Genomic DNA, 55,585 nt, shown 5'->3' on the forward strand with positions numbered 1-55,585 from the left:
CTTGGCGGCGCGCAGGCCGACGGGCGAGTTCGCGGCCATGCGCGCGGCGAGCGCGAGGGCCTCGGTACGGTCCTCGCCGGCGGGGACGAGGACGTCGACCATGCCCAGCTCCTTCGCCTCGGCGGCCGCCACGCGGCGTGCGGTGAAGACGAGTTCGGCGGCGCGGGCGGCCCCGACGCGGCGCGGCAGGAGCTGCGTACCGCCGCCGCCGGGGATCACGCCGACGGAGACCTCGGGCAGCCCCACCACGGCGGTGGCGTCGGCGACGATCACGTCGCAGGACAGGGCGAGTTCGTAGCCGCCGCCGAGGGCGTAGCCGTGCACGGCGGCGATCGCGGGCACCGGCAGGTCCAGCACGCTGTTGTAGGCGGCGCGCGACTGCGGGCGGTGGCGGGCGAGTTCAGCGTCGGTCAGGGAGTTGCGCTCCTTGAGGTCGGCGCCGACGCAGAAGGCGCGCTCGTGCGTGGAGGTGAGCACGACGGCGCGGACCGAGGGGTCGGCGGCGAGCGCGCCCGTCGCGGCGGCGAGCTGCCGGCCCAGCTCCACGGAGACCGCGTTCATCGCCTTCGGCCGGTCCAGCACCAGCTCGGCGACGTGCCCGTGCCGGCGGACCGCGACCCACTCCCCGAAACGCTGCTCCTCGCCCACGCGACTCACCCTCCCGAACGGCCAACGGTCAACGCACGTAAACCTGCGTTCCCGATCATGCCGTGTCGCCCCGCGACGGACCAGACCCTTGGGACGCTCCGGTCCGTCAGCCGGTCTCGCGCCGCGTGAGCAGCCACGGTTCGACGACGCCGAGGCCGCGCACCGGACGCTGCCACATCGGCTGCAGCGCGAACCGGTACGCCGGGGCGCCCTCCGCGCCCTCCTTCGCCGAAGCGGCCGCGTCGGCCTCGGACTTGGGCGCGTCACCGCTGCGGGCCAGCTCCTCGGCGAGGGCCGCGTCGACGAGGACGGCATCCTTGGGCGCTATCGAGGTGAGCCGGCTGGCGAGGTTGACGGTGGTGCCGAAGACGTCGCCCATGCGGGTCGTGACCGTGCCGAAGGCGATGCCGACGCGCAGCTCGGGCATGGTGTCGTCGTGGCCGAGGGTCTCGATGAGCCGCAGCCCGATCTCGGCGGCGGTGCCGGCGTCGTCGGCCGCGTAGAGCACCTCGTCGCCGAGGGTCTTGATCAGCCGGCCGCCGTGCGCGGCCACCAGATCGGCGGCCGTGGTCTCGAACGCCTCGACCAGTTCCCCGAGTTCCTCCTCCTCCAGACGGCGGGTGAGCCGGGTGAAGCCCACGAGGTCGGCGAAGCCGACGGCGAGCCGGCGGTCGACCATCTCGGCGTCGTCCTGCGCCTGGACCACGCGGCCGGTCGCGGCGGCGAGCTGCCGCCGCCAGACGTAGACGAGGAACTCCTCCAGCTCCGGCAGCAGCAGTTCGACCAGCGGATAGGTGATCTCCGTACGGGTCATGCCCGGTTCCTGAGGCTCGGTCAGCCCCTCCAGGAAGGAGTCGATCTGCCAGTCGGCGAGCCGGGCGGTGGTCTGCCCGGTGGAGCGGGCGACCTGCACGGCCATGGGCTCGCTGAGCAGCCCGGCCTCGACGAGGCCCGCGAGCCGGCGCAGCGCGAGCACGTCGGCCTCGGTCAGCGCGCGGGCCTGGCCGATGTCGGCGAAGCCCATGGCGCGCCAGAAGCGGGAGGCGAGGTCCATGGAGACGCCGGCGGCGCGGGCGGCCTGGAAGGGGGTGTAGCGGCGCTCCGCGCCGAGGATGAGGGCTTCGAGGCGCAGGGCGAGGGGGTCGCCTTCCTCCTCCGCGTACTCCTCGACGTCCGGGCCGGGGGCGGCGCCGTCGGCTCCGCTTCTCTCCCCGGCCTCCTCGCCGGGGGGATGCGCCGGGCCGCCACCAGGCGTTCCGGGGACGGCGTCCCCGGGTGCGCCACCGTCCTCCCGCGCACGGGAGGTACCCCCCTCGTCGGCGGTCACCGCCCGCCCCCTGTCCGATCCGTGCGCACTGCCCTGCCGTTCACTGTTCGTTGGGTTCCGGGCACAACGATACGACAGGTGTGCCGTAGCTCACTCTTCCGACGGCGCGGGCCGCAGATGGACGATGTCGCCGGCGCCCACGGGCTCCTGCACCCCCCGCTCGGTGGCGAGTACGAGCCGGCCGTCGCCGTCGACGGCCACCGCCTCACCGGTCAGGGCCCGCCCGCCGGGCAGTTCGGCCCGTACGGTACGGCCCAGCGTCGCGCAGCCGGCGGCGTACGTCTCCTGCAGGCCGCTCACCGCCGGGTCGCCGCCGCAGCGCCGCCAGTCGCCGTACCACTGCTCCAGCGAGCGGAGCACGGCGCGCAGCAGCGGATCGCGGTCGAGGGTACGCGCGCCCGCGAGCGCGAGCGATCCGGCCTGCGGGACGGGCAGTTCGTCGGCGCGCAGCGAGACGTTCAGGCCGATGCCGACGACGGCCGCGTCACCGGCCCGCTCGACGAGGATGCCGCCGGCCTTGCGCTCCTCGCCGCCGACGGTCACCAGCAGGTCGTTGGGCCACTTCAGGGCCGTGTCGACGCCGGCCGCGCGGGCCAGGGCGGTGGCGGTGGCGACCCCGGCGAGCAGCGGCAGCCAGCCCCAGCGCTCGGGCGGTACGCCCGGGCCGGGCCGCAGCAGGACGGAGAGGAACAGCCCGGAGCGCGCGGGAGCCGACCAGGTGCGGTCCAGGCGGCCGCGCCCGGCGGACTGCTCCTCGGCGACCAGGACCGCGCCCTCGCCGCCGTCCCCGGCCCGCGCGACGAGGTCGGAGTTGGTGGAGCCGGTACGGGCGACCACGTCGAGGGAGGTCCACAGCCCGCCCTCCCGGACGAGCGCGCGGCGCAGCGCGGCGGCGTTGAGCGGAGGACGGTCGAGGTCGGACCAGCGTGAGGACGTCATACGGCCACCTTAGGAGGCGGCCGGGGGAAGGCCCGGAACGCGCACCAGCCACCGGGCCCCGCCGGGAAGAGCGCCTGCCGCGCGGCGGCACGGCATGACGGGCACCCGCCGCGCAAGCAGCGGCCCCGGCGCCGGAGCGGCAGGCGGCGTCACCGCGCGGGCAGATGACACCGGCGGTCGCGGGGCAGCGCCCCGGCCCGGAGAAAGCGCCCCTCCCGTGCACCGGACGAGCGGAAGGGGCGCCAGGCGCCCGGGCCGCTGCGCCGACGGGCCGGCCGACGCAGACGCCGACGCAGCGGACAGCGGCACCACCCGGCGACTACCCGGCCACCGGAAACGCCCGTCCCACGGAGACATCACGCAGCCGCGAGGCTCCCCCCGCACGCGCGCCCAACCCGGCCCGCCGGAGCCCCGTCTGACGCCCCGGGAGGGGCGGGCCGCGGTGTGGCCAACGACGCACTGCCGCAACGCATCCGCGCGGATACGCTACGAACCAGTAGCCCCAGTCAGCCCACCCCCTAGGGACGAGCAGGAGCCGCATCCCGATGGCCGAGCCAGACGTCTCCCCCGCCGGCGGTCCCGCCGGCGGCATCGACATCCACACCACCGCGGGCAAGCTCGCCGATCTGCAGCGCCGGATCGAGGAGGCCACGCACGCCGGCTCGGCCAGGGCGGTGGAAAAGCAGCACGCGAAGGGGAAGTTGACGGCGCGCGAGCGGATCGCGCTGCTGCTGGACCCGGACTCCTTCGTCGAGCTGGACGAGCTCGCCCGGCACCGTTCGACCGGTTTCGGCCTGGAGGCCAACCGCCCGTACGGGGACGGCGTGGTGACCGGCTACGGCACCGTCGACGGCCGCCCGGTCGCGGTCTTCTCGCAGGACTTCACGGTCTTCGGCGGGGCCCTGGGCGGCGTCTTCGGCGAGAAGATCGTCAAGGTGATGGAGTTCGCGCTGAAGACCGGCTGCCCGGTCGTCGGCATCAACGACTCCGGCGGCGCCCGTATCCAGGAGGGCGTGGTCTCGCTGGGCATGTACGGGGAGATCTTCCGCCGCAACACCCTGGCCTCCGGGGTGATCCCGCAGATCTCCCTGGTCGTCGGCCCGTGCGCGGGCGGCGCGGTCTACTCCCCGGCGATCACCGACTTCACGGTGATGGTGGACCAGACCTCGCACATGTTCATCACCGGACCCGATGTCATCAAGACGGTCACGGGCGAGGACGTGGGCTTCGAGGAGCTGGGCGGCGCCCGTACGCACAACGCGACCTCGGGCGTGGCCCACCACATGGCGGGCGACGAGAAGGACGCGATCGACTACGTCAAGGCGCTGCTGTCGTACCTGCCGTCGAACAACCTCTCCGAGCCGCCGGCCTTCCCGGAGGAGGCGGACCTCGCGGTCTCGGACGCCGACCGCGAACTGGACGTCCTCGTCCCGGACTCCGCGAACCAGCCCTACGACATGCACAGTGTCGTCGAGCACGTCCTGGACGACGGCGAATTCCTGGAGACGCAGGCGCTGTTCGCGCCGAACATGATCACCGGCTTCGGGCGGGTGGAGGGCCGGCCGGTCGGCGTCGTCGCCAACCAGCCGCTGCAGTTCGCCGGTTGCCTGGACATCAACGCCAGTGAGAAGGCGGCCCGGTTCGTGCGCACCTGCGACGCGTTCAACGTGCCGGTGCTCACCTTCGTGGACGTCCCCGGTTTCCTGCCGGGCACGGACCAGGAGTACAACGGCATCATCCGGCGCGGCGCCAAACTGATCTACGCCTACGCGGAGGCCACGGTTCCGCTGATCACGGTGATCACGCGCAAGGCGTTCGGCGGCGCGTACGACGTGATGGGCTCCAAGCACCTGGGCGCGGACCTCAATCTGGCCTGGCCGACCGCCCAGATCGCGGTGATGGGCGCGCAGGGCGCGGTCAACATCCTGCACCGGCGCACGCTCGCCGAGGCGCAGACGCCCGAGGAGCAGGAGGAGCTGCGCGCCCGGCTGATCGCGGACTACGAGGACGCGCTGCTCAACCCGTACGAGGCCGCCGAGCGCGGTTACGTCGACGCGGTGGTCATGCCGCACGAGACGCGCCGGCACATCGTGCGCGGGCTGCGCGCGCTGCGCGACAAGCGCGAGGCGCTGCCGCCGAAGAAGCACGGCAACATCCCGCTGTAGCCGCCGAGGAGGGGTCCACGTGATGATCAAGGTGGTGCGGGGCAACCCGACCCCGGAGGAGCTGGCCGCCGCCCTGGCGGTGGTCCAGGCGCGCGCGGCGGCGGGCCGGCGGGGCGGGGGCGCGGGCGCGGGTGGCGCGCGCGCCGAGTGGGCCGACCCGGCCCGGCGGCTGGCCGCCGCGCGCACCCCGCGCCCGGGCCCGCGCGCCTGGCGCACGGCGTACTGGCCGGCGTGACTCCCCCGGGGTGCGCGCCCCCGGGCGGGGCCCCCGGACCGTACGACCGTGCCCCGCGCCTGAGTACGGGTACTCAGGCGCGGTACGGCCCCCGGGCGCGACCATCGGAATCATGCTGTGGTCCGACCCGCCCGACGAACCCCCCGAGGAGCTGCGTGCCGCGCAGGCGATGGTGCGACGGGCGGGACTGCTGCTGGCGATCGCCGTGATCGTCTATCTGCTGGTGCTCGGCGCGCCCTGAGCGGACCGCCGGGTCCTCTGCCGGAGGCCGCTCCCGGCGGGTGACGGGCGCCTTTACGATGGCGGGCATGACCACCGCGCGCCGTCTCGTCCTCGCCTCCGCCTCCCCCGCCCGCCTCGGCCTGCTCAGGGCCGCGGGCCTGGACCCCGAGGTGATCGTCAGCGGGGTGGACGAGGACGGCGTCACGGCCGCGTCCCCGGCCGAGCTGGCCCGGCTGCTGGCGGTGGCCAAGGCCGAGGCGGTCGCCGCCCGCCCGGAGGCGGCCGGGGCCCTCGTCGTCGGCTGCGACTCGGTGCTGGAGCTGGACGGGCAGGCGCTGGGCAAGCCGCGCGACGCCGAGGACGCCATCGCCCGCTGGAAGAGCATGCGTGGCCGGTCCGGCGTGCTCCGGACCGGCCACTGCCTGATCGATACGGCCGACGGCCGACAGGTGTCCGCGACCGCCTCCACCACGGTGCGGTTCGGGGAGCCCGGCGACGACGAGATCGCGGCCTATGTCGCCACCGGTGAACCGCTGTACGTGGCCGGGGCGTTCACGCTCGACGGCCGCTGCGCGCCCTTCATCGACGGCATCGACGGCGACCACGGGAACGTGATCGGGCTCTCGCTCCCCCTGCTGCGCACCCTGCTCGCCGAACTGGGCGTCGCGATCACCGATCTGTGGCGGTGAGGCGGTGGGGGCGGCCCGGGCGCGCGGGGGCCGCTGAGCGCTCGGCCTAGAGCGGCAGCAGTCCGACGATCGGCTGCACGAGCCCGGTCAGCTGCCCCAGTTTCTCGATCTGCTGCATCTGCTTGAGCTGGTTGAGCTTCTCCAGCTCCTTGGTGGCGCCCGGGTGGATGCTCGTGGGCGGTTCCTTGGGCGGGGTGACGGCCTCCGGCGGCGCCGGAGGCGCGAAGACGTCGCCGGCGTTCGAGGTCGGGGTGTGCGGCATGGGCGCGGCCGAGGCGGCGGTGGCGGTCATCGTGAGGGCGGCGCCGGTGAGGGCGGCGGCAGCTGCAATGCGCTTGATCATGCCTCCCCAACGAGGTCGGCGCGGCGCGGTCACCGTCGCTTGGGCCACTCGGGGTGGTCCGGCCCCAAGATGCGCGGGCCGTGTCCGGCGCCCGCGCGCGAAGCCGTGACCGCCGCGCCGCGTCACGGGCCACAGGTTCCCAACACCCCCAGCTGTCACAGCAGTTACCCACTTGCCCGCAGGGGACGTGCTTCGGCCCAAGGGCCGGCGCACCGCCGCGTGGCCCGCCCCCGTCGAGTGCCGACGGGCCCCGGGGCGGCTGTGCGAAGCTTCAGGGGTCAGTCCCGGTCGTAGAGCCTCCCGGGCCGCACCGGCGGCACGGACCGAGCAGAGCCAAGGAGCCCGCCCCCTCATGTCGCAGTCCCTGGACCGCGCCCTGGACGCCCTCGACGCCGTCGCCGCCGCCGACGGGCCGCTGCCCGCCAAGGCGCTGGCCCGCCGGCTGGGCTGCGGGCTGTCCACGGTCTACGAGCTGCTGGGCGCCCTGGCCGAGCGCGGGCACGTGGTCCGCACGAGCGCCGGCTACGCGCTGGGCCCGCGCGTGCCGGTACTGCACCGCGCCTTCCAGCGGCAGACCCGCACCGACGACGCCCTGCACGAGCTGCTGCTGCGCGCCCGGCGGGCCGTCGGCGCGGACACCTACTACAGCAGCTACCTCGGCGGGGACATCGCCGTCCTCGCGACGGCCGCGCACCGCTCCCCCGCCACCGGCGGCTTCACCGTCGGCCGGGACGAGGCCGCGCACGCCACCGCCCACGGCAAGGTGCTGCTCTCCGCGCTGCCCCGGGCGGCCCGGCAGCGCTATCTGGCGCAGGCGGGCATGCGCGCCATCACGCCCCGCACCGTCACCTCGCCCGAGCAGTTGGACGCGCAGCTGCTGCGGGTGCGCCGGGAGGGCGTCGCGGTGGAGATCGAGGAGTGCGCGCCGGGTGTGGCCTGTGTGGCGGTGCCCGTACCGGTGCCGGGCGGGGCGCGTACGGCCGTCTCGGCGGCGCTGCCGCTGGAGGACTTCCGCCGGCACCGTACGCGGCTGACCCGTACCCTGCGCCAAGTGGCCGCGGAGGCAGCCCGGTTGACGGCGGACGGGGCGCACGGGGCGGCAACGGCGCACTGAGGCGGCCGCGGATGTGCCGTGCCGTGCACGGAAGCGCCGGGTCCGGATGGTGCGGGCCCGTACATCTGGATCGCTACCCGCGGGTATTCATCGGTGCGGGGGCCGTCGGCGCCGTTCGCCGGCCCGCAAACTTTGCACCCCCCGTTCGTAGGGACCCGACAAAGAATGCTCACCTCTCCTCCCGGCCGACCGCCGGGACCCCGGCCGCACCGGACCGCCACCGAGGGCCGCCCCGCCCGGCGTACCGTGGGAAAAACCGGGGTGACGCACCCGGGCCGGAGGCCCGGTGCACGCTCCGTGTGGGCAAGGTCACTTCGGGAGTCGGGTCGGCACGGGGTGTCGCCAGTACCTAAACTCGCGCCTGTTCATTTGTTGCGGCGCAGCGCCAAGGAAGGAACCGTCGTGCGCAAGGTGCTCATCGCCAACCGTGGCGAAATCGCTGTCCGCGTCGCTCGTGCCTGCCGGGATGCCGGGATCGCCAGTGTGGCGGTCTACGCCGACCCCGACCGCGACGCGCTGCATGTCCGCGCTGCCGACGAGGCGTACGCACTGGGCGGCGACACCCCGGCCACCAGCTACCTGGACGCGGCCAAGGTCCTCGCCGCGGCGGCCGAGTCCGGGGCCGACGCCGTCCACCCCGGCTACGGCTTCCTCTCCGAGAACGCCGACTTCGCCCAGGCCGTCATCGACGCGGGCCTGACCTGGATCGGCCCGCCCCCGCAGGCCATCCGCGACCTCGGTGACAAGGTCGCCGCCCGGCACATCGCCCAGCGCGCGGGCGCCCCCCTCGTCGCCGGCACCCCCGACCCGGTCTCCGGGGCCGAGGAGGTCGTCGCCTTCGCCCGCGAGCACGGTCTGCCCATCGCCATCAAGGCGGCCTTCGGCGGCGGCGGCCGCGGTCTGAAGGTCGCCCGCACCCTCGAAGAGGTGCCCGAGCTCTACGACTCGGCCGTCCGCGAGGCCGTGGCCGCCTTCGGCCGCGGCGAGTGCTTCGTCGAGCGCTATCTCGACCGGCCGCGCCACGTCGAGACCCAGTGCCTGGCCGACACCCACGGCAATGTCGTTGTGGTCTCCACCCGCGACTGCTCCCTGCAGCGCCGCCACCAGAAGCTCGTCGAGGAGGCCCCGGCCCCCTTCCTGACGGACGAGCAGAACGCCGAGCTGTACCGCGCCTCGAAGGCGATCCTGCGCGAGGCCGGCTATGTCGGCGCCGGCACCTGCGAGTTCCTCGTCGGCCAGGACGGCACCATCTCCTTCCTGGAGGTCAACACCCGGCTGCAGGTGGAGCACCCGGTCACCGAGGAGGTCACCGGCCTCGACCTGGTGCGGGAGATGTTCCGTATCGCCGACGGCGAGGAGCTCGGCTACGACGACCCGCCGCTGCGCGGTCACTCCTTCGAGTTCCGCATCAACGGCGAGGACCCGGGCCGGGGCTTCCTGCCCGCCCCCGGCACCGTCACCGCCTTCGCCCCGCCGGCCGGCCCGGGCGTGCGGCTGGACGCGGGCGTGGAGACCGGCAGCGTCATCGGCCCCGCCTGGGACTCGCTGCTCGCGAAGCTGATCATCACCGGCGCCACCCGTGAGCAGGCGCTGCGGCGGGCCGCCCGGGCGCTGGCGGAGTTCCGCATCGAGGGCATGGCCACCGCGATCCCCTTCCACCGGGCCGTCGTCGCCGACCCGGCCTTCGCCTCGGAGCCGTTCTCCGTCCACACCCGGTGGATCGAAACCGAGTTCGTCAACGAGATCCCGCCGTTCGCGGGCCAGACGGCCGAGGAGGACGAGGAGGCCCCGGGCCGCGAGACCGTCGTCGTCGAGGTCGGCGGCAAGCGGCTGGAGGTCTCCCTGCCGTCCTCGCTGGGCATGACCCTCGCCCGCACCGCCGCGGCGGGCGGTGCCAAGCCCAAGCGCCGCGCGGCCAGGAAGGCCGGCTCCGCCGCCTCCGGCGACGCGCTGACCTCGCCCATGCAGGGCACCATCGTCAAGGTCGCCGTCGAGGAGGGCCAGGAGGTCGCCGCCGGGGACCTGATCGTGGTCCTGGAGGCCATGAAGATGGAGCAGCCCATCAACGCCCACCGCGCGGGCACCGTCAAGAGCATCACCGCCGAGGTCGGCGCCTCCGTCTCCTCCGGCGCCGTCATCTGCGAGATCAAGGACTGAGCGACCCCGCACGTCCGTCCACCGCGGGCCCCGGCCGAGACCCCTCCCGGCCGGGGCCCGCGGCCGTACGCGCGGCGCCGGGCAGCCGGCGGGCGGTGGCATTCTTGATGGGCGGGGAGCGACAGGGAGGATCGACGGCAGATGGCCACGGAGATCACGCAGGTGTCACCACCACGCCCCATGCGCGCGGACGCCCGCCGCAACTACGAGCGGCTGCTGGCGGAGGCGCGCACGGCGTTCACCGAGCACGGTACGGACGCCTCCCTGGAGGACATCGCCCGCCGGGCCGGGGTCGGCATCGGCACCCTCTACCGTCACTTCCCCAACCGCACGGCCCTGATGAGCGCCGTCTTCCAGGGCGAGGTCGACGGGCTGCTCGCGCGCTCCCGGGAACTGCTGGCCTCGCCCGAGCCGTGCCGCGCGCTCGTGGAGTGGCTGCGGGCGATCGTCGCGCACGCGAGCACCTACCGGGGGCTGTCCCGGGCGCTGATGGCCGCGCAGTGCGACGAGGCGTCCGCGCTGTCACGGTGCAGCCTGCCGATGCGGGAGGCGGGCAGCACGCTGCTCGCCCGCGCGCAGCGGGCCGGGGCCGTCCGCGCGGACGTGGGCATCACCGATCTGATGCAGCTGACCAACGCGATCTCGCTGGCGGCCGAACAGTCCCCGGACGACCCGGAGTTGGCCGACCGCCTCCTCTTCCTCACCCTCACCGGCCTCAAGGCCCGCCAGGACGCGGACTGCGGCTGAGCGTGCCCCGCCGGCCCGCAGGGCCGGGCACCGACGTCACCCTCGCCGATGGCGCGTACCGCACCCCGCCGTACGGACACCGGCCCCCGACGCCCGGACAGACGCCGGGCCTTGCGGCCTCGCGGCACCCGGAGCCGACACCGCACCCCGCCGACACGCGGACCGCACCCCGCCGTACGGACACCGGACCGACCCCGCCGGCGCGGGAGCCCGGCTGAGGCGGCGGCGCCCGGCGCCCGGTGCGCGGGGACCGGCCGCCGGGGCGCGGCCGGTGCCCCACGGGGACCTTCCCCGGGGCCGGGCCGGCCCACGCGCGCCCGTACGCCGGGCCCGGGCGGTGCGGCGGGCGCCGCACCGGCCCCGACCCCGCGCGGCAGCGCCAACCGTCAGCGCCTGCGCGGCGCCAGGTCCGCCACACGGGCCGTCGGGGCCTCCCCGAGCGGGACCGCGCTGCGCAGCTGCGGAGGGCCGGGCGGGCCGCCCTGGACCGGGCCCGGCGGCTGGCCGGGGCCCAGGGGATGGGTGCGGCGCTGGCCCGGCAGCGGGACGTCACGGCGACGGGCCCGCTCCACCGCCTCCCCGCCGCCCGGCATCCCCGCCGCCCCAGCGGGCCCGCCGACGGCGGCGCCCGGCCCGGCGACCGAGATGTGCACCCCCTGGTCGGCGAGGGCCTGCAACTCCGTGCCGGCCCGCTCGTCGTGGCCGGGCGGCTCGTCCGTCACCAGCCGGGTGATCACATCCGTGGGCACCGTCTGGAACATCGTGTCGGTGCCCAGCTTCGTGTGGTCCGCGAGCACCACGACCTCCGCCGCGGCCTGCACCAGCGCCCGGTCCACGCTCGCGGAGAGCATGTTGGACGTGGACAGGCCGCGCTCGGCGGTCAGTCCGCTGCCCGACAGGAAGGCCCGGGTGACCCGCAGCCCGTGCAGGGACTGCTCGGCACCGCTGCCCACCAGGGCGTAGTTGGAGCCGCGCAGGGTGCCACCGGTCATGACGACCTCGACCCGGTTGGCATGGGCCAACGCCTGGGCCACGAGCAGGGAGTTGGTCACCACGGTCAGTCCCGGTACGCGCGCGAGCCGGCGGGCCAGCTCCTGCGTGGTCGTACCGGCGCCGACGACGACGGCCTCGCCCTCTTCGACGAAGCTCGCCGCGAGATCGGCGATGGCCGTCTTCTCGGCGGTCGCTAGATGGGATTTCTGCGGGAAGCCGGACTCGCGGGTGAAGCCGCCCGGCAGCACCGCACCGCCGTGCCGGCGGTCGAGCAGTCCTTCTGCCTCCAGTGCCCGCACGTCCCGCCGTACGGTCACTTCGGAGGTCTGGACGACACGGGCGAGCTCACGGAGCGAAACCGCCCCGTTGGCCCGCACCATTTCGAGGATCAATTGACGACGTTCTGCAGCGAACACGAAACCGACAGTAACGCCAACAGCCATCCGTTTTCAGCAGGTTGCAGCAATTAACGGAAGTTGTCCGCTACGCAACGCGCGAAGTGGTATAGGAGCGGCGGGAGATCACGGTGCGCCACCGCTCCCCCGCCGCGCCCCGTACGGGCCGGGGCCGCGCCCGCGCTACGCCTCGCGCTGCGCCTGCTGCATACCCCTGGTGTGCAACTGCCGTGCCACCTCGGCCAACGAGCCGGACAGCGAGGGGTACACGGTGAACGCGTTCGCGATCTGCTCGACCGTGAGGTTGTTGTCGACCGCAATCGAAATGGGGTGAATCAGTTCGCTCGCACGGGGGGCGACCACGACACCGCCGACCACGATTCCCGTTCCCGGACGGCAGAACATCTTCACGAAACCGTCCCGGATGCCCTGCATCTTGGCACGCGGATTCCGCAACAGCGGCAGCTTCACCATACGGGCGTCAATGCGGCCGGCGTCGACATCGGCCTGGGTGTACCCGACCGTCGCAATCTCCGGATCCGTAAATACGTTCGCGGATACCGCCTTGAGATTGAGCGGGGCCACCGCGTCACCCAGGAAGTGGTACATCGCGATCCGCCCCTGCATCGCCGCGACCGAGGCGAGCGGCAGCACCCCGGTGCAGTCGCCGGCCGCGTAGACGCCCGGGGCGCTGGTGCGCGAGACGCGGTCCGTCCAGATGTGCCCGGACTCCTTCAGCCGCACCCCGGACTCCTCCAGCCCGATGCCGGCCGTGTTCGGGATCGAGCCCACCGCCATCAGGCAGTGCGTACCGGTGATGACACGGCCGTCGGCGAGCGTCACCTCCACCCGGTCCCCGACCCGCTTGGCGGACTGCGCGCGCGAGCGCGCCATCACGTTCATCCCGCGCCGCCGGAAGACGTCCTCCAGCACGGCCGCCGCGTCCGGGTCCTCGCCCGGCAGCACCCGGTCACGGCTGGAGACCAGCGTCACCTTCGAGCCCAGCGCCTGGTACGCGCCCGCGAACTCCGCGCCGGTGACACCGGAACCGACCACGATCAGCTCCTCGGGGAGCTCGTCGAGGTCGTAGACCTGCATCCAGTTCAGGATCCGCTCGCCGTCCGGCTGCGCGTCCGGGATCTCCCGGGGGTGCGCCCCCGTCGCGACGAGCACGGCGTCGGCGGTGAGCGTCTCCTCGGTGCCGTCCGCGGCCCGCACGACGACGTTGCGCGAGCCGTCCGGGTTCTGGTTCGGCTCCAGCCGGCCACGACCGCGCAGTACGCGGGCACCCGCACGGGTGACAGAGGCGGTGATGTCGTGCGACTGGGCCAGCGCCAGACGTTTGACGCGGCGGTTGACCTTGCCCAGCTCCACCCCGATGAGCCGGCTCTCGGCCGGGGCCTCCTCGCCGACCGAGATGCCCAGCTCCTCGTGCGAGGAGTCGAAGGTCGTCATGACCTCGGCCGTCGCAATGAGCGTCTTCGACGGCACGCAGTCGGTGAGCACCGACGCCCCGCCCAGACCGTCGCAGTCGACGACGGTCACCTCCGCCCCGAGCTGAGCGGCCACCAGCGCCGCCTCGTAGCCGCCGGGTCCGCCACCGATGATCACGATCCGAGTCACGTACTCCATTGTCCCGCACCCATCAAAGCGACTTCTTCCGGGGCCCCGTGGCGGGCGTTCCTGCCGGATCCCGCCGGATCGCCGGTGATTTCCCCGGGTCTGTCCCCAGGAAATCCGTACGAGGACCGGCCGGAGGTTCAGGACGAACCTCCCTTCGAGCCTGCCATCCCAAATGCCGTCCCGCCTCACTCCCGTACCCTCGGAACCATGTCGCTCTACGCCGCCTACGCCGGCAACCTCGATGCGCGGCTGATGTCCCGCCGCGCGCCCCACTCCCCGCTGCGCGGGACCGGCTGGCTCAACGGCTGGCGGCTGACCTTCGGCGGGGAGCAGCTGGGCTGGGAGGGCGCGCTGGCGACGGTCGTCGAGGAGCCCGGCTCCCAGGTCTTCGTCGCGCTCTACGACATCGCCCCGATGGACGAGGAGTCGATGGACCGCTGGGAGGGCGCCGGCCTCGACATCTACCGCCGGCTGAAGGTGCGCGTGGACACCCTGGACGGCGAGGAGCCGGCCTGGATCTACGTCCTCAACGGCTACGAGGGCGGCCTGCCCTCCGCCCGCTACCTCGGCGAGATCGCCGACGCCGCGGAATCGGCGGGCGCCCCGCACGACTACGTCATGGAACTGCGCAAACGGCCCTGCTAGCCGCAGGGGCAGCGGATTCCCGGCGCGCCCGGAACCTTGGGCGCACCGGCGGCGACCGCCCCTCTCCGAGGGGCTCCACCAGCACCGCGCAGCCCGGCCCCGCACGAGCAACCGGCCTGCCAGTACCCCGGCGGCAGCCGGCGCACTCACGGGCTCCACCAGCACCCGGAACACGCGCAGTCCGACCCCGCACGGGCAACCGATCTGCCGGTGCCCCGGCGGCAGCCGGCCCACTCCGACGGTCTCCACCAACACCCGCAGCACTGCGCAGCCCGCCCCCGCACAAGCAACCGGCCTGCCCCGGAACCACCGCCCCCCTCCGACAGGCTCCACCAGCACCCGCAGCACCGCGCAGCCGCCCCCACACGGGCAACCGGTCTACCGATGCCCCGGCGCCAGCCGGCCCGTTCCGGGTGACCCGGACCCTGCCACGCGCGCAGCGCAACCGCACCAGCCCCGACAAAAGCCACAAGGCAACAATCCGAACTCCGTCACCAAGCACATCTACGCGCGTAGGCAAAGAGCCGCTACCCTCGACGGCGTGAACGCTTCAGTTACTCCGGACCTCCAGGCCGACCCGTACGCCGCGGCCGACGCCGCCGCCGCCCGTCTGCGTGAGCTCACGGGCGCCGAGACCCACGACGTCGCCCTGGTCATGGGCTCCGGCTGGGTCCCCGCCACCGATGCCCTCGGTACCCCCGAGGCCGAATTCCCGGTCACCGAGCTCCCCGGCTTCTCCGCCGCCGCCGTCGCGGGCCACGCGGGCACGGTCCGCTCGTACAAGGTGGGCGAGAAGCGCGCGCTCGTCTTCCTCGGCCGTACCCACTACTACGAGGGCCGCGGCGTCGCCGCCGTCGTGCACGGGGTGCGCACCTCCGTCGCCGCCGGCTGCAAGACCGTCGTGCTGACCAACGGCTGCGGCGGCCTGCGCGACGGCATGCGCCCGGGCCAGCCGGTGCTGATCAGCGACCACATCAACCTCACCGCGACCTCCCCGATCGTCGGCGCGAACTTCGTCGACCTCACCGACCTGTACGCGGAGCGCCTGCGCACCCTGTGCAAGGAGGTCGACCCGACCCTCGAAGAGGGCGTCTACGCGCAGTTCCCCGGCCCGCACTACGAGACCCCGGCCGAGGTCCGCATGGCCCGCACGCTGGGCGCCGACCTCGTCGGCATGTCCACCACGCTGGAGGCCATCGCGGCCCGCGAGGCGGGCGCCGAGGTCCTGGGCATCTCCCTGGTCACCAACCTGGCCGCGGGCATGACCGGCGAGCCCCTCAACCACGAGGAAGTGCTCCAGGCCGGCCGTGACTCGGCCGTGCAGATGGGTGCCCTGCTCGCCCAGGTGCTGCCCAAGCTCTGACGGTCCCGCCGCACGCGGCGGCGTATCCCGCGCACACCCATCACACCCCCGTACGGAGTACGGGGGTGTGATTTGCGGTCCCGGCGACCGGGCACCCAACTGCAAGACTCGAACCCTCCGGAGGAGACACCGTGGAGCGAGACCTCATCACGCGAGCCAAGTCCTGGCTGGCCGAGGACCCCGACCCCGAAACCCGCGCCGAACTGGCCGCGCTGCTCGAAGCCGGAGACGCCGGGAACACAGCCGAGCTCGAAGCCCGCTTCGCGGGCACCCTGCAGTTCGGCACGGCCGGACTCCGCGGCGAGCTGGGCGCGGGTCCGATGCGCATGAACCGCGCCGTGGTCGTCCGCGCCGCCGCGGGTCTCGCCGCGTACCTCAAGAAGCAGGGCCACACCAACGGCACGGTCGTCATCGGCTACGACGCCCGGTACAAGAGCGCGGACTTCGCCCGCGACACCGCCGCCGTCATGGTCGGCGCGGGCCTGAAGGCGGCACTGCTGCCCCGCCCGCTGCCCACCCCGGTGCTGGCCTTCGCCATCCGCCACCTCGGCGCGGTCGCCGGCGTCGAGGTCACCGCGAGCCACAACCCGCCGCGCGACAACGGCTACAAGGTCTACCTCGGCGACGGCTCCCAGATCGTGCCCCCGGCCGACGCCGCCATCGCCGCCGAGATCGCCGCCGTGGAGAGCCTGGCGGACGTGCCGCGCCCGGACTCCGGCTGGGAGACCCTGCGCGAGACGGTCGTCGAGGCGTATCTGGAGCGCACGGACGCGGTACTGACCAACGGCTCCGCCCGCGACGTCCGCGTCGTCTACACGCCCATGCACGGCGTCGGCCTGTCCACGCTGACCGCCGCCTTCGCCCGGGCCGGCTTCCCCGCGCCCACCGTGGTCGCCGAACAGGCCGAGCCCGACCCGGAGTTCCCCACCGTCTCCTTCCCCAACCCGGAGGAGCCGGGCGCGATGGACCTGGCCTTCGCCACCGCGCGCGAGGCCCAGCCGGACATCGTCATCGCCAACGACCCGGACGCGGACCGCTGCGCCGTCGCCGTGCCCGCCCCGGAGACCGTCGAGGGCTGGCGGATGCTGCGCGGCGACGAGGTGGGCGCGCTGCTCGCCGAGCACCTGGTGCACAAGAAGGCGCAGGGCACCTTCGCGACGACGATCGTCTCCTCCTCGCTGCTCTCCCGTATCGCCGGGGCCGCCCCCGACGTCGCCTACACGGAGACCCTGACGGGCTTCAAGTGGCTCGCGCGCGCCGACGGCCTGCGCTACGCCTACGAGGAGGCGCTGGGCTACTGCGTCGACCCGGCGGGCGTGCGCGACAAGGACGGCATCACCGCCGCGCTGCTCGTCGCCGAACTGGCCGCCGAGCTCAAGGAGTCGGGCCGTACGCTCTCCGACCTGCTGGACGACCTGGCCGTCGAGCACGGTCTGCACGCGACCGACCAGCTCTCGGTGCGGGTGGAGGACCTGTCGCTGATCTCGTCCGCGATGCGCAGGCTGCGCGAGCAGCCGCCGGCCGCGCTGGCCGGCCTGCAAGTGGTCTCCGCCGAGGACCTGTCCCGGGGCTCGGAGTCGCTGCCGCCGACCGACGGCCTGCGCTACCACCTGAGCGGCGACGCGGACGGCACGGTCTCGGGTGCCCGCGTCATCGTCCGCCCCTCCGGCACCGAGCCGAAGCTCAAGTGCTACCTGGAGGCCGTGGTCCCGGTCGCGGACGCCACGGCCCTGGCAGCGGCCCGCACCCGCGCGGCGGAGTGCCTGGCGGCCATCAAGGTCGACCTGTCCCGCGCGGCGGGCATCTGACGGACGGGAGGGGCCGGGACGCGCGCAGGGCGGCCCGCCCCTTCAGCGGTTCCGGCCACCCCTCCCACGGGAGGGGCCGGGACGCGCAGGGGTGGTGGCCAGACGTAAAGCGAAGCAGTCTGGCCACCACCCCGGAGCGGCCCGGCCCCGGCACCACGGACGGCGCGCGGCAAACAACGAAAGCGGCCGACAGCCGGAACGCAGGACCGCACCCGCACCCGCACCCGCACCCGCAGGATCAACCGACCCCCAACAACACCCCAAGCAGCACCAACCCCACCAAGCACGGCACCAGCACCTCATAAGCCCACCGCACCTGAGGCACAGACGCCCCCCGGGCACCCTCGCGCGCAGCACCCCGCGAAGCCAGCTCCCGCAACTCCTCCACCGCCTGATCGGACGGCGCCCTCAACGCTTCCCCGGGAGCAAGGGAACCGAAAGCGGCAGAAACGGGCGTACGCCCAGAGGTATCCGCCGCAGCAGCACGGACCTGCCGCCGCGCCGCGGCCTTGCGCTTGCGCAGCGAGACGGGAATCGCCCACAGCTGGTACGTACGCCCCGCCGCGAGCACCTCGCTGGAGTACCCGGCGCGCACCCCCTCGACGCACTCCCACGGCAGCGTGATCGTCCGGAACGGATTGCGCACCAGCAGCCGCACAGCACTCGCCCGCACCACAGGCCGCAGCGTGAAGGCGACGACGAGCGGCACGACGGCGAGCAGCCCGGCCAGCGCCAGCCACGGCACGTTCCCGCTGCCTGTGAGGACCGCGTCGCCGCCGAGCCAGCCGGCGAGCGCGAGCAGCAGCACGCCTCCGGCGATTCCGGCGGGAGAGCGGTAGCGGCGCTCGGCGTGTGCCTGGTCGTCGTCCGTCGTGGGGAGGTTGCCGGGGCTCGTCATGGGGCAGATTGTGCCCCACGGCCCCCCGGTGCCCACCCGGTACGGCCGGGGCGAGCGCCGCCCGGATACAGGCCCGCACCGGGGGGTGACACCCGCTACGCGCGTAGATATGCTCATCCGGTGACCATGCCCACCACAGTTCCCGCGCGCGGCAACGACGCCGCCGAGCGACTGGCGGAGTTGGCGGACGTGACCGCCTCCGACAGTGCGCTGCGCCGCTTTCTGCACGGACTCCCGGGAGTCGACGCGGTCGGGCTGGAGGCCCGGGCCGCGGCGCTCGGCACCCGCTCGATCAAGGCCCAGGCGAAGGCGTACGCCATCGACCTGGCGATCTCGATGATCGATCTGACGACCCTGGAGGGGGCGGACACCCCGGCCAAGGTCCGGGCGCTCGCCGCGAAGGCCGTCCACCCCGACCCGACGGACCGCGGCACCCCGCACACGGCCGCGGTGTGCGTCTATCCCGACATGGTGGCGACGGCGAAGGCCGCGCTCGCGGGCACGGACGTGAAGGTGGCCTCGGTCGCCACCGCGTTCCCCGCCGGCCGCGCCGCGCTCCCGGTGAAGCTCGCGGACACGCGCGACGCGATCGCCGCCGGGGCCGACGAGATCGACATGGTCATCGACCGGGGCGCCTTCCTGGCGGGCCGCTACCTCGACGTCTACGAGGAGATCGCGGCCGTCAGGGCGGAGTGCGGCGACCGGGCCCGGCTGAAGGTGATCTTCGAGACGGGCGAGCTGTCGACGTACGACAACATCCGCCGCGCGTCGTGGATCGGGATGCTCGCGGGCGCCGACTTCATCAAGACCTCGACCGGCAAGGTCGCGGTCAACGCCACTCCGGCGAACACCCTGCTGATGCTGGAGGCGGTGCGCGACTTCAGGGCGCAGACGGGTGTCCAGGTGGGTGTGAAGCCGGCCGGCGGTATCCGTACCACCAAGGACGCGATCAAGTTCCTGGTCCTGGTCAACGAGACCGTGGGCGAGGAGTGGCTGGACAGCACGTGGTTCCGTTTCGGTGCCTCCAGCCTGCTGAACGATCTGCTGATGCAGCGGCAGAAGCTGAGCACCGGTCGCTACTCCGGTCCCGACTACGTCACGGTGGACTGATCCATGGCTTTCGCATACGCACCCGCTCCCGAGTCGCGCGCGGTCGTCGACATCGCGCCCTCCTACGGGCTGTTCATCGACGGCGAGTTCCGCGAGGCGGCGGGCGGCAAGGTCTTCAAGACCCTCAACCCGGCCTCGGAGGAGGTCCTCTCGGAGGTCGCGCACGGCTCGGCGGAGGACGTGGACCGCGCGGTGACGGCGGCCCGCAAGGCCTTCGAGAAGTGGTCGGCGCTGCCGGGGTCGGAGCGCGCGAAGTACCTCTTCCGTATCGCCCGGATCGTCCAGGAGCGCTCGCGCGAGCTGGCGGTGCTGGAGACGCTGGACAACGGCAAGCCGATCAAGGAGACGCGCGACGCCGATCTCCCGCTGGTGGCCGCGCACTTCTTCTACTACGCGGGCTGGGCGGACAAGCTCGACCACGCGGGCTTCGGCCCGAACCCGCGCCCGCTGGGCGTGGCCGGCCAGGTCATCCCGTGGAACTTCCCGCTGCTGATGCTCGCGTGGAAGATCGCCCCGGCGCTGGCGGCGGGCAACACCGTCGTCCTCAAGCCCGCCGAGACCACTCCGCTGTCGGCGCTGTTCTTCGCGGACATCTGCCGGCAGGCCGGGCTGCCCAAGGGCGTCGTCAACATCGTCACCGGTGACGGGGCGACGGGCGCGGCGCTGGTCGCGCACGAGGGGATCGACAAGGTCGCCTTCACCGGTTCGACGGCGGTGGGCAAGCAGATCGCCCGTACCGTCGCGGGCAGCGACAAGAAGCTGACGCTGGAGCTGGGCGGCAAGGGCGCCAATATCGTCTTCGACGACGCGCCGGTCGACCAGGCGGTCGAGGGCATCGTCAACGGCATCTTCTTCAACCAGGGCCAGGTGTGCTGCGCGGGTTCGCGGCTGCTGGTGCAGGAGTCGGTCCACGACGAGCTGATGGCGGCCCTCCGGCGCAGGCTGTCGACGCTGCGGCTGGGCGACCCGCTGGACAAGAACACCGACATCGGCGCGATCAACTCCGCCGAGCAGCTGGCCCGGATCACCGAGCTCGCCGACAGCGGCGAGGCGGAGGGCGCCGAGCGCTGGTCCCCGTCCTGTGAACTGCCTTCCTCCGGCTACTGGTTCGCGCCGACGGTGTTCACGAACGTCACGCAGGCGCACCGGATCGCCCGCGAGGAGATCTTCGGCCCGGTGCTGTCGGTGCTGACGTTCCGCACGCCGGGCGAGGCGGTCGCGAAGGCCAACAACTCGCAGTACGGCCTGTCGGCGGGCATCTGGACCGAGAAGGGCTCGCGGATGCTGGCGGTGGCGAGCAAGCTGCGCGCGGGCGTGGTGTGGGCCAATACGTTCAACAAGTTCGACCCGGCCTCGCCGTTCGGCGGTTTCAAGGAGTCGGGCTTCGGCCGCGAGGGCGGCCGCCACGGTCTGGAGGCGTACCTCGATGTCTGAGTCTGCTGCGCGACTGAGCGTCTTCAAGACCTACAAGCTGTTCGTCGGGGGCAAGTTCCCCCGGTCCGAGAGCGGGCGGGTGTACGAGGTGACCGACGCAAAGGGCGAGTGGCTCGCCAACGCCCCGCTGTCCTCCCGCAAGGACGCCCGGGACGCGGTCGTCGCGGCCCGCAAGGCGTTCGCCGGCTGGAGCGGCGCGACGGCCTACAACCGCGGTCAGGTGCTCTACCGCGTCGCGGAGATGCTGGAGGGCCGCCGCGAGCAGTTCGCCGCCGAGGTCGCGGCAGCCGAGGGGCTGTCGAAGGCGAAGGCCGCGGCGCAGGTGGACGCGGCGATCGACCGCTGGGTGTGGTACGCGGGCTGGACCGACAAGATCGGCCAGATCACCGGGGCGGCGAACCCGGTGGCGGGCCCGTTCTTCAATGTCTCCGCCACCGAGCCGACGGGTGTGGTCGCGGTGCTCGCGCCGCAGGAGTCCGCGCTGCTCGGGCTGGTCTCGGTGCTGGCCCCGGTGATCGCCACGGGCAACGCGGCCGTGGTGGTGGCCTCGGAGCGGGCCCCGCTGCCGGCGCTGTCGCTGGGCGAGGTGCTGGCCACCTCGGACGTGCCGGGCGGGGTGGTGAACGTGCTCTCGGGCCGTACGGCCGAGATCGCTCCGACGCTGGCCGCGCACCAGGACGTCAACGCCCTGGACCTGGCGGGTGCGGACGCGGAGCTGGCCAAGGAGCTGGAGGTCGCCGCGGCGGACAACCTCAAGCGGGTGCTGCGGCCGCAGCGCGTGGACTGGGCGCGCACCCCGGGCACGGACCGGCTGACGGCGTTCCTGGAGACGAAGACGGTCTGGCACCCGACGGGTTCGCTGGGCGCGGGCGGCTCCTCGTACTGAGGCGGCTCGTACTGGCGGCCTCACGACGTGCGAAGGCGGCTCCCCGCGAACGGGGAGCCGCCTTCGCGCGTCGGGGCCGGGCCGTCAGCCTGGCAGCAGGGTCGCGGCGTCGGTGACCAGCGGCAGTTCCCCGATGGCGTCGCCCTGGGCGAGCGGGCCGGTCAGGTCCGAGGTGTCGAGCAGTTGCACGTCCTCGACCTGGGTGTTGACGGAGTTGCTGAGCGGGTCGGTGCCGGTGCCGGCCAGTGGGTCGAGCTGCAGGGTCTTCAGGCTGCCGAAGGCGCCCTTGGCGCCCTCCTCCAGGGCGATGTCGGTGCCGGTGAAGGCCGCGCCGAGCGAGGTGTCGCCGAACACGACCCGGGGGGCCTTGGGTTCGGCCGCCTGCGCGGTCGTGGCGCCCGCGCCGACGAGCGCCGCTCCCGCCGAGACGGACAGCCCCAGGCGCATCAGCGGACGGAGGGCGGTGGGATGGGTGGGGGCGGAGCGTGCGTGTCGTGCGTGCGAGGCCATGGCCACCTGCCGGGTCGTGAGGTACTGGTCGGAACGAATGCGCAGCGTAGTTGAGTGGTGACGCCACGCGCATCCTCCGACCCGGGGGGATCCCCCGTGCGGCCCAATGCCTCACACTGGTGTTCCGTGACTCCTCACTTGTCCCCCGCGCGCGTGATCCTGCTGACCGGCCCCTCCGGCTCCGGAAAGTCCTCCCTGGCGGCCCGTACCGGGCTGCCGGTGCTGAATCTCGACGACTTCTACAAGGAGGCGGGCGACCCCACCCTGCCGCTGCTCGCGGACGGTTCGGGGGCGGACTGGGACTCGCCGCTGTCCTGGGACGCCCGCGCCGCGGTCGCCGCGGTCGAGGAGCTGTGCCGCACGGCCCGTACGACCGTGCCGCGCTACGACATCGCGAGCAGCTCCCGCGTGGGCGAGACGACGCTGGACATCGGGCGCACCCCGCTGTTCATCGCCGAGGGCATCTTCGCGGCCGACATCATCGGCCCGTGCCGCGAGTCGGGGGTGCTGGCCGACGCGCTGTGCCTGCGCGGCCGTCCCGCGACGACCTTCCGCCGCCGGCTGGCGCGCGATCTGCGCGAGGCCCGCAAGCCGGTGCCGTACCTGCTGCGCCGGGGGCTGCGGCTGATGCGCGCGGAGCGCGGCATCGTGGCACGGCAGACGGCGCTCGGCGCGTTCGCGTGCGGCCGGGACACGGCGATGGGCCGGATTGCTGCCGCGGCCGCCGGACGCCGTGAGAGTGTGCGTATCTGATCGCCTGATCGCCTGCCGGTCAGTTTCCGTTCGTACAGTTTCCGTCCGCATCGCCCGGGAGGGGCCATGCCGAAGATCCACACCTACGAGACCACGGTGAACTGGACGGGCAACCAGGGCTCCGGGACCAGCGACTACCGCGCCTACGGCCGGGACCACGAGGTCCGCGCGCCCGGCCGTCCCGTGCTGCTGGGCAGCGCCGACCCGGCCTTCCGCGGCGACCCGGCCCGCTGGAACCCCGAGCAACTGCTGCTGGCCGCGCTCTCCGAGTGCCACATGCTGTCGTATCTGCACCTGTGCGCGACGGCGGGCGTCGCCGTCACCTCCTACACCGACGACGCGCACGCCACGATGGCGACCACCGCCGAGGGCGGGCACTTCACCGAGGCCGTGCTGCGGCCGCGCGTCGAGGTGGCCTCGGCGGAGTCGGTGCGCACCGCGACCGAGCTGCACGAGGCCGCGCACCGCGCCTGTTTCGTCGCGAGTTCGGTGAGCTTCCCCGTGCGGCACGAGCCGGTCGTCACCGTGCGCCGCGCCTGACCGGCCCGCGGCGCACGGTGACGTGCGAGAGCGGACCGGCCGGGCCCCCCTCCGGCCGATCCGCTCCCTTTTCTCCCCCGGGTTCCCCCGTTGTTCCCCCGGTTCTCTCCCCCGTGCGTCCCCCGTGTCCGTGGGGTCCTTCGTCAGGCCACCAGCTCGCCGAAGGACTCGCGGACGCTCCGCTCGGCGGAGCCGATGGCCTCGTCGTCGCGCAGGCGGCGCAGCGAGCGCCAGATGCTGCTCTTGACGGTGCCGACGCTGATGTCGAGGATCTCCGCGATCTCCGGGTCGGTGCGGCCCTCGTAGTAGCGCAGGACGAGCATCGTGCGCTGCAGCTCGGGCAGCCGGGCCAGCGCCTGCCACAGCACCGCGCGCAGCTCGGTGCCGCGCATCGCGTCCGTCTCGCCGGCCGTCTCCGGCAGCTCCTCGGTCGGGTACTCGTTGAGCTTGCGCCGGCGCCAGGCGCTGATGTGCAGATTGGTCATGGTGCGGCGCAGATAGCCGCCGACCGCGGCCTTGTCGCTGATCCGGTCCCAGGCGCGGTAGGTGGAGAACAGCGCGCTCTGCAGCAGGTCCTCCGCCTCGTGGCGGTCGCCGGTCAGGTGGTAGGCGGTCGCGTACAGGGCGGCGCGGCGCTCCTGGACGTAGGCGGTGAACTCGTCGTCCGTGCGCGCGGCCCGCGAGCCGGCCTGCCCGGCGCCGTCGGGCGCCTGGGCGGCGGCCGGGGCCTGCCCGTAGGTGGCGGCGTCGATGGCCACCATGTACGGCGGCCTGGTGCGTCCGGTGCCGCGGGCGCACCCCCGCCCGCCCACGGCACCGGACTTCTCCTGGCCCCGTCCGGCGTCGTGCAGGCGCGTGCGAATGACTGCGCTGGTCGTGGTGCTGTGCAGTGTGTTCATAACGCGCCCCCGTCGGTGGAGCCTGCTTCTGGCCGCTTGCTGGCCGGGCCCTGGTGCCGCCCGGTGAGAGACAGCCTGCCGGGCCAGTTTCATCGCGCTGTCAGCCGACTGTCACAGCCCTGCAACAGCCTCCGTGACGGGCCCGCGGGGCGCTCTTCGGTCGAACCACCGGCCGGTCGTAGGCCAGAATGGCCAGCGTGCCTTTCCTGTTGCTGATCGAGGACGACGACGCCATCCGCACGGCTCTCGAATTCTCGCTGTCCCGCCAGGGCCACCGCGTGGCGACGGCGGCGACGGGCGAGGACGGCCTGAAAATGCTGCGCGAGCAGCGGCCGGACCTGATCGTGCTGGATGTGATGCTGCCGGGCATCGACGGCTTCGAGGTGTGCCGGCGCATCCGCCGCACCGACCAGTTGCCGATCATCCTGCTGACGGCGCGCAGCGACGACATCGACGTCGTGGTCGGGCTGGAGTCCGGCGCCGACGACTATGTGGTCAAGCCCGTGCAGGGGCGGGTGCTGGACGCGCGGATCCGGGCGGTGCTGCGCCGGGGCGAGCGGGAGTCCAGCGACTCGGCGACGTTCGGCTCGCTCGTCATCGACCGGTCGGCGATGACCGTCACCAAGAACGGGGAGCACCTCCAGCTCACCCCGACCGAGCTGCGGCTGCTGCTTGAGCTCAGCCGGCGGCCGGGGCACGCGCTGTCGCGGCAGCAGCTGCTGCGGCTGGTGTGGGAGCACGACTACCTCGGCGACTCGCGGCTGGTGGACGCGTGTGTGCAGCGGCTGCGCGCCAAGGTCGAGGACGTGCCGTCCTCGCCGACCCTGATCCGTACGGTCCGCGGCGTCGGCTACCGGCTGGACGCCCCGCAGTGACGCCGGTACGGGCCCCGAAGGACCACGCAAGCGACGGCAGCTGAGACAGAGAGCGCACAGTGACACACGAGCCCGGTCGGGTACGGGGCTGGGCGGCCGTCGGCCGCCTGATGAGGCTCAGCATGCGGTGGATCAGCCTGCGGCTGCGGCTGATGCTGGTCTTCGCGCTGGTGGCGCTGGCCGCGGCGGTCTCCGCGTCGGCCATCGCCTACTGGCTCAACCGCGACGCGGTCCTCACCCGCACCCAGGACGCCGCCCTCGACGACTTCCGCAAGTCCCTTCAGGACAACACCGGTTCGCTGCCGCTGGCGCCGACCTGCCAGGAGCTGCAGGCGGCCGCCGACCGGATGGCGGGCACCTCGCAGAAGTACGAGGTGCTGCTGATCGGCAAGGCGCGCGGCGGCGCCGACTGCGCGGCGCCCTCCAACCGCGACCTGTTCACCCTCAAGGTCGTGCCGAGGTCGCTGCAGGCCGCGGTCGAGCGGGAGCGGCGCACGGACGAGTCGAACCGCTACCCGTACCACCTGTACTGGCAGCGGATCACCCTCGACGGCAAGCCGTACCTGGTGGGCGGCGCCAAGGTGATCGGCGGCGGGCCCACCGGCTATCTGCTGAAGTCCCTGGAGAACGAGCGCGCCGACCTCAACTCGCTGGCCTGGTCGCTGGGCATCGCCACCGGGCTCGCCCTGATCGGCTCCGCGCTGCTCGCGCAGGCCGCCGCCTCCACGGTGCTGCGGCCCGTGCAGCGGCTGGGCGACGCGGCGCGGCGGCTGGGCGAGGGCAAGCTCGACACCCGGCTGCAGGTCTCCGGCACCGACGAACTCGCCGATCTGTCGCGGACGTTCAACCGCACCGCGGAGGCGTTGCAGAAGCGCGTCGAGGAGCTGAGCGCGCGCGAGGCCGCGAGCCGCCGCTTCGTCGCCGACATGTCGCACGAGCTGCGCACCCCGCTCACCGCGATCACCGCCGTGACCGAGGTGCTGGAGGACGAGGCCGACAACCTCGACCCGATGATCGCGCCCGCCGTGCAGCTCGTGGTCAGCGAGACCCGCCGGCTGGGCACCCTGGTGGAGAACCTGATGGAGGTCACCCGCTTCGACGCGGGCACCGCCCGGCTCGTCCTGGACGACGTGGACGTCGCCGACCAGGTCACCGCCTGCATCGACGCCCGCGCCTGGCTGGACGCGGTGGAGGTGGACGCCGAGCGCGGCATCGTGGCCCGCCTCGACCCGCGCCGCCTCGACGTCATCCTCGCCAACCTCATCGGCAACGCGCTCAAGCACGGCGGTTCCCCGGTGCGGGTCTCGGTGCGCGAGAGCGGCGAGAGCCTGCGCATCGACGTGCGCGACCACGGGCCGGGCATCCCCGAGGACGTCCTGCCGCACGTCTTCGACCGCTTCTACAAGGCGAGCGCCTCACGGCCGCGCTCCGAGGGCAGCGGGCTGGGCCTGTCCATCGCCCTGGAGAACGCCCACATCCACGGCGGCGGGATCACCGCCGCCAACCATCCCGAAGGCGGCGCGGTGTTCACCCTCACCCTCCCCCGCGACGCCGCCGCCCTCGCCGAGGGCGGTGACCGTACGGACGGTACGGCGCGGGACGGCGCCGCCCCCGACAGCGCGCAGGAGAACGGACAGTGAAGACGGCCGCCAAGCACCGCGCCCTCGCGCTCGCCGGCGCCGCCCCGGCGCTGCTCGCGCTACTGGCCGGGTGCGGGATCCGGGGCACGGCCGTGCCCGTGGACGCCGGGCCCGCGCCCTCGCGCGCCTCCTGTGTCGTACGGTCCGGGGCGAGCCCGGCGCCGGGCGTGACGACGGTGACCGTGCAACTGGAGTGCACCTCGCAGCTGGTGCCCGTGACCCGGGAGGTGACACTACCGCGTCAGGCCGCGGGCGATCCCGTGGCCGTCGCGCGGGTCCTGCTGGAGCAGTTGCAGCGCACCCCGGCGGGCGCCGAGGCCGAGGCGGGGCTGACCACGGCCGTACCGTCGAAGCTGACCGTCGGCGGGCCGCGCGCCGGCGACCCGGCGGGGACGCTGCGCCTGGCCCGGGACCCGGACGAGCTGCCGCAGGTGGCGCTCGCCCAGCTGGTGTGCACGTTCGCCGGCACGGCGGCGGCGAAGGGCGGGCAGGCGGTGCTGCTGGGCGGCCCGGACGCCGACCGGCCGAAGAGCTACAGGTGCACGGAGGAGATGCGCGGCCACCCGGACACCGCCGAGATCAACACCTCTCCCGTCTCCTGACGTCACGCGTGGCCCGGCCCGTCCCCCGGGTCACGCACCCGCTCGCTCTGCGCGTCCGCCGTCGCGGCGTGTCGCCACTCTCCGTCGCCGCACGCGGAACCGCGCGCCGGGCGCACCGCGTCCTGTGGGGCGTGCAGGGTCAAGGTTCCGGCGGTACGCCCGCCCTCCGATGCCGCTACCGCGCCGCGGGCCGCGTGCTGCTCGTCGCCCATCTGCTGACGGTCGGCTGGCTGGCGCTGCGCCCGCTGACCGCGCCGTGGGTGTCGGCCGCGCACCTGGAGCCGCTGGCCACGATCCGGGCCGATCTGGCGCTCGCGCCCTGGGAGGCGGCGCGCGCGATCGGGGCGGGGGTGCTGCCGTTCGCGCCGCTGGGGGTGCTGCTGCCGTGGGCGCGCGGCCGCCTCGTGTCCTCCCCGCTGGGCTCGCTGACCCGTACGGTCTTCACCGCGGCGATGATCTCGCTGGTGCTCCAGGTGGTGCGCGGGGGTGTGGTGGGCCAGGTGCTGGATGTCGACGCGCTGCTGCTGAATGTCGCGGGGGTGGCCGCGCTGCACCTGGCGGTGGTGCCGGCGGTGCGGGCGAAGATCCGTCGCGGGACGGAGGGGGTCCGCCCCGGGAGGGAGAGTACGGGCCCTTTGGCCCGCCGCCGGGATGACGGGGTTCAGGGGGTGACCCCGACGATCCCCAGGGTCAGGATCGCCCCCTAGACCGACGCGCGGCACGGGTGCCGGGCCGTAGGTTTTTCCGTGTCGGGAGCCGCTCATCGGGAGTCGCTCCCCGGGCGCCGGTCACCCGCCGGTTCCGCCCGTGCCCCGCACCCACGACGAGGAGTCGTCCGCCATGTCCGCTCCGCTGGTCCGTCCCCGGGACAACAGGATGATCGCAGGCGTCTGCGCCGGGCTGGCCCGGCGCTTCGGGATGTCCGCACGGACGATGCGGATCTTGTTCGTGCTGTCCATCGTGCTGCCCGGCTCGCAGGTGCTGCTCTATCTCGCGCTGTGGCTGCTGCTCCCCTCCGAGGAGCAGCACCGTGCCTCGACGGCCTGGTGAGCCTGTGCGCGACGGCGGGCCGCACCCCTGGGTATCGGGGGGTGCGGCCCGCCGTCGCGGCACGGAGCCGATGGGGGCAGGGCAGGCCGTGCGGGCCGGGGTCAGCCGCCGAGGCCGCTGACGGGCAGGCCCTTGGTGACGGGCAGTCCGCCGAGCAGGCCCGTGACGCCGCCGAGGCCCGCGTTGCCCTTGTTGTCGGCGGGGGCGGCGGGAGCCGCCGGGGCGGCGGGGGCGGTGGGGCTCGCGCCGGTGGCCGGAGCGTGCTCCGCCGGGTGCAGGAGGGAGGCGGCCTTCTCGGTGGGCAGGTGCGGGTTGACGGCCTTGTCGACGGCCTTGGCGGGCGAGTTGAGCATGCCCGAGCCGACCGCGTTGTTCGCGGCGTCGAGCACGGGCCCGCCGGCGGGGGCGAGCTTGGCGGCCTGGTGGACGGGCAGCCCCTTCGTCACACCGGCGGCGGTCTTGGTGACGGACTCCACGGCGCCCGTGGTGCCCAGGGCCGAGGCGCTGCCCGCGGCCGAGGCGGCGAAGGCGACACCGAGCGCGGCGGCCCCGAGGGTCTTGATGGTTCCGTGCTTCATCTGAATTCAGTCCTCGCGACGGGGAGTTTTCCGATACAAGCGGCACACTGCGACACAACCGGCAGCGGCTCTGCAACGTAGCCAGCGGTCCGGGGCCGCCGCAATCAATGACACGGCCGGGGCCGGGCCGGCCCCGGCCGTGTTCACGCTTTTCCCCGCGGATTCACCGTCAGTCGCGGCCGGGTTCCAAAGTGCTGGTCACAGCGGTCTCGGCGGTGGTCTGCCGGAACAGCCACTCGGACTTGAGCTCGGCGTAACCGGGCTTGATGACCTCGTTGATCATGGCGAGACGTTCATCAAACGGGATGAATGCGGATTTCATTCCGTTGACGGTGAACCATTGCATGTCGTCCAGCGTGTAGCCGAAAGCCTTGACCAGGTGCTCGAATTCACGGGTCATGCTGGTGCCGCTCATGAGCCGGTTGTCGGTGTTCACCGTGGCCCGGAAATGCAGCCGGCGCAGCAGGCCGATGGGGTGCTCCTCGTAGGAACTGGCCGCACCGGTCTGGAGGTTGGAGGTGGGGCACAGCTCCAGCGGGACGCGCTTGTCGCGCACGTAGGAGGCGAGCCGGCCGAGGCGGACGGTGCCGTCCTCGGTGACCTCGATGTCGTCGATGATGCGCACGCCGTGGCCGAGCCGGTCGGCGCCGCACCACTGCAGGGCCTGCCAGATCGAGGGCAGGCCGAAGGCCTCGCCGGCGTGGATGGTGAAGTGGTTGTTCTCGCGCTTGAGGTACTCGAAGGCGTCGAGGTGGCGGGTGGGCGGGAAGCCGGCCTCGGCGCCCGCGATGTCGAAGCCGACGACGCCCGAGTCGCGGTAGCGGTTGGCGAGTTCGGCGATCTCCAGGGCGCGGGCGGCGTGCCGCATGGCGGTCAGCAGGGCGCCGACGCGGATGCGGTGGCCGTTCTCGCGGGCCCGCCGTTCCCCTTCGCGGAAGCCCTCGTTGACGGCCTCGACGACCTCCTCCAGGGTCAGGCCGGCCTCCAGGTGCTGCTCGGGGGCGTAGCGGACCTCGGCGTAGACGACGCCGTCCTCGGCGAGGTCCTCGGCGCACTCGGCGGCGACCCGCACCAGCGCCTGGCGGGTCTGCATGACGGCGCAGGTGTGGGCGAAGGTCTCCAGATAGCGCTCCAGGGAACCGGAGTCGGCGGCCTCGCGGAACCAGACGCCGAGCTTGTCGGGGTCGGTCTCGGGAAGCTTGTCGTAGCCGACGGCACGGGCCAGGTCGACGACGGTGCCGGGGCGCAGGCCGCCGTCCAGGTGGTCGTGCAGCAGGACCTTGGGCGCACGGCGGATCTGTTCGGGAGTCGGTTGTACGGTCTCGCTCGTCATTGCCGCACTGTAGCTCCTACGCGCGTAGAGATGGCCGAACGATACGGAACGGTGACCCGTACGCGGGGTGGACACCGGGCGGCGTTCTGCCATCGTTTCTGCCATGTCTCAGCAAGCGTCATCGCAGCGGGACCCGCAGGGCACGCGTTCCCCCGGACAGGCCGCCGCGCCGCGTCTCGGCAAGCCGCTCGGCGCCGGGCGCGCGGTGCACGGCGTCGCCCTGTTGCTCCCCGGCGGCCGGGCCTTCGGCACGCGCCGTCCCTCGGCGTTCGCGTACGCCGCGCAGCGTCCGCTCGCCCGCCGGCTGGCGCGCGCGGGTGCCCCGGAGGGGCTGGCCGTGCACGTCCTGCGCTACCGCTGCCGGGGCTGGAACGGTTCGGCGGCCCACCCGGTGCGGGACACGGCCTGGGCCACGGACGAGGTGGTGCGGCGCTACGGGGACGTACCCGTGTGCCTGGTGGGTACGGGCATGGGCGCGCGGGCCGCGCTGCGCGCCGCCGGGCATCCGGCCGTCACCGCGGTCCTGGCCCTGGCGCCCTGGCTGCCGGAGCCGGAGGCGATCACCGACCCGGATCCGGTACGGCAGCTGACGGGGCGTCGGGTGCTGCTCGTGCACGGCACCGACGACGCGCGGACCGACCCGGACCTGTCGTTCCGGCTCGCTGAGCGGGCGAAGAAGGTCAACCGCGACGTGTGCCGCTTCGAAGTGCACTCCGACGGGCACTCCCTGGCCCAGCACCGCGGCGAAGTCCTCGCGCTCGCGTCCGACTTCGTGCTCGGCTCGCTCTTCGCCCGGCACTACGCGCGCCCGGTGGCCGACGCGCTGGCGGCTCCCCCGCCGCTGGGGCTGCGGATGCCGCTGGCGGCGGGGTTCGGGGCGACCCTGGAGTGACGCCGGGAGGGTCCGCCGCCCCATGCCCCCTCAGCGCGGCAGGAGTTGCCCCCGCCGCGACAGCAGGAACCGTTTGAAGGCCGCCACCGGCGGGGTGTCCGGGTGCCCCTCGCGCCAGGCGACACCGATCTCGCGGAAGGCGCGCGGGGCGGTGACCGTCAGCTCGACGACGCCGGGCCGGGGGACGGCCGGCGGGGGCAGCAGGGCGACGCCCAGACCCGCCGCGACGAGTCCGCGCAGCGTCTCGGCCTCCTCGCCCTCGAAGGCGACCCTCGGGGTGAATCCGGCCTCCGCGCACACCGCGTCGGTGATGCGGCGCAGCCCGTAGCCGGGTTCGAGGGTGACGAACCACTCCCCCGCCGCCTCCGCCAGCCGTACCCGTCTGCGGGCGGCGAGCGGGTGGTCCTCGGGGACGACCAGGCGCAGCTTCTGCTCGTCGAGGCGGCGCGCGACCAGGTCCGGTTCGTCCGGCACCGGCGAGGTCAGGCACAGGTCGAGCTCGCCCGCGCGCAGCCGTTCCAGCATGGACTCGCCGTAGTTCTGCACGAGTTGGAAGCGGATGCGGGGGTGGTCGGCGCGGAAGGCGCGGATGAGTTCGGGTACGGTCTCGGAGCCCATGGTGTGCAGGAAGCCGAAGGCGACCTTGCCGGAGGCCGGGTCGGCGTCGGCGCGTACGGACTCGGCGGCGCGGTCGACCTCGGCGAGGGCGCGTTCGACGGAGGCGAGGAAGGTGCGTCCGGCGGCGGTGAGCGCGACGCCCCGGCCGTGCCGGGCGAACAGGGCGACGCCCAGGTCGGCTTCGAGCCGGGCGAGCGAGCGGCTGAGGGTGGACTGCGGGGCCCCGAGCCGGTGCGCGGCGCGCGTGACGTGCTCGTGGCGGGCCGCGGCGACGAAGTGGGCGAGGCGCGGGGTGAGCGTGGCGGCCCAGGAGTCGGCCTCGATGTCGACTGTTGCCTGGATGTCTTTTTCGTTGCCAAGCGGTGACAAGGGCCCTCCCGACCAGGTTTTATGCACCAGGGGATCGATTATCGCCATTCTGTGCATTGGACGCATCAGAGGCCGGAGCCTACGGTCGTCCCATGCCTCCTGCCGATACCGGGGCATCCACCGCCACCGCGCGCGTGGGTGCCTCCGCCCCGTCGTCCCCGAACTCCTCCACGACTCCCGCCGCGGCCTCCCCGGCCGGTGCGGACGAGCGCAAACTGGCCCCGGGCGGGCCCGGTTACCGCAGGGCGAGCCTCGCGCTCTTCGCCGCCGGCGTGGCCACCTTCGCCCTGCTGTACTCGACGCAGGCCCTGCTTCCCGCGATCTGTCACGGCCTGGGGGTCACCGCGGACCGGGCGAGCTGGACGGTCTCGGCCGCGACCGGCGGACTCGCCGTCGCCGTCGTCCCGCTCAGCGCGCTGTCCGAGCGCTTCGGCCGGCGGACGATGATGACGGTCTCGCTGTGCGTGGCCGCGTTCGTGGCCCTGCTGGTGCCGCTGGCCCCGGACCTGGGCTGGCTGGTGGCGCTGCGCGCCGTGCAGGGTGCGGCGCTGGCGGGGGTGCCCGCCTCGGCGATGGCGTATCTGGCCGAGGAGGTCCGGGCCAAGGCGCTGATCGGGGCGATCGGCCTGTTCGTCGCGGGCAACAGCCTGGGCGGGATGACCGGGCGGATCGTCGCGGGCTGGGTCTCGCAGGCGTGGGGCTGGCGGGCCGGGCTCGCGGCGGTCGGGGCGCTGGCCGTGGTGTGCGCGGTGGTCTTCCGGCTGCTGATCCCCCGGGCGCGGCACTTCTCGCCGGCGTCGGTGGCGCCGCGCGCCCTGGCCCGTACGGTGGCCGGTCATCTGCGGGATCCGCTGCTGCTGCGGCTGTACGCGATCGGCGCGCTGTTCATGACGGTGTTCGGCGCGGTGTACACGGTGATCGGTTTCCGGCTCGCGGCGCAGCCGTTCTCGCTGCCGCAGGGTGTCGTCGGTTCGGTGTTCCTGGTCTATCTGGTGGGTACGGCGTCCTCGGCGGCGGCCGGGAAGCTGGTGGGCCGACTGGGCCGGCGCGGCGCGCTGTATCTGGCGATGGGCACGACGACGGCGGGTCTGCTGCTGTCGCTGCTGGATTCGCTGACGGCGGTGCTGGTGGGGCTGATCCTGATCACCGCCGGGTTCTTCGCGGGCCACGCGGTGGCCTCGTCCTCGGTGAGCCGGGCCGCGACGACGGGCCGCGCGCAGGCGTCGGCGCTCTATCAGAGCTGCTACTACCTGGGCAGTTCGCTCGGCGGCGCGGTCGGCGCGCTGGCGTTCCGGGCGGCGGGCTGGGACGGCGCGGTGGTGCTGGGGCTGCTGGCGATGGTGGCGGCCTCCTCGATCACGCTGTACGCCACGCGCAAGGCGCTCGTGGAGCGCCGCCTGGCGGCCCGCGCGTAGCGCGCGGGAAGCCCGAACAAGCCCGAAGGGGCCGTCCCACCACCTGTCCGCTGGTGGGGCGGCCCCTTCGCCGTGTCCGGTTCGCCGTGTCCGGACGGTCCGTCAGGCGATGCGGTCCAGGACGATCGGGTTCGGCGTGAAGTCCGTGCCCTCGGGGGCGATGGTCACGCCGCCCTCCAGCGCGGCGAGCGCGTAGTCGAACTTCTCCGGGGTGTCGGTGTGCAGGGTCAGCAGCGGCTGCCCGGCCACGACCCGCTCGCCCGGCTTGGCGTGCATCTCGATGCCCGCGCCGGCCTGCACCGGGTCCTCCTTGCGGGCGCGGCCCGCGCCCAGGCGCCAGGCGGAGACGCCGACGGCGTAGGCGTCGAGCCCGGTGAGGACGCCGGAGGCGGAGGCGGTGACGACGTGCTGCTCGCGGGCGACCGGCAGCTTGGCGTCCGGGTCGCCGCCCTGGGCGATGATCATGCGGCGCCAGTGGTCCATCGCGGAGCCGTCGGCCAGGGCCCTGGCCGGGTCGGCGTCGGGCAGGCCGGCGGCGGTGAGCATCTCGCGGGCGAGGGCGACGGTCAGCTCGACGACGTCGGCGGGGCCGCCGCCGGCGAGGACCTCGACGGACTCGCGGACCTCCAGGGCGTTGCCCGCGGTCAGGCCGAGCGGGGTGGACATGTCGGTGAGCAGCGCGACGGTCTTCACGCCGTGGTCGGTGCCCAGGCCGACCATGGTGGAGGCGAGTTCGCGGGCGTCCTCGATGTTCTTCATGAACGCGCCGGAGCCGACCTTGACGTCGAGGACGAGCGAGCCCGTGCCCTCGGCGATCTTCTTCGACATGATCGAGGAGGCGATGAGCGGGATGGCCTCGACGGTGCCGGTGACGTCGCGCAGCGCGTAGAGCTTCTTGTCGGCGGGGGCGAGCCCGTCGCCGGCGGCGCAGATGACCGCGCCGACCTCGCGCAGGACGTCCATCATCTCGTCGTTGGAGAGCAGGGCGCGCCAGCCGGGGATGGACTCCATCTTGTCGAGCGTGCCGCCGGTGTGGCCGAGGCCGCGGCCGGAGAGCTGCGGGACGGCCGCGCCGCAGGCCGCGACGAGCGGGGCCAGCGGCAGCGTGATCTTGTCGCCGACACCGCCGGTGGAGTGCTTGTCCGAGGTGGGCCTCGGCAGCGAGGAGAAGTCCATGCGCTCGCCGGACTTGATCATCGCGGCGGTCCAGCGGGCGATCTCCGCACGGTCCATGCCGTTGAGCAGGATGGCCATGGCGAGTGCGGACATCTGCTCGTCGGCGACCTCACCGCGCGTGTACGCGTCGATGATCCAGTCGATCTGCTCGTCGGTCAGACGACCGCGGTCGCGCTTGGCGCGGATCACGGAAATGGCGTCCATCAGCACATTTTCCTTAATGTCGTGCGTCCTCAAGCTTCCCGCCGGGGCGGAAAGTGACCCGGACGGGGGCGGAAACGTATCGGCTTCCCCGTCCGGCGCTTGAGGACATCTTCAACGATTCAGGTCAGCGGGCCCAAACGCGTCCGGCAGGAGCTCCGCCAGCGGACGGACACCGGTGGTCGTGTCCACGGCGAGCTCCGGCCCTCCGTGCTCCCACAGCAGCTGCCGGCAGCGGCCGCAGGGCATGAGGACGTTGCCGTTGCGGTCGCAGCAGGTGAACGCGGTCAGCCGGCCGCCGCCGCCCGCGACGAGCGCGGAGACCAGTCCGCACTCGGCGCACAGGGCGACACCGTAGGCGGCGTTCTCCACATTGCAGCCGGTGACGGTGCGGCCGTCGTCGACGAGGGCGGCGGCGCCGACGGGGAAGCGCGAGTACGGGGCGTAGGCCCGGGACATCGCGTCCCGGGCCCGCGCGCGCAGCTCCTCCCAGTCGGCCGGGGCGGCCTGTTCGGGGGAAGCGGTCACTTGGCCTGTCCCTTCCGGTAGGGCTTGCCGTTCGCCTTGGGCATCCGCAGGCGTTGCGCGGACACCGACAGGACGAGCAGCGTGGCGACGTACGGGGTGGCGTCGACGAACTCGCGGGGCACGGCGTCCGTCAGCCCGTACCAGACGATCAGTACGGCGGCGATCGCGCCACCGGTGAGCGCGGCGGTGCGCCTGCCGCCGCGCAGCCGCCACAGCGCGAAGCCGATCAGCAGGAGCGCGACGAGCAGCAGCAGCGCGTGCACGGTGGGGCCGCCGGAGCGCAGCTGGAGGCTGTCCATGAAGCCGAACAGGCCCGCGCTCATCGCGACGCCGCCCGGCCGCCAGTTGCCGGAGATCATGGTGGCGAGGCCGATGTAGCCGCGGCCGCCGGTCTGCCCGTCGGAGTACATGTGGGTGCCGATGGCCAGGAAGGCGCCGCCGAGGCCGGCCAGCGCGCCGGAGACGATCACGGCCGCGTACTTGTAGGTGTAGACGTTCACGCCGAGGGATTCGGCGGCCACCGGGCTCTCGCCGCACGAGCGCAGCCGCAGGCCGAAGGGCGAGCGCCACAGCACGAAGAAGGTGACGACGAACAGCAGCGCCGCGACGATCGTCAGGTAGGAGACGTTCGTGACCAGGCCGCGCAGCATGCCGGCGAGGTCGGAGACGAGGAACCAGTGGTGCTTCTCGACCGAGCCGAGCCAGCCGCCGACGCCGGGGACCGAGAAGTCGGGCATGTTCTCCATGACGGGCGACTGCTTGTCGTTGCCGCCGGCCTTCTGCGCCGCGCTGCCCTCCGCGCCGAACCACAGCTTGGCGAGGTACTGGGTGGTGCCGAGCGCCAGGATGTTCATGGCCACGCCGGAGATGATGTGGTCGGCGCCGAAGGTGACGGTGGCGACGGCGTGCACGAGGCCGCCGAGCGCGCCGCCGATCAGTCCGGCGAGGGCCGCGGCCCACGGGCCGTGCTGCCAGCCGATCCAGCCCGCGCAGAAGGTGCCGAGCATCATCATGCCTTCGAGGCCGATGTTGACCACGCCGGAGCGTTCGGCCCACAGTCCGCCGAGGCCGGCGAGGCCGATCGGCACGGCGGCGGCGAGCGCGGAGCCGAACTGCCCCGAGGACGTCAGGTCGTTGGCGCCGGTCAGCGCGCGCAGCGCGGACAGCAGGAGAATTCCGCCCGCGATGATCAGCAGGACGGCCGGGTAGGACAGCCGGCGGCGTCCGGTCGTGCCGGTGCCGCCGCGCAGGGCCTTGGCGAGGGCGCCGGTGAAGGGGGTGCTCACGCGGAAACCTCCGCCTTGTCGCTCGTGCGGGCCTGGGCGGCGAGTTCCTCGCCGACCTTGCGCTGCTGGGTCTTGAGGCCGTAGCGGCGCACGATCTCGTAGGCGATGACGACGCACAGGACGATGACGCCCTGGATCATGCCGACGATCTCCTGCGCGTAGCCCTCGAATTCGAGCTGGGTGCCGGTGCGGTCGAGGAACGCCCACAGCAGGGCACCGAGCGCCATCCCCACGGGGTGGTTGCGGCCGAGGAGGGCGATGGCGATGCCGGTGAAGCCGATGCCGGTGGGGAAGTCGGTGCCGTAGTTGTACGAGACGCCGAGCAGGGTCGGCATGCCGACGAGTCCGGCGACGGCCCCGGAGAGCAGCATCGAGGTGATCACCATGCGCTTGACGCTCACGCCGCCGGCCTGCGCGGCGCTCTCGGAGCGGCCGACGGTGCGCAGGTCGAAGCCGAAGCGGGTGCGGCCGAGGACGAACCAGTAGGCGAGCCCGGCGAGGGCGGCGATCACCACGAAGCCGTAGACCGGCTTGGGCGTGGTCGGGAACTCGAAGAAGTGGGCGGAGTCCGGCAGATACGGCGTGTGGATGAGGTTGCCCTCCTTCTTCGCCAGCCGTCCTTCCTGGAGGAAGTAGCCGATCACGGAGGCGCCGATGGCGTTCAGCATGATCGTGGAGATGACCTCGCTGACGCCGCGCGTGGTCTTGAGGATGCCGGCGATACCGGCCCAGACCGCGCCGACGAGCATCGCGACGAGGATGATCAGCGGGATCTGGACGATGCCCGGCAGGGTCAGCGCCCCGCCGACGACCGCGGCGAAGAAGGCCGCGATGCGGTACTGGCCGTCCACCCCGATGTTGAACAGGTTCATCCGGAACCCGATGGCGACGGCGAGGGCCGAAAGGTAGTACGGCGTCGCCTTGTTGATGATCCAGACCTGGCTGTCGCTCTTGGAGCCGAAGTCCACCATCACCTGGTAGGCGTGCAGCGGGTCGTTGCCCGCCGCGGCGATGATGACCGAGGTGATGGCGATCGCGGCGACGATCGCGAGCAGCGGCGCGGCGACCGCGAGGATCACCTTGTCCTTGTCGAACGAGCGGGGGGAGAGGCTCACTTGGTCTCGCCCCCGTCCGCGCTGCCGGAGCCGTTCGCGTCCTCGACGTGCTCCAGGTGGCCCGTAGCGGCACCGGTCATGGCCGAGCCCAACTCCTCGGGGGTGATCGTGGCGGGGTCCGCGTCGGCGACGAGCCGGCCGCGGAACATCACCCGCAGGGTGTCGGAGAGCCCGATGAGCTCGTCCAGGTCGGCGGAGATCAGCAGCACCGCGAGGCCCTCACGGCGGGCCTCGCGGATCTGGTCCCAGATCTGGGCCTGCGCGCCGACGTCCACGCCCCGGGTGGGGTGCGCGGCGATCAGCAGCTTGGGCTTGTGGCTCATCTCCCGTCCGACGATGAGCTTTTGCTGGTTGCCACCGGACAGCGAGGCCGCGGTGACCTCGATGCCGGGGGTGCGCACGTCGTACTCGCGCACGATGCGCTCGGTGTCGGCGCGGGCGGCCTTGAGGTCCAGCAGGACGCCCTTGCTGTTGGGCCGCTCGGTGACGTGCCCGAGGATGCGGTTCTCCCACAGCGGGGCCTCCAGCAGCAGGCCGTGCCGGTGGCGGTCCTCGGGGATGTAGCCGATGCCGTCCTCGCGCCGCTTGCGGGTGGGGACGCGGCTGATGTCCTGCCCGTCGAGGGCGACCGTGCCTCCGTCGACCTCGCGCATCCCCATGACCGCTTCGACGAGTTCGGCCTGGCCGTTGCCCTCCACGCCCGCGATGCCGAGGACTTCGCCCTTGTGGATGGTGAAGGAGATGCCGTCGAGCACGGCCCGGACGACGCCGTCGGGGTCGGTGGCCGACAGGTGCAGTCCGTCGACGTCGAGCATGGGGGTGTCGGTGACGGTGGACTCGCGGGTCTCCGGCGAGGGCAGTTCCTCGCCGACCATCAGCTCGGCGAGCTGCTTGGGGGTGGTCTCGCTCGGCACGGCGGTGCCGACGGTGGTGCCGCGCCGGATGACGGTGATGTCGTCGGCGACGGAGAGGACCTCGCCCAGCTTGTGCGAGATGAAGATGACGGTCAGGCCCTCGGCCTTGAGCTCGCGCAGGTTGTCGAAGAGCGCGTCGACCTCCTGCGGGACGAGCACGGCGGTCGGCTCGTCGAGGATGAGCGTACGGGCGCCCCGGTAGAGGACCTTGAGGATCTCCACGCGCTGCCGGTCGGCGACACCGAGGTCCTCGACGAGGACGTCGGGGCGCACACCCAGCCCGTACGCGTCGGAGATCTCCTTGATCCTGGCCCGCGCCCTGCCCGCGATGCCGTGCAGCTTCTCGGCGCCCAGGACGACGTTCTCCAGGACGGTGAGGTTGTCGGCGAGCATGAAGTGCTGGTGCACCATGCCGATGCCGCGCGCGATGGCGTCGGCGGGGGTGTGCAGGGAGACCTGTTCCCCGTCGAGGGTGATGGTGCCCTCGTCCGGCTTCTGCATGCCGTAGAGGATCTTCATCAGGGTGGACTTGCCGGCGCCGTTCTCGCCGCACAGGGCGTGGACGGTGCCGCGGCGGACCGTGAGGTGGATGTCGTGGTTGGCCACGACGCCGGGAAACCGCTTGGTGATGCCCTTGAGCTCTACGGCCGGGGCGGCACGGTCGCTACCGGCGGCGCTGTCGGTACTGCTGGACGCTTTGATGGCGCACTCTCCTCGGGGGAAGGGAGCGGGGGGCCGGGGCCGGGGGCCGGACTCCGGCGGGGCGGGTCGACGCTGTCGCGTCAACGGGGCGCTACGCGCGTAGCGTTGTGGCTCGTACGCGCAGTTCGGGCCCGGCGGGAAAGGGAACTCCCTGCCCCGCCGGGCCCACGGCGTCAGGGGCCGGCGCCGGGCGCCGGCCCCGCGAGGTTCAGGAGTTCGGGCTGTCCTTGACCTTGACCTGGCCGTCCACGATCTTCTTCTTGGCTTCCTCGATCTTCGGCTTGATGTCGTCGATGAAGCCGCCCGAGGTGGCCAGCGAGACGCCGCCGTCCTTGAGCAGGTACTTGTGCTCGCCGGTGAGCGGCTTGCCGTCCTTGACGCTCTTGATCAGGTCGAAGACCGCGACGTCCACGTTCTTGACCACCGAGGTCAGGATGGAGTTCTTGTACTTCTCCAGGCCCGGCTGCTGGTACTGGTCGGAGTCGACACCGATGGCCCAGGTGCCCGGCTTGCCGGCGATGGCCTCGATGGAGCCGTTGCCGGACAGGCCGGCGGCCGTGTAGATGACGTCGACATCCGCGTCGAGCATGCCCTTGGCCTTGTCCTTCGCGGACGCCGGGTCGTTGAAGCCCTTGTCGGAGTTCGACAGGTACTGCGCGGTGACCTCGGCCTTCGGGTCGGTGTCCTTGACGCCCTGGATGAAGCCCGCCTCAAACTTCTGGATGAGCGCGTTCTGCACGCCGCCGATGAAACCGACCTTGTGCGTCTTGGACTTGAGGGCGGCGGCCACACCCGCGAGGTAGGAGCCCTCGTGCTCGCCGAAGGTGATGCTGTCCACGTTCGGGCCCGGGGCGACCGAGTCGACGACCGCGAAGGTCGTCTTCGGGAACTCCTTGGCCACCTTCTCGATGGACTTGGAGTAGTTGAAGCCGACGCCGATGACCGGGTTGTAGCCCTTGTCCGCGAGCGAGCTGAGGCGCTGCTCGCGCTCCGCCTCGGTCTCGCCGTTCTTCGCGGTCATCATCTTGCTCTTGACGCCGAGTTCCTTCTCCGCCCTGTCCAGGCCGCGGGCCGCGGACTCGTTGAAGGAGTGGTCGTCCCGGCCGCCGACGTCGAAGGCCAGACCGACCCCCTTGTCACCGCCGCCGGACTCGGTGGAGGATTCGCCGCAGGCGGTGAGGGAGAAAGCGAGAGCCGCGGTTGCGACACCCGCAGCGGTGATGGTGGATACCCGGCGCACGAAGGGGCCCCTTCAGCTCGAAGCGCCTCCGTCGGCGCTGTTTTCGCAGGGATCGTAACGCGCGTAGAAGGAGATAAAAGGGGTGCTTCGAAGCCGTTATCGGATAGTAGCGAAGCACCCTTGCAACTGGTTTTTCTTGTATGAAGCTCCCAACTCGCGCGTAACTTGTGCGGGGCGCCCCACGGGGGCTCAGCGGAGCGCGGCGTCGAGCAGCGCCGCGGCCGTGAACAGCTCGACGCCGACGGCGATCGCGCCCTCGTCGACGTCGAAGTCCCCGCAGTGCAGATCGCGGCGGGCGGTGTCACCGACGGGGCGCACACCGAGCCGGGCCATGGCGCCGGGCACATGCTCCAGGTACCAGGAGAAGTCCTCGCCGCCGAGGGACTGCTCGGTGTCCTCCACCGAGTACGGGCCGCGGCGGGCGGTCATCGCGGAGCCCAGGAGCCCGGCGACCTCCGCGTCGTTCATCACCGGCGGCACCCCGCGCATGTAGTTGATCTCCGACTTGGCCCGGTGCAGGGCGGCGACCTCATCGATCGCGGCGTGCACCAGGTCGGGGGCGTCCCGCCAGGCCGCGAGGTCCAGGCAGCGGACGGTGCCGGAGAGTTCGGCGTGCTGCGGGATGACATTGCACGCGTGGCCGGCCTCGATCCGGCCCCAGGTCAGGGAGAGCCCGGAGCGGGCGTCGACGCGGCGGGCGAGGACGGCCGGCACGTCGGCGGCGACCCGCGCCGCGGCGGTGACGAGGTCGGTGGTGAAGTGCGGGCGGGCGGTGTGCCCGCCCGGGCCCTCCAGGGAGACCTCCAGCCGGTCGCACGCGGAAGTGATCGCGCCGGAGCGCAGACCGATCCGCCCCACCTCGACCTTGGGGTCGCAGTGCACGGCGACGATCCGGCCCACGCCCTCCAGCGCGCCGCACTCGATGGCGTCGAGCGCGCCGCCGGGCAGCACCTCCTCGGCGGGCTGGAAGATCAGCCGCACCGGCCGCGGCAACAGGCCCTGTTCGGCGAGGCGGGCGAGGACGAGCCCGGTGCCCAGGACGACGGTGGTGTGCACGTCGTGGCCGCAGGCGTGGGCCATCTTCGGCACGGTCGAGCGGTACGGGACCGTCTTGGTGTCCGGGATGGGCAGCGCGTCGAGGTCGGCGCGGAAGGCGAGCATCCCGCGCGGGAGCGCGCCCCGCCCGGACCGGTCCGGGGTGACGCCGGTGCGCCGACCGGTGCTGGAGTGAGGGGTGTTGACGGTCTCGCCCATCTGATCGGCGCTCGTACCGATGTCGCAGAACAGGCCCGTGCCCGTGGAGAGCAGACGGGGGGTGAGCCCGGCCTTCTGAAGCCTCGCCCGGACCGCCTCGGTGGTGCGGAACTCCCGGTTGCCGAGCTCGGGGTGCATGTGCAAGTCCCGGCGGAACGCGATGAGTTCGGCACACAGCTCGATGGGGAGCTCCCCCGGCAGCTCGCCGTCGATGCCGACGGCAGCCGGCCGGTCCGTCGCTGGGTGGGGGGCGGTCTCGGGGTCGCAAGGCATCAGATGGTTCACCCTGCGAAGAGTAGAGCCACGATGCGGGCAACTACCCCCGGATCAAGAAAAGTTCAGCCGCATGGATTGCTCCGGTGGAGGGTATGACCAGTCTTTACGCCGTACGGCGCTGGTAGGGGCGTGGCCGGAAGACGCCGGATGTCCCGTGCGATGTTCGTCACCTCGCTGAGGAAGCCGGCCGCGCGGGGCGAGGCGCCCTCGGCGAACCACTCGGGGTCGATGCCGCACACGGCGACCTCGACGCCGGTGCCGGCGAGCGCGAGCGGCAGGGTGTGCACGACGGTCGAGGGGAAGCTGAGGACCGTACGGCCGATGGGCCCGCGCCGGGCGATCAGCTCCAGGGGCAGTTCGGGGCGGACGACCTCCAGGCCGAGCCGGGCGGCGACGCGGTGCAGTTTGCCGGCGGACTCGCGGCGGTGCGCGAAGTAGCGGGTGGCGCCGTGCTCGCGGGCGAGGGCCGCGACGGCGTCGAGATAGCGCTCGGGGTCGACGACGCCGGTCTCCACGAGGGAGGTGCCGACGAGATCGGTGCCGCGCGCGATGCGGGGCGGGCCGAAGCGGGCCCGGGTCCAGGCGAAGTCGTTGTACAGCAGCCGCACGCCGGGCGGCGGCTCGACGGGCATCGAGGTGAACACCGTGACGCTCCGGCGGTCGTTCGGGGTGAGCATACGGCGGGCCGAGGCGGACACGGGCGCGAAGGCCAGGTCGCGCGCCCCTCGGTGGCCCTGGCGGTGCCAGCGCACGAGGCGCTCGCCACGGCCGAGTTGGGCCAGGAACTCCAGGGTGGCGGTACCGTCGTCGACGACGACGAGCTCCCGGGCGCGGGTGATCGTGAGCAGCAGCTGCACGTAGCGGGAGAAGGGGTCACCGATCACCACACGGTGCGCCCGGCGCAACGGCCCGGCGAGCCCGCCGACGGTGTGCACAGGCGCCCCCGGCCCGCCCCGGGCCTCCTCCCAGCGCAGCCGGAAGCCCTGGCCATGGGCGAGTTCGGCCATGCGGCGCAGCTGGCCGCGGGTCATGGGGTCGTGCGGGGCGAGCACGACGACGAGAAGGCCGGGGGCGCCGTCGGGGGCGGCGAAGTGGGGGCCGTGGGCGCGGGTTTCGGCGCTGCCGTCGGCGGGGGGTTCGGCGCGGACGGCGCCGGGGGCGCCCGGGTCGTCCCGGCGGGCCCTGGCGGGATCACGGCCGTCGCGACCGGACCCGGGCGCGGCCGACTGGAGCCGGGAGGCGAAGTCGGCTCCGCTGGCGGCCGGTTCGGCGGCACGGGGGTCGCCGGGGTCCCACCCGCACCCCGCGACGCCCCGGTCTCCGGGATCGCCCGGAGCGGGGTCCCGGTGGGCGGGCTGGTGGGGGACGCCGCTTCGCAGGGGTGGCGGTACGGGGCCCGTCGGGGCTGTACGGCGCCAAGGGCCCCGGGGTTCCGCGGAGTTGTCGCGTGCGGCGCCGGTCGCCACCGCGTGGGCCCACTCCAGCACGTTGAGCAGTTGCACCGGGCTCTCCACGAAGGCGAGGGTGTGCGCGGGGGTGCGCAGGGGGGCCGCCGTCGGGGCCGGGCCGTCGGGAGGTTCCTCGACCGGGGTCACCGCGGGTGCCCGTCAGACCGTGACGGGTTCGCGGTCACGGGACGTTCCGGCCCCGGCGATCACCCCGGGCACCCGGCGCAGCTTCCGCATCGGCCCGAGCTCGCTGTCGTAGACCCGCTTGATCCCGTCGCCCAGGGCCTCCTCGACGACACGGATGTCGCGCACGAGCCGCTGGAGTCCGCCGGGTTCGACGGACGCGGCCTGGTCGGAGCCCCACATCGCGCGGTCGAGGGTGATGTGCCGTTCCACGAAGCACGCGCCGAGGGCGACGGCGGCGAGGGTGGTCTGCAGACCGGTCTCGTGGCCGGAGTAGCCGATGGGCACGTTGGGGTACTCGGCCTGAAGCGTGTGGATCACCCGCAGGTTGAGCTCGGCGGCTCTGGCCGGATAGGTCGAAGTGGCGTGGCACAGCAGGATGTTCTCGCTGCCGAGGACCTCGACGGCGTGCCGGATCTGCTGCGGGGTGGACATGCCGGTGGAGAGCACGACGGTGCGGCCGGTGGCGCGCAGGGCGCGCAGGAGTTCGTCGTCGGTGAGCGAGGCGGAGGCCACCTTGTGGGCGGCGACGTCGAAGGTCTCCAGGAAGGCGACGGACGCGGTGTCCCAGGGCGAGGCGAACCAGGCGATGCCGCGCTGCCGGCAGTGCGCGTCGATCGCGCGGTACTCGTCCTCGCCGAACTCGACGCGGTGCCGGTAGTCGATGTAGCGCATCCGGCCCCAGGGGGTGTCGCGTTCGACGTCCCACTGGTCGCGGGGGGTGCAGTGTTCGGGGGTGCGCTTCTGGAACTTCACGGCGTCGCAGCCGGCGTCGGCGGCGGCGTCGACGAGGGCGCGGGCGGTATCGAGGTCGCCGTTGTGGTTGATGCCGATCTCGCCGGTGACGTAGACGGGCCGGCCCGGTCCGACGGTGCGGGTGCCGAGGGTGCGCAGACGGGGGGAGTGCGGGCTCATCCGGGGCGGTTCCTCAGGGTCTCGGGGGCGTGGGGCCGGGGGTGTTGTGGGGTCGACGGGTCAGGGGGTCAGGGACGGGCCGAGCAGCCATCCGGCGATCTCGCGGAGGGCGCCGGCGCCGCCCGGCGCGGAGGTCACGGCGCGGGCCGCGCCGCGTACGGCGTCGTGCGCGCCGGCGACCGCGACGGGCCAGCCGACGAGGCCGAAGCAGGGCAGGTCGTTGACGTCGTTGCCGACGTACAGCACCCGGTCGGGGGCGATGCCGTGCTCCTCGCACCACTGCTTGAGGGCACGGTCCTTGCGGTCGACGCCGTGCAGCGTCTCGACGCCCAGCTTGCGGCCGCGTGCGGCGACGACCGGGTTGGTCTCGGTGGACAGGATCAGCAGCGCGAGCCCGGCCCGGCGCAGGGCGGCGATGCCGAGGCCGTCGCCCCGGTGCACGGCGACGAGTTCGCGCCCCTCGGCGTCGATCAGTACGCGGTCGTCGGTCTGGGTGCCGTCGAAGTCGGCGACGACGGCGTCGATGTCCTCGGGTCCGGGCAGGTCACGGGGGTGCGGCCCGTCGAGCAGCGGAGCGAGCGCGCGGGCGCGGGCCAGTTCGTGCGGATCGTCGATCTCCAGCACTCGCGCGGGGTCGGTGGGCACGATCACGGTCCGCCCGAAGAACCGGTGCCGGACGGACCGGAACCCGTCGGCCCGCATGGCGTAGGCGGCCCCGGTCTCCAGCAGCTCCCGGGGACGGTCCTGGCGGCGGGGGCGATGACGGGGGTCGTGGTTGACGCCGCCGGCCCGGGCGGGGGAATCCGCCCACGGTTCCAGCCCATCGCCGGAACCGGCGACAGCCACCGTCTCCCGCCACACGAACCCGTGGAACGGCACCGCCGTCAGCGCGCTGTCCGCGTCGTTCTCGACGACGGCGGAGGCGACGCCGTCGATGTCCTCGCTGGTGAGGAAAGGGCTGGTGCACTGCACGAGGAGTACGGCCTCGGCGCGGGTGCCGCCCATGGCCTCGTGGGCGTCCATCGCGTGCAGGACCGCCGCCTCGCTGCTCGCGCCGTCGCCCGCGAGCGCGGCGGGCCGCTGGACGACGACCGCCCCGGCGCCGCGCGCGACGGCCGCGACGCCGGGGTCGTCCGTGGAGACGACCACGTCCGTGACCAGGCGTGCGGCGCGGCACGCGCGGACGGCGCGGGCGACGAGCGGGATGCCGCCGACGGCGGCGAGGTTCTTGCCGGGTACGCCCTTGGAGCCGCCGCGTGCGGGGATCACGGCGAGCACACTGACGGGAGGCCGGGGTGTCACAGCTCCCCCAGCCTGCGCACGAGGGGGGCCACGCGCTGCGCGCCGTGCCGGTACGCGCCGCGCGCGGCCTCGCGCAGGAGGCGGTGGGCGGTGCGGCGCAGGGTGCCGTCTCCCGGTGGCCGGGCGGCGCGTCCGGGGAGGGGGCGGCCGCCGGGGTCGAGGCCGTGGCGGGCGAGGACGGCGGGCAGATAGCCGGGGGCGGTGGCGGCCGTGTAGTAGGGGGCGAGCGGCGGGAGCGCGGGGCGTGCCGCGAGTGCGGCGACGCGGTGGCGCGCGGCGGTGAACAGGTCGCCGCCGGAGCCGAGTTGGGCGTCCGTCCACTCCGGGTCCGCCTTCGGTTCGTACCCCGTGTCCAGCTGGTCCCAGGAGGCCAGGCAGCCCGAGCCGAGGAAGTGGTGGTTGCCGAGTGCTTCGCGGATGCCGAGGTCGGTGAGGACGGCGACGGGGATCGCGCGGTGCAGGGCCTCCAGGGCCGCCGTGGAGCTGACGGTGACGAGCAGGTCGGTACGGTCGAGGGTTTCGCCCATGGGCCCGTACACCAGACGGCAGTTGGCGGGCAGTCCGCCCGGCACCCGGGCGGCCAGCTTCTGGTACGGCAGTGCCTCGATGTGCGTGGTGTGTTCTCCGGGCTTGCTGCGGAGTTTGACGAGGACCTCGCGCCGGGGGTGCAGCCGGGCGTGCTGTACGGCGCGGCCGAGGAGGTAGCGGCGTTCGGCGCGGCTGTCCGGTACGGAGGGCTGTGCGGCGAACACCACGGTGTACGGCCGTACTTGGCGGCCCGGCGCGGCCGGTGCCCCCTCCCCCAGGAACGGCAGTGCCCATTCGGTCACGCAGGACGCGTCCGCCCCCGCGCCCTCGTACACGGCACGGAACCGTCCGGCGTCCTCGGGGGAGTTGGCGAGGACGACGTCGGCCCCGTGCCGCAGCAGCAGCCCGTCGGAGAGCTTTTCGTAGACGACGCCGACGTAGCCGGTGACGACGACGGGCCGCCGGTCCGTACCTGTCCAGGCGTGGGCGAGCCCGTGCAGGACGGCCTGGACGGTGCCGCCCACGCACGCGAGGACGAGCACGTCGTAGCGGTCCCGTCCGGCCGTGCCGGTGAACTCGACGGCCGTGACCTCGCGCAGGCTCTCCGCGCGCACCCCGACCTCGGCGAGCTGCCGGCGCGTGGGCGTGGCCCGGCCGCGCAGCAGCAGGCCGTGGAGCCGGCCGGTGGGGGCCAGCCGGCGGGCGGTGAGGGCGCCCCATTTCCAGCGGGTGTCGGAGTCGGCGAGGACGGCGACGCGCGGTGCGTGGCCGACGCTTTCCGGGGCGGGCGGCGGGGCCGCAGTGGAGGGCTCTGATGGCACGCCGTCGACGATAGGAATTCCTTCCGCTTCGTTGCCCAACTCGGGCGCAACAAGCGGTGAACAGCACACCGACGGTCGGCGAATCGGCTGCCGGGCGGGGCGGGTTCATCATTCCGCCGTGTTTCGTTCACCTCCGCGCCGGACACCGGTCAGGACGCATGCCGGGCCGCCGCCTAAGGTCACCGGCGTGGTCAAGCTCTCCGTCGTCGTGCCGTTCTTCAACGTACGCCCTTACGCACCCGACACTTTGCGCTCGCTGGCCGCGAACAGCCGCCGCGACATCGAATTCCTGCTCGTGGACGACGGCTCGACGGACGGTACGTCGGAACTCCTGGACCGTGCCGCGCGGGAACTGCCCGGGGCCGTGCTGCTGCGTCACGAGCGCAACGCGGGGCTGTCCGTGGCCCGCAACGCGGGGCTGGAGGCGGCGCGCGGCGAGTACGTGACGTTCCTCGACGGGGACGACTGGCTCGCGCCCGGCTACTGCACGCGGCTTCTGGCCGCCGCCGAGTCTTTGGGCGTCGACTTCGTGCGTACCGACCATGTGCGGTGCACGGGCCGTACGCGCACCGTGCAGCGGGTCCCGGTCGGCCCGCGCGGCACGGTGCTGGAGCCGCGCGGCGCGATCCTGCCGGCCGGGCGCTCGACGTCCGTGGACTACGCGTACTCCTGGGCGGGCGTCTACCACCGCCGTCTCCTGGACGCCGGACTGCTGCACTTCAACCCCCGTCTGCGGACGGCCGAGGACCGTCCGTGGATCTGGCGGCTGCACCGCGAGGCCCGTACGTTCGCGGCCGTCGGTCTTCTCGGGGTGTTCTACCGGCGGGGTGTCGCGACGTCCCTCACGCGGATCGGCGACGAGCGCCAGCTCGATTTCCTGCCCGCCTTCGACCAGGTCGTCGAGGAAACCTCGCGCGATACGGACGCGGAACTGCTGTTGCCGAAGGCCGTGCGCACGTATTGCGCCATCATTTCCCACCACTTGGGTTCCGTCGGGCGGTGCGAGCCGGCCGTGGCCCGCGCTTTGCGGTCGGAAAGCGCGCGGGCCCTGCGCCGATTGCCGCGCGCTCTCGTGAAGGAAGCCGTCGATTCCATGGACGTCGGCCGTGCGTTCAGACTGCGCCGCCTCCGTCTGCTGCGGCCCGCGCTTCCCTGGGCGGCCGTCTGATGCCGACGGAGAGCTCCCCCCGTACGCACGTCTTCCTCGTCTCCACCCTGTACGGCACCGCGACGCTGGCGGCCGCCCTGGACGCGGGCTGTTTCCCGGACGCGGAGCGCCGGCTGCTGCTCGTCGCGAACACCTCCGCCGTCCCGGAGGCGGCCCCGCCCCTCGACGAGGCGCCCGGTTTCGAGCGGCTGCACACCCGCTTCGACGGCGTCCTCGGGTGGAACGCGGCCGTCGCCCCGTGCCACCCGGGCGGCTGGCAGCCCAGACCGGACGATGTACCGCTGTGGGAGCGGCACTTGAGGCTGCTGTGGGGTCTGGGGGACGCGCGGGTGACGCTCGTCGTCGAGTCCTTGCAGGTGCCCCCGGCGCTCGCGCTCGCGCAGGTCTTCGCCGACGCGGACCTGGAGGTCTACGCGGACGGGCTGATGAGCTACGGGCCGACCCGCGTGCGGCTCGATCCGCTGATCGGGGTCCGGGTGCGCCGCCTGCTGTACCCGGATCTCGTGCCGGGCCTCGCGCCGCTGCTGCTCGCGGAGTTCGGGACCGTACGCGAGACCGTGCCGGCCGAGGCGATGACGAAGGTCCTGGCCGAACTCGCCGACGCCGCACCCCTGACGGGGGTCCCCGAGGGGTCGGCGCTGCTGCTCGGCCAGTACCTGTCGGCCCTCGGCATCCTGACGGCGGAGGAGGAAGAGGGGCTGCACGTGGCACTGGTGCGGGGGGCGGCGGCGCGCGGTCACCGCTCGCTGGTGTTCAAACCGCACCCGTCGGCTCCGGCGGCCTGGACGCGTACGCTCTCCGCCGAAGCGGAGGCGCTCGGCGCCGAGTTGACGGTGCTGGACGCGCCCGTGCTCGCCGAGGCGGTCTTCCAGCAGGCCCGCCCGGCCCTGGTGGCCGGCTGTTTCTCGACGGCGCTGCTGACGGCGCGCACCCTGTACGGGCTGCCGGTGGCCCGTACGGGCACGCGGCTGGTGCTGGAGCGGCTCAGTCCGTACCAGAACAGCAACCGGGTGCCGGTCGTGCTCGTCGACGCGCTCGTGCCGGACCTGGACGAGGACGCCCCGGACGAAGTCCCGCCGGGAGGCGAGGAGTTGTGCGGGCTGCTGGCCGCTGTGGGCTTCACGATGCAGCCGGGTCTGCTGCCGGAGTGGCGGCGGGCCGCGGAGCGCCATCTCGCCGGGCACCTGACGCCCGGCACGCGTCACCGCTTCTCCCGCCGCCGTCTGACGGTGCTCGGCCTTCCGGGCGGTGTGCTTCCCCCGCCGCTCGCCCGCCTGCCGCGGCACCCGGCGCTGCGGCAGGCGGCTCGGTACGTACGGGCGCTGAAGCGGCGGCTCGCGCGGCGGCTGACGCCCGTACGCACCGAGCCCTGACCGAACCCTGACCGCCGAACCGCCTGCCGGGGAGGGCTACTTGACGGAGGGTCCGGCCAGCGTCGCCTCGATGCCCGCGACGACGGCGCGCAGCCCGGCCTCGTAGCCCGCCTCCATGTCGACGAAGAGCTCGCGCCCGGACTCGATCGCCAGCGGGTATCCGGCGAGCAGCTCGGCCCGCCGGTCCTGGTCGTAGACGGGGTCGGGGTCGCCGCCGGGTTCGGGCCGGACGGACTGCTCCTCGATGACGTGGCCGAGGGTGTAGGCGTAGACGGTGAACCAGGCGCGGGCGGCGGCGCGCGGGGTCATCCCGGCCGCGACGCCCGCGCCGAGGAGGTGCTCCAGGACCGCCGCGTAGCCGGTGCCCGTGTAGCGGGTGCCGCCGAAGACCTTGGCGCCGTCGCGGTAGCCGAGCAGGTACCGCCGCAGCACGCGGGCGTGTTCGGCCATGCGTTCCTGCCATGCGGCGCCGGGGGCGGCGGCCGCGAAGGAGTCCGCCATGCGGCGGAACATCTCCGTGGCCATCTCGTCCAGCAGCTCCTGCTTGTTCTTGAAGTGCCAGTACAGGGCGGGCGCGCGGACGCCCAGCTCCCCCGCGATCAGGCGGAGCGTCAGCCCTTCCAGGCCCACGTCGTTCAGCAGCCGCAGTGCGGTGTCGGCGACCTTCGCCCGGTCGATTCTCGTACCCACCTTGACAGCTTAACGCTGTTCAGTTCACGCTGGGGGCATGTTCGACTTAACAACGTTAAGGATTCTCTCGGAGGAGGCTCCCAGCCGATGAACACCGACGCACTGACGGACACCGGGACCGTGCCGACGACCCCCGGCGTACCGATGGACACCGACGTACTGATCTGCGGCGCGGGCCCCACCGGCCTCGTGCTCGCCGCCGACCTCGCCCGCCGCGGCGTCCCCCACCGGATCGTCGAGCGCGACGCGCGCGGCTTCCCCGGCTCGCGCGGCGTCGCGATCCAGCCGCGCTCCCAGGAGGTCTTCGACGACCTCGGCGCCATCGAGGCGCTGCGCGCGGCGGGCGGCCGCTGCCCGCCGGTCCAGATCTGGCACGGCCCGCAGCGCGTGCGCGAGCGCGAACTGGTCGTACGGGCGGACCCCACGCCCCACGTGCCGTACGCCGAGCCGCTCATGGTGCCGCAGTGGCGCACCGTGGAGGTGCTGTACGCGCGCCTCGAAGAGCTGGGCGGCGACGTGGAGTTCGGCAAGGAGCTGACGGGCCTCGCGCAGGACGCGGACGGCGTCACGGCCACGCTGCGGCACGCCGACGGCACCACCGAGACCGTCCGGGCCCGCTATCTGGTCGGCGCCGACGGCGGCCGGGGCGCGACGCGCGGACTCCTGGGCGTCCCCTTCCGGCGGGGACCCGTCCACGAACGCACGGCCCTCATAGCCGACTTGGTGATGGAGGAGGGCAGCGACACCGAACTCGACCGCGAGCACTGGCACATGTGGCCGGAGTCCGAGGACGGCTTCCTGGCGCTGCGCAGGCTGGAGCACACGGAGCTGCTGCAGATGATCGCCGGCGTCGCGGAGGGCGAGGATCCAGACGCCGCAGACCCCGAGGAGATCACGCGGATCCTCCGCCGCCGCACCGGACTGCCGGGGCCGCGCGTGCGCGAGGTGCGCTGGTCGTCGCTGTGGCGGGCCAAGGCCGCCATGGCCGAACGCTTCCGCGAGGGACGGGTCTTCCTCGCGGGCGACGCCGCGCACATCCACCCGCCGTCCGGCGGCCAGGGCCTGAACACGAGCGTCCAGGACGCCTACAACCTGGGCTGGAAACTGGGCGCGGTCCTGCGGCATGGCGCGCCCGACGCGCTGCTCGACACCTACGACAGCGAACGGGTACGGGTCGCCGCCGGCATCCTCGACCTCGCCCACCGCACCGCCGGCAGCGACCTGGCCCAGGCCGCCGACGGGCTCAGCAAACGCGGCCCCGACACCCTTCAGCTCGGCATCGCCTACCCCGACAGCCCCCTCACCCGCGAACGGCGCGCGCACGTGCCCGAGGGCGCCCTGCGCGCGGGCGACCGGGCACCGGACGCGCCCTGCACGGACCGTACGGGCCGGACCGTACGCCTCTTCGACGCCTTCCGGGGGCCGCACTTCACGCTGCTCGCGCTGACGGGCGCCCCGGTCGAGGCGCCGCCGCAGGAGTGGGTGCGTACGTACCGTATCGGCGGTACGGACCCGGACCTGCTCGATACGGACGGGTACGCGAAGGCCGCGTACGGCAGCGGGCTGTTCCTGATCCGGCCGGACGGCCATGTGGGACTGGCGACGGACGATCCGGCGGACGTCCCGGATTATCTGCGGGCGGTCGGGGGTTGAACGTGCGTCGCCCCTCTCCCGGGACGGGGGTCCGGGGGAGGGGCGACGAGATCTTCTGCCGCTGCGTCTTGGCGCGTCGGCTTGGCGCCTCGGCCTGCCTACAGGACCAGCGACAGCAGCATCACAAAGCCCAGCGACACCACGGAGATCACGGTCTCCATCAGCGACCAGGTCTTGATGGTCTGGACGACGTCCATGCCGAAGTACTCCTTGACCATCCAGAACCCGGCGTCGTTGACGTGGCTGAAGAACAGCGAGCCTCCGCCGACGGCGAGGACCAGCAGCGCCACGTGCGCCGTGCTCATGTCGGCGGCGAGCGGGGCGACGAGCCCGGCGGCGGAGATCGTGGCGACGGTCGCCGAGCCGGTCGCGAGCCGGATGCCGACCGCGATCAGCCAGGCCAGCAGCAGCGCGGGCACCGACCAGTCCCTGGAGAAGTCCAGGATCATCTGCCCGACCCCGACGTCGATCAGGGTCTGCTTGAAGCCGCCGCCCGCGCCGACGATGAGCAGGATGCCGGCGATGGGCACGAGGGACTTCTCGACCGTCGTCGCCAGGCGCTCCTTGGCGAACCCGGCGGCCCGCCCCAGGGTGACCATGCCGACCAGGACCGCCGCGAGCAGGGCGACGAGCGGGGAGCCTATGACGTCCGTGACGCGCTGGACGTGGTCCTTGGGGTCGTCGACGACGATGTCCACGAGCGCCTTGGCGAGCATCAGCACGACCGGCAGCATGACCGTCGCCACCGTCGCCACGAACCCGGGCCGGCGCTCCAGTTCCTCCGACGGCCGCTGGGGGATGAGCTTCTCCGGCGGGGTGATGTCCACCCAGCGGGCCGCGTACCGCGAGAACAGCGGGCCGGCGATGACGGCCGTCGGCACGGCCACCAGGACGCCGAGCGCGAGCGTCACACCGAGGTTCGCGCCGATCGCGTCGATCGCGGCGAGCGGGCCGGGGTGCGGCGGGACGAGCCCGTGCATGACGGACAGCCCGGCGAGCGCCGGGATCCCGATGCGCATCAGCGAGTGACCGCCCCGCTTGGCGACCAGCAGCACCACCGGGATCAGCAGCACGATCCCGACCTCGAAGAACAGCGGCAGCCCGATGATGCCCGCGATCAGCACCATCGCCCAGGGCATGGCCCGGCCGCCCGCCCGCGCCAGGATCGTGTCGACGATCTGGTCGGCGCCGCCGGAGTCGGCGAGCAGCTTGCCCAGCACGGCGCCGAGCGCGATCAGTACGCCGACGCCCGCGACCGTGGCGCCCAGGCCCGTCGTGAAACTGGCGATGACCTTGTCCAGCGGGGCCCCGGCCACCGCGCCCAGCACCAGGGAGCCGATGGTCAGGGCGAGGAACGCGTGCAGCTTCAGGCGGGTGATCAGAAGGACGATGGCGGCGATGCCGACGAGGACGGCGATGCCCAGCTGTGCGTGGCCCGCCGAGGTGATCGGTCCGGCGGGGGCCGCGGCCAGCATCTCGACGCTGAGAGTGCTCACGGGGCTTCCTTGGGGGGTGAGTTGGGGGGAATCCGGCCTCGGGGACCCGGGGTCTCCGAGGCCGGTGTGTTTACAGCCGCCGCAGCGCGGTGACGGCCCGCTCGGCGATGACCTCGGCGCCCGGCGTGACGTCGACGGCCGCACCCGCCTCGTCCGCCTCCAGCGGCTCCAGGGTCGCGAACTGCGAGTCGAGCAGGCGCGAGGTCATGAAGTGCCCCTTGCGGGCGGCCATCCGCTCGGCGATCAGCGCGCGGTCACCGGTGAGGTGGAGGAAGACAAGCCCGGGGGCGGCGGCCCGCAGCCGGTCGCGGTACGCGCGCTTGAGCGCCGAGCAGCTGACGACCCCGCCCTGCCCGCCGCGCCCGGCCGCCCACGCGCCGATGGCGTCCAGCCAGGGCGCGCGGTCCGCGTCGTCGAGCGGGACGCCGGCCGACATCTTGGCGATGTTGGCGGCCGGGTGGAAGTCGTCGCCCTCCGCGTACACGACCCCGAGGGCCTGCGCGACGAGCGGCCCGATCGTGGTCTTGCCCGTGCCGGAGACGCCCATGACGACCACGACGGGAGGGGTGCGGTGGTCCTGGCGGGGCTGGGGGGCGGCCGGCATTGCTTGCTTACCTCACTGTGGTGCTGGTTCTCGCTGTCGACGCCGTCGGCGACGCGGGCCTCACTCAAGCCGATGGATACGACGTATTCAAGAGCTTGTGACCTAAAAGTCATACTTAATTGGGAGGGCTGGGAAACCGTAGGCTGACCCCATGCGAAATCAGGGGCCGGGGCGGCCGGAACAGCCGGAGCGGCTGGAGCGGCCGGAGCGACTGGGACGGCCGGAGCGGCCGGAGCAGGCACGGCCGGGCCAGGGGCAGCACGCGCGCGTACTGCAGTCCCTGGGACCCGCGATCACGGCGGGCGAGTACCCGCCCGGCTCCGTGCTGCGCACCGACGAGCTGGAGCGCCGCTTCGAGGTCTCCCGCACGGTGGTCCGCGAGGCGATACGGGTCCTGGAGTCCATGCGCCTGGTCACCTCCCGGCGCCGCGTCGGCGTGACCGTCCTCGCCCCCGAGGAGTGGAACGTCTACGACCCCCAGGTCATCCGCTGGCGCCTCGCCGGCGCCGACCGCCCCCGCCAGCTGCGCTCCCTGACCGTCCTGCGCTCGGCCATCGAACCCGCCGCCGCGGCCCTGGCCGCCCGCCACGCCACCGCCGCCCAGTGCGCCGAACTCACCGAACACGCCCTGGGCATGGTCGCCACCTCCCGAGGCCAGCAACTGTCCGCCTACCTCGTCCACGACATCGCCTTCCACCACGTCATCCTGCGCGCCTCCGGCAACGAGATGTTCGCCCGCCTCGGCGACGTCGTCGCCGAAGTCCTGACGGGCCGCACCGAACACCGGGTGATGTTCACCGATCCCGATCCGGCGGCGGTGACCCTGCACGTACGGGTCGCGGAGGCGGTACGGGAACGGGATGCGGAGCGGGCGGAGGCGCTGACGCGGGAGATCGT

Annotated in this window: 52 protein-coding genes (2 of these 52 cut by a window edge); 26 read left to right on the forward strand and 26 right to left on the reverse strand. The window is 73.3% G+C overall.

From position 1 onward, the window contains the following. From ACFP1Z_RS02280 to ACFP1Z_RS02290, 3 genes are all read right to left on the reverse strand, one after another. A protein-coding gene (locus ACFP1Z_RS02280) for an enoyl-CoA hydratase/isomerase family protein (RefSeq protein ID WP_390313994.1) crosses the window boundary here: on the reverse strand, positions 1-648 show its 5' portion. 150 nt of this gene lie to the left of the window's left edge; the window shows 648 of its 798 coding nt (coding positions 1-648); its start codon is at positions 646-648; its stop codon lies off the left edge, out of view. 106 nt (positions 649-754) lie between these two features. Then, a complete protein-coding gene (locus ACFP1Z_RS02285) occupies positions 755-1,975 on the reverse strand; it encodes an adenylate/guanylate cyclase domain-containing protein (protein WP_390313995.1) in 1,221 nt (406 codons plus the stop codon). A 90-nt stretch (positions 1,976-2,065) separates the two neighbouring features. After that, entirely contained in the window at positions 2,066-2,914 is an 849-nt protein-coding gene (locus ACFP1Z_RS02290) for a biotin--[acetyl-CoA-carboxylase] ligase (protein ID WP_390313996.1), read from the reverse strand. Between the two features lie 545 nt (positions 2,915-3,459). Between ACFP1Z_RS02290 and ACFP1Z_RS02295 the strand changes: the two genes are divergently transcribed. The 4 genes from ACFP1Z_RS02295 (at position 3,460) to ACFP1Z_RS02310 (ending at position 6,225) form a co-directional block, all read left to right on the forward strand. Beyond that, entirely contained in the window at positions 3,460-5,079 is a 1,620-nt protein-coding gene (locus tag ACFP1Z_RS02295) for an acyl-CoA carboxylase subunit beta (protein ID WP_390313997.1), read from the forward strand. Between the two features lie 22 nt (positions 5,080-5,101). Further along, entirely contained in the window at positions 5,102-5,314 is a 213-nt protein-coding gene (locus tag ACFP1Z_RS02300; RefSeq protein WP_390313998.1) for an acyl-CoA carboxylase epsilon subunit, read from the forward strand. 112 nt (positions 5,315-5,426) lie between these two features. Then, the gene (mmpB, locus tag ACFP1Z_RS02305; protein ID WP_390313999.1) at positions 5,427-5,555 is read left to right on the forward strand and encodes a morphogenic membrane protein MmpB; all 129 of its coding nucleotides are present in this window, start codon (positions 5,427-5,429) and stop codon (positions 5,553-5,555) included. 58 nt (positions 5,556-5,613) lie between these two features. Further along, positions 5,614-6,225 (forward strand): Maf family protein, encoded by a 612-nt coding sequence (locus ACFP1Z_RS02310; RefSeq protein WP_390314000.1) that lies wholly within the window; start codon positions 5,614-5,616, stop codon positions 6,223-6,225. A 46-nt stretch (positions 6,226-6,271) separates the two neighbouring features. Here ACFP1Z_RS02310 and ACFP1Z_RS02315 read toward each other — a convergent pair whose 3' ends face one another. Next, complete coding sequence (locus ACFP1Z_RS02315) at positions 6,272-6,568, reverse strand: hypothetical protein (protein ID WP_390314001.1); 297 nt, start codon at positions 6,566-6,568, stop codon at positions 6,272-6,274. A 352-nt stretch (positions 6,569-6,920) separates the two neighbouring features. On the opposite strand from ACFP1Z_RS02315, the gene ACFP1Z_RS02320 reads away from it, so the two are divergent. From ACFP1Z_RS02320 to ACFP1Z_RS02330, 3 genes are all read left to right on the forward strand, one after another. After that, a complete protein-coding gene (locus ACFP1Z_RS02320) occupies positions 6,921-7,682 on the forward strand; it encodes an IclR family transcriptional regulator (protein ID WP_390314002.1) in 762 nt (253 codons plus the stop codon). A gap of 402 nt (positions 7,683-8,084) precedes the next feature. After that, positions 8,085-9,839: an acetyl/propionyl/methylcrotonyl-CoA carboxylase subunit alpha gene (locus ACFP1Z_RS02325; RefSeq protein ID WP_390314003.1), complete on the forward strand. Its 1,755-nt coding sequence runs from the start codon at positions 8,085-8,087 to the stop codon at positions 9,837-9,839. Positions 9,840-9,980: 141 nt separating this feature from the next. Then, positions 9,981-10,586, forward strand: a complete 606-nt coding sequence (locus ACFP1Z_RS02330) for a TetR/AcrR family transcriptional regulator (RefSeq protein WP_390314004.1) — start codon at positions 9,981-9,983, stop codon at positions 10,584-10,586. Between the two features lie 386 nt (positions 10,587-10,972). Here the strand turns inward: ACFP1Z_RS02330 and ACFP1Z_RS02335 are convergent, their stop codons facing one another. Both ACFP1Z_RS02335 and ACFP1Z_RS02340 read right to left on the reverse strand, forming a co-directional pair. Beyond that, positions 10,973-11,959, reverse strand: a complete 987-nt coding sequence (locus ACFP1Z_RS02335) for a DeoR/GlpR family DNA-binding transcription regulator (protein WP_390314098.1) — start codon at positions 11,957-11,959, stop codon at positions 10,973-10,975. A 198-nt stretch (positions 11,960-12,157) separates the two neighbouring features. After that, on the reverse strand, positions 12,158-13,606 hold the full coding sequence (locus ACFP1Z_RS02340) for an NAD(P)H-quinone dehydrogenase (protein WP_390314005.1): 1,449 nt from the start codon (positions 13,604-13,606) through the stop codon (positions 12,158-12,160). A gap of 198 nt (positions 13,607-13,804) precedes the next feature. On the opposite strand from ACFP1Z_RS02340, the gene ACFP1Z_RS02345 reads away from it, so the two are divergent. The 3 genes from ACFP1Z_RS02345 (at position 13,805) to ACFP1Z_RS02355 (ending at position 17,413) form a co-directional block, all read left to right on the forward strand. Continuing rightward, on the forward strand, positions 13,805-14,242 hold the full coding sequence (locus ACFP1Z_RS02345) for a gamma-glutamylcyclotransferase family protein (RefSeq protein WP_390314006.1): 438 nt from the start codon (positions 13,805-13,807) through the stop codon (positions 14,240-14,242). A gap of 541 nt (positions 14,243-14,783) precedes the next feature. Next, positions 14,784-15,605: a purine-nucleoside phosphorylase gene (locus tag ACFP1Z_RS02350; RefSeq protein ID WP_390314007.1), complete on the forward strand. Its 822-nt coding sequence runs from the start codon at positions 14,784-14,786 to the stop codon at positions 15,603-15,605. A gap of 131 nt (positions 15,606-15,736) precedes the next feature. After that, on the forward strand, positions 15,737-17,413 hold the full coding sequence (locus tag ACFP1Z_RS02355) for a phospho-sugar mutase (protein WP_390314008.1): 1,677 nt from the start codon (positions 15,737-15,739) through the stop codon (positions 17,411-17,413). A 238-nt stretch (positions 17,414-17,651) separates the two neighbouring features. Here ACFP1Z_RS02355 and ACFP1Z_RS02360 read toward each other — a convergent pair whose 3' ends face one another. Next, the gene (locus ACFP1Z_RS02360) at positions 17,652-18,311 is read right to left on the reverse strand and encodes a PH domain-containing protein (RefSeq protein ID WP_390314009.1); all 660 of its coding nucleotides are present in this window, start codon (positions 18,309-18,311) and stop codon (positions 17,652-17,654) included. Positions 18,312-18,431: 120 nt separating this feature from the next. On the opposite strand from ACFP1Z_RS02360, the gene deoC reads away from it, so the two are divergent. The 3 genes from deoC to ACFP1Z_RS02375 are packed head-to-tail and all read left to right on the forward strand — an operon-like array spanning position 18,432 to position 21,741. After that, positions 18,432-19,421, forward strand: coding sequence for a deoxyribose-phosphate aldolase (gene deoC, locus ACFP1Z_RS02365; protein ID WP_390314010.1), 990 nt, complete (start codon positions 18,432-18,434; stop codon positions 19,419-19,421). 3 nt (positions 19,422-19,424) lie between these two features. Beyond that, positions 19,425-20,855, forward strand: coding sequence for an aldehyde dehydrogenase family protein (locus ACFP1Z_RS02370; protein ID WP_390314011.1), 1,431 nt, complete (start codon positions 19,425-19,427; stop codon positions 20,853-20,855). After that, a complete protein-coding gene (locus tag ACFP1Z_RS02375; protein ID WP_390314012.1) occupies positions 20,848-21,741 on the forward strand; it encodes an aldehyde dehydrogenase family protein in 894 nt (297 codons plus the stop codon). Before ACFP1Z_RS02370 ends, ACFP1Z_RS02375 begins: the two co-directional genes overlap by 8 nt. Positions 21,742-21,825: 84 nt before the next feature. Here ACFP1Z_RS02375 and ACFP1Z_RS02380 read toward each other — a convergent pair whose 3' ends face one another. After that, positions 21,826-22,251 (reverse strand): hypothetical protein, encoded by a 426-nt coding sequence (locus ACFP1Z_RS02380; RefSeq protein ID WP_390314013.1) that lies wholly within the window; start codon positions 22,249-22,251, stop codon positions 21,826-21,828. Positions 22,252-22,377: 126 nt separating this feature from the next. Here ACFP1Z_RS02380 and ACFP1Z_RS02385 point away from each other — a divergent pair, with 126 nt between their 5' ends. Continuing rightward, the gene (locus ACFP1Z_RS02385; protein ID WP_390314014.1) at positions 22,378-23,004 is read left to right on the forward strand and encodes a uridine kinase family protein; all 627 of its coding nucleotides are present in this window, start codon (positions 22,378-22,380) and stop codon (positions 23,002-23,004) included. A gap of 66 nt (positions 23,005-23,070) precedes the next feature. After that, positions 23,071-23,544, forward strand: a complete 474-nt coding sequence (locus ACFP1Z_RS02390) for an OsmC family protein (RefSeq protein WP_390314015.1) — start codon at positions 23,071-23,073, stop codon at positions 23,542-23,544. A 143-nt stretch (positions 23,545-23,687) separates the two neighbouring features. On the opposite strand, the gene ACFP1Z_RS02395 is transcribed toward ACFP1Z_RS02390, so the two are convergent. Further along, positions 23,688-24,443 carry a SigE family RNA polymerase sigma factor gene (locus ACFP1Z_RS02395; protein ID WP_390314016.1) on the reverse strand — a complete coding sequence of 252 codons (756 nt, stop codon included), beginning with the start codon at positions 24,441-24,443 and terminating at the stop codon, positions 23,688-23,690. A gap of 197 nt (positions 24,444-24,640) precedes the next feature. Between ACFP1Z_RS02395 and afsQ1 the strand changes: the two genes are divergently transcribed. From afsQ1 to ACFP1Z_RS02420, 5 genes are all read left to right on the forward strand, one after another. After that, positions 24,641-25,318, forward strand: coding sequence for a two-component system response regulator AfsQ1 (gene afsQ1 / locus ACFP1Z_RS02400; RefSeq protein ID WP_390314017.1), 678 nt, complete (start codon positions 24,641-24,643; stop codon positions 25,316-25,318). A 122-nt stretch (positions 25,319-25,440) separates the two neighbouring features. Next, positions 25,441-26,958: an ATP-binding protein gene (locus tag ACFP1Z_RS02405; RefSeq protein WP_390314018.1), complete on the forward strand. Its 1,518-nt coding sequence runs from the start codon at positions 25,441-25,443 to the stop codon at positions 26,956-26,958. Further along, positions 26,955-27,560, forward strand: a complete 606-nt coding sequence (locus tag ACFP1Z_RS02410; RefSeq protein ID WP_390314019.1) for a hypothetical protein — start codon at positions 26,955-26,957, stop codon at positions 27,558-27,560. The genes ACFP1Z_RS02405 and ACFP1Z_RS02410 overlap by 4 nt, the downstream gene beginning before the upstream one ends. A 131-nt stretch (positions 27,561-27,691) precedes the next feature. Next, positions 27,692-28,267, forward strand: coding sequence for a VanZ family protein (locus ACFP1Z_RS02415; protein ID WP_390314099.1), 576 nt, complete (start codon positions 27,692-27,694; stop codon positions 28,265-28,267). Between the two features lie 133 nt (positions 28,268-28,400). Beyond that, positions 28,401-28,610 carry a PspC domain-containing protein gene (locus tag ACFP1Z_RS02420; protein ID WP_390314020.1) on the forward strand — a complete coding sequence of 70 codons (210 nt, stop codon included), beginning with the start codon at positions 28,401-28,403 and terminating at the stop codon, positions 28,608-28,610. A 101-nt stretch (positions 28,611-28,711) separates the two neighbouring features. On the opposite strand, the gene ACFP1Z_RS02425 is transcribed toward ACFP1Z_RS02420, so the two are convergent. Continuing rightward, complete coding sequence (locus tag ACFP1Z_RS02425; RefSeq protein ID WP_390314021.1) at positions 28,712-29,188, reverse strand: hypothetical protein; 477 nt, start codon at positions 29,186-29,188, stop codon at positions 28,712-28,714. Positions 29,189-29,357: 169 nt separating this feature from the next. After that, on the reverse strand, positions 29,358-30,521 hold the full coding sequence (locus tag ACFP1Z_RS02430; protein WP_390314022.1) for an adenosine deaminase: 1,164 nt from the start codon (positions 30,519-30,521) through the stop codon (positions 29,358-29,360). A 103-nt stretch (positions 30,522-30,624) separates the two neighbouring features. Here ACFP1Z_RS02430 and ACFP1Z_RS02435 point away from each other — a divergent pair, with 103 nt between their 5' ends. Continuing rightward, positions 30,625-31,413 carry an alpha/beta hydrolase gene (locus ACFP1Z_RS02435; RefSeq protein WP_390314023.1) on the forward strand — a complete coding sequence of 263 codons (789 nt, stop codon included), beginning with the start codon at positions 30,625-30,627 and terminating at the stop codon, positions 31,411-31,413. 30 nt (positions 31,414-31,443) lie between these two features. On the opposite strand, the gene ACFP1Z_RS02440 is transcribed toward ACFP1Z_RS02435, so the two are convergent. Beyond that, a complete protein-coding gene (locus ACFP1Z_RS02440) occupies positions 31,444-32,448 on the reverse strand; it encodes a LysR family transcriptional regulator (protein ID WP_390314024.1) in 1,005 nt (334 codons plus the stop codon). 44 nt (positions 32,449-32,492) lie between these two features. On the opposite strand from ACFP1Z_RS02440, the gene ACFP1Z_RS02445 reads away from it, so the two are divergent. After that, a complete protein-coding gene (locus ACFP1Z_RS02445; RefSeq protein ID WP_390314025.1) occupies positions 32,493-33,815 on the forward strand; it encodes an MFS transporter in 1,323 nt (440 codons plus the stop codon). A 102-nt stretch (positions 33,816-33,917) separates the two neighbouring features. Here ACFP1Z_RS02445 and ACFP1Z_RS02450 read toward each other — a convergent pair whose 3' ends face one another. The 11 genes from ACFP1Z_RS02450 to ACFP1Z_RS02500 all read right to left on the reverse strand — a co-directional run bounded on the left by ACFP1Z_RS02450 (position 33,918) and on the right by ACFP1Z_RS02500 (position 47,704). Further along, positions 33,918-35,195, reverse strand: a complete 1,278-nt coding sequence (locus ACFP1Z_RS02450; RefSeq protein ID WP_390314026.1) for a thymidine phosphorylase — start codon at positions 35,193-35,195, stop codon at positions 33,918-33,920. Between the two features lie 111 nt (positions 35,196-35,306). Further along, on the reverse strand, positions 35,307-35,720 hold the full coding sequence (locus ACFP1Z_RS02455) for a cytidine deaminase (RefSeq protein WP_390314027.1): 414 nt from the start codon (positions 35,718-35,720) through the stop codon (positions 35,307-35,309). After that, entirely contained in the window at positions 35,717-37,006 is a 1,290-nt protein-coding gene (locus tag ACFP1Z_RS02460) for an ABC transporter permease (RefSeq protein WP_390314028.1), read from the reverse strand. Before ACFP1Z_RS02460 ends, ACFP1Z_RS02455 begins: the two co-directional genes overlap by 4 nt. Beyond that, positions 37,003-38,121 carry an ABC transporter permease gene (locus ACFP1Z_RS02465; RefSeq protein ID WP_390314029.1) on the reverse strand — a complete coding sequence of 373 codons (1,119 nt, stop codon included), beginning with the start codon at positions 38,119-38,121 and terminating at the stop codon, positions 37,003-37,005. The genes ACFP1Z_RS02460 and ACFP1Z_RS02465 overlap by 4 nt, the downstream gene beginning before the upstream one ends. After that, a complete protein-coding gene (locus ACFP1Z_RS02470; RefSeq protein ID WP_390314100.1) occupies positions 38,118-39,737 on the reverse strand; it encodes an ABC transporter ATP-binding protein in 1,620 nt (539 codons plus the stop codon). The genes ACFP1Z_RS02465 and ACFP1Z_RS02470 overlap by 4 nt, the downstream gene beginning before the upstream one ends. A 208-nt stretch (positions 39,738-39,945) precedes the next feature. Continuing rightward, positions 39,946-40,977, reverse strand: a complete 1,032-nt coding sequence (locus ACFP1Z_RS02475) for a BMP family lipoprotein (protein WP_390314030.1) — start codon at positions 40,975-40,977, stop codon at positions 39,946-39,948. Positions 40,978-41,166: 189 nt separating this feature from the next. Then, positions 41,167-42,504, reverse strand: a complete 1,338-nt coding sequence (locus ACFP1Z_RS02480) for an amidohydrolase (protein ID WP_390314101.1) — start codon at positions 42,502-42,504, stop codon at positions 41,167-41,169. 65 nt (positions 42,505-42,569) lie between these two features. After that, positions 42,570-43,886: a hypothetical protein gene (locus ACFP1Z_RS02485; protein ID WP_390314102.1), complete on the reverse strand. Its 1,317-nt coding sequence runs from the start codon at positions 43,884-43,886 to the stop codon at positions 42,570-42,572. A 228-nt stretch (positions 43,887-44,114) separates the two neighbouring features. After that, positions 44,115-45,053, reverse strand: coding sequence for an N-acetylneuraminate synthase family protein (locus ACFP1Z_RS02490; RefSeq protein WP_390314031.1), 939 nt, complete (start codon positions 45,051-45,053; stop codon positions 44,115-44,117). A 60-nt stretch (positions 45,054-45,113) separates the two neighbouring features. Next, the gene (locus ACFP1Z_RS02495) at positions 45,114-46,331 is read right to left on the reverse strand and encodes a cytidylyltransferase domain-containing protein (RefSeq protein WP_390314103.1); all 1,218 of its coding nucleotides are present in this window, start codon (positions 46,329-46,331) and stop codon (positions 45,114-45,116) included. A gap of 20 nt (positions 46,332-46,351) precedes the next feature. Continuing rightward, positions 46,352-47,704: a DUF6716 putative glycosyltransferase gene (locus ACFP1Z_RS02500; RefSeq protein ID WP_390314032.1), complete on the reverse strand. Its 1,353-nt coding sequence runs from the start codon at positions 47,702-47,704 to the stop codon at positions 46,352-46,354. A 187-nt stretch (positions 47,705-47,891) separates the two neighbouring features. Here ACFP1Z_RS02500 and ACFP1Z_RS02505 point away from each other — a divergent pair, with 187 nt between their 5' ends. After that, complete coding sequence (locus tag ACFP1Z_RS02505; RefSeq protein ID WP_390314033.1) at positions 47,892-48,872, forward strand: glycosyltransferase family 2 protein; 981 nt, start codon at positions 47,892-47,894, stop codon at positions 48,870-48,872. Beyond that, on the forward strand, positions 48,872-50,245 hold the full coding sequence (locus ACFP1Z_RS02510; protein ID WP_390314034.1) for a polysialyltransferase family glycosyltransferase: 1,374 nt from the start codon (positions 48,872-48,874) through the stop codon (positions 50,243-50,245). The genes ACFP1Z_RS02505 and ACFP1Z_RS02510 overlap by 1 nt, the downstream gene beginning before the upstream one ends. A gap of 36 nt (positions 50,246-50,281) precedes the next feature. Here the strand turns inward: ACFP1Z_RS02510 and ACFP1Z_RS02515 are convergent, their stop codons facing one another. Beyond that, a complete protein-coding gene (locus tag ACFP1Z_RS02515) occupies positions 50,282-50,935 on the reverse strand; it encodes a TetR/AcrR family transcriptional regulator C-terminal domain-containing protein (RefSeq protein WP_390314035.1) in 654 nt (217 codons plus the stop codon). A gap of 87 nt (positions 50,936-51,022) precedes the next feature. On the opposite strand from ACFP1Z_RS02515, the gene ACFP1Z_RS02520 reads away from it, so the two are divergent. Next, a complete protein-coding gene (locus tag ACFP1Z_RS02520; protein WP_390314036.1) occupies positions 51,023-52,588 on the forward strand; it encodes an FAD-dependent monooxygenase in 1,566 nt (521 codons plus the stop codon). Between the two features lie 98 nt (positions 52,589-52,686). On the opposite strand, the gene ACFP1Z_RS02525 is transcribed toward ACFP1Z_RS02520, so the two are convergent. Then, complete coding sequence (locus ACFP1Z_RS02525) at positions 52,687-54,084, reverse strand: GntT/GntP/DsdX family permease (protein WP_390314037.1); 1,398 nt, start codon at positions 54,082-54,084, stop codon at positions 52,687-52,689. 70 nt (positions 54,085-54,154) lie between these two features. Further along, on the reverse strand, positions 54,155-54,688 hold the full coding sequence (locus ACFP1Z_RS02530) for a gluconokinase (RefSeq protein ID WP_390314038.1): 534 nt from the start codon (positions 54,686-54,688) through the stop codon (positions 54,155-54,157). Between the two features lie 151 nt (positions 54,689-54,839). On the opposite strand from ACFP1Z_RS02530, the gene ACFP1Z_RS02535 reads away from it, so the two are divergent. Beyond that, positions 54,840-55,585 carry the 5' portion of a FadR/GntR family transcriptional regulator gene (locus ACFP1Z_RS02535; protein WP_390314039.1) on the forward strand. Its footprint extends 40 nt past the window's final position, so 746 of the gene's 786 nt are visible here — the first part of the coding sequence; it begins with the start codon at positions 54,840-54,842; the stop codon falls past the right edge of the window.

The sequence above is a fragment of the Streptomyces gamaensis genome (assembly GCF_042656465.1).
GTDB lineage: Bacteria > Actinomycetota > Actinomycetes > Streptomycetales > Streptomycetaceae > Streptomyces > Streptomyces gamaensis.

Coding starts and splice junctions, on each gene's coding strand:
- ACFP1Z_RS02380 (WP_390314013.1), bottom strand. CDS start 22,251: ATGGCCTCGCACGCACGACACGCACGCTCCGCCCCCACCCATCCCACC.
- ACFP1Z_RS02530 (WP_390314038.1), bottom strand. CDS start 54,688: ATGCCGGCCGCCCCCCAGCCCCGCCAGGACCACCGCACCCCTCCCGTC.
- ACFP1Z_RS02300 (WP_390313998.1), top strand. CDS start 5,102: ATGATCAAGGTGGTGCGGGGCAACCCGACCCCGGAGGAGCTGGCCGCC.
- ACFP1Z_RS02375 (WP_390314012.1), top strand. CDS start 20,848: ATGTCTGAGTCTGCTGCGCGACTGAGCGTCTTCAAGACCTACAAGCTG.
- ACFP1Z_RS02370 (WP_390314011.1), top strand. CDS start 19,425: ATGGCTTTCGCATACGCACCCGCTCCCGAGTCGCGCGCGGTCGTCGAC.
- ACFP1Z_RS02345 (WP_390314006.1), top strand. CDS start 13,805: ATGTCGCTCTACGCCGCCTACGCCGGCAACCTCGATGCGCGGCTGATG.
- ACFP1Z_RS02445 (WP_390314025.1), top strand. CDS start 32,493: ATGCCTCCTGCCGATACCGGGGCATCCACCGCCACCGCGCGCGTGGGT.
- ACFP1Z_RS02450 (WP_390314026.1), bottom strand. CDS start 35,195: ATGGACGCCATTTCCGTGATCCGCGCCAAGCGCGACCGCGGTCGTCTG.
- ACFP1Z_RS02340 (WP_390314005.1), bottom strand. CDS start 13,606: ATGGAGTACGTGACTCGGATCGTGATCATCGGTGGCGGACCCGGCGGC.
- ACFP1Z_RS02330 (WP_390314004.1), top strand. CDS start 9,981: ATGGCCACGGAGATCACGCAGGTGTCACCACCACGCCCCATGCGCGCG.
- ACFP1Z_RS02310 (WP_390314000.1), top strand. CDS start 5,614: ATGGCGGGCATGACCACCGCGCGCCGTCTCGTCCTCGCCTCCGCCTCC.
- ACFP1Z_RS02510 (WP_390314034.1), top strand. CDS start 48,872: ATGCCGACGGAGAGCTCCCCCCGTACGCACGTCTTCCTCGTCTCCACC.
- ACFP1Z_RS02490 (WP_390314031.1), bottom strand. CDS start 45,053: ATGAGCCCGCACTCCCCCCGTCTGCGCACCCTCGGCACCCGCACCGTC.
- ACFP1Z_RS02430 (WP_390314022.1), bottom strand. CDS start 30,521: ATGACGAGCGAGACCGTACAACCGACTCCCGAACAGATCCGCCGTGCG.
- ACFP1Z_RS02315 (WP_390314001.1), bottom strand. CDS start 6,568: ATGATCAAGCGCATTGCAGCTGCCGCCGCCCTCACCGGCGCCGCCCTC.
- ACFP1Z_RS02360 (WP_390314009.1), bottom strand. CDS start 18,311: ATGACGAGCCCCGGCAACCTCCCCACGACGGACGACGACCAGGCACAC.
- ACFP1Z_RS02435 (WP_390314023.1), top strand. CDS start 30,625: ATGTCTCAGCAAGCGTCATCGCAGCGGGACCCGCAGGGCACGCGTTCC.
- ACFP1Z_RS02320 (WP_390314002.1), top strand. CDS start 6,921: ATGTCGCAGTCCCTGGACCGCGCCCTGGACGCCCTCGACGCCGTCGCC.
- ACFP1Z_RS02420 (WP_390314020.1), top strand. CDS start 28,401: ATGTCCGCTCCGCTGGTCCGTCCCCGGGACAACAGGATGATCGCAGGC.
- ACFP1Z_RS02390 (WP_390314015.1), top strand. CDS start 23,071: ATGCCGAAGATCCACACCTACGAGACCACGGTGAACTGGACGGGCAAC.
- mmpB (WP_390313999.1), top strand. CDS start 5,427: ATGCTGTGGTCCGACCCGCCCGACGAACCCCCCGAGGAGCTGCGTGCC.
- ACFP1Z_RS02440 (WP_390314024.1), bottom strand. CDS start 32,448: ATGGCGATAATCGATCCCCTGGTGCATAAAACCTGGTCGGGAGGGCCC.
- ACFP1Z_RS02405 (WP_390314018.1), top strand. CDS start 25,441: ATGCGGTGGATCAGCCTGCGGCTGCGGCTGATGCTGGTCTTCGCGCTG.
- ACFP1Z_RS02520 (WP_390314036.1), top strand. CDS start 51,023: ATGAACACCGACGCACTGACGGACACCGGGACCGTGCCGACGACCCCC.
- ACFP1Z_RS02425 (WP_390314021.1), bottom strand. CDS start 29,188: ATGAAGCACGGAACCATCAAGACCCTCGGGGCCGCCGCGCTCGGTGTC.
- ACFP1Z_RS02295 (WP_390313997.1), top strand. CDS start 3,460: ATGGCCGAGCCAGACGTCTCCCCCGCCGGCGGTCCCGCCGGCGGCATC.
- ACFP1Z_RS02335 (WP_390314098.1), bottom strand. CDS start 11,959: ATGGTGCGGGCCAACGGGGCGGTTTCGCTCCGTGAGCTCGCCCGTGTC.
- ACFP1Z_RS02395 (WP_390314016.1), bottom strand. CDS start 24,443: ATGAACACACTGCACAGCACCACGACCAGCGCAGTCATTCGCACGCGC.
- ACFP1Z_RS02480 (WP_390314101.1), bottom strand. CDS start 42,504: ATGCCTTGCGACCCCGAGACCGCCCCCCACCCAGCGACGGACCGGCCG.
- ACFP1Z_RS02290 (WP_390313996.1), bottom strand. CDS start 2,914: ATGACGTCCTCACGCTGGTCCGACCTCGACCGTCCTCCGCTCAACGCC.